We start from the raw sequence: 56598 nt of genomic DNA, 5'->3' as shown, positions 1-56598 counted from the left end.
CCGCGGCCACCATCGGCGCCCTGTCGTCGCTTGCCCCGACGCTCGGGCCGACAATCGGCGGCTGGATCACCGACCACTATTCCTGGCACTGGCTGTTCTTCGTCAATCTCGTGCCCGGCCTGTTCGTGGCGATCGTGGTCCCCCGGATGGTGCGCATCGACGAGCCCGAGCCCGCCCTTATCAGATCCGCGGACTGGCTCGGCATCGCCCTCATGGGCGTGTTCCTCGGCTGCCTCGAATACACGCTGGAAGAGGGGCCGCGCTGGAACTGGATGGAGGATCCGACGATCCGCGCGACAGCCTGGACTTCCGGACTCGCGGGGCTCGGCTTCCTCTGGCGCAGCCTTTCCTACGCGCAGCCCATCGTCGACCTCACCGCACTGAAGAGCCGCAACTTCGCGCTCGGCTGCTTCTTCTCCTTCGTCACAGGGATCGGCATCTTCGCCACGATCTACCTCACGCCGCTCTTCCTCGGCCGCGTGCGCGGCTTCTCGGCCCTGCAGATCGGGCTCGCAGTGTTCTCGACCGGCGTGTTCCAGGTCATGGCGATCCCCGTCTACGCCGTGCTCGCCCGGCGGGTGGACCTACGCTGGCTGATGATGTTCGGGCTTGGCCTGTTCGGGCTGAGCATGTGGTCGTTCACGCCGATCACCCACGAGTGGGGCTGGCACGAGCTCCTGTGGCCGCAGGCGATGCGCGGCTTCGCGCAGCAATTCGCCGTCGCCCCCACGGTGACGCTGACGCTCGGCGGCCTCGCACCGCACAAGCTCAAGCTCGCCTCGGGCCTGTTCAACCTGATGCGCAACCTCGGCGGCGCGATCGGCATCGCGGCCTGCGCCACGATCCTCAACGACCGCACCAACCTGCACTTCCTGCGGATCGCGGAGCACCTGAACGCGGCGAACCCCGCCATGACGACCCTGTTGCAGCGGTCGCAGGCCCGGAATGCGGCCCTTTTCGTCGGCGACCCCGCGCACGCGCACGCGACCAGCCTGCGCCAGCTCTGGTCGCTCGCCTTCCGCGAGGCGCAGACCATGACCTACGCCGACGCGTTCGTCGTCATCACCGCCTGCTTCGCCCTCGCCACGGCGCTCGTGCCGCTGATGCGCAAGGTCGCCCCGCCGACGGGGCCCGTCACCGAAGCGCATTGAGCCGCGGGGGCGACCCGATGATCAGAGCCGTGCCTCCGCCCTCCGGTCTCGGCCGGATCGACATTGCGGGCCTCGCCGGCGCGGTGGAGGGCGCCGCTCCGGGCCGCAGCCCTCGCGGAGAGCATCACGGGTGCTTGTGGATCGGGTCGATCCAGGCGACGGCCTCGGGCCGCTCGACGGGCTCGACATCCGGCAGGTTGACCACCACCGCCTCGTTGTCCGAGCGCACCAGCACGCAGTGCAGGGGCTCGTCCGTCGAGGCGTTGATCTCTTGGTGCGGCACGTAAGGGGGCACGAAGATGAAGTCGCCCGGGCCGGCTTCCGCCACGAATTCGAGGCGCTCGCCCCAACGCATCCGGGCCCGGCCCGAGACGATGTAGATCACGCTCTCGAGCGCCCCGTGATGGTGCACGCCGGTCTTGGCGTCGGGCTCGATCGCCACGGTGCCGGCCCAGATCTTCTGGGCGCCGACGCGCGCGTGGTTGATCGCCGCCTGCCGGAACATGCCGGGCGTCTGCGCGGTATTGGGATCGAGCTGGCCCCCCGGGATCACCCGCACTCCGTCGTGCTTCCAGCGCTCCGCGGCGGAGCCGGCGCCGCCGGGCGCGTGGGTCCCTGCGTGCTTGCCGGAATCGGGCTCATCGGAATCATGCATGCATCACATCCTCGCGCCGTAGGTCCCTCCTCTCTTACCGGACCATCGGCGCGGACTGGTAGAGACGCGCCTCGAAGATCGGTCCGATGCGGGGGATCGAGGCGGGGCGCGGAGGGATCAATCGTCCAGGCCTCGCCGGCGACGGTCGTCGGTGGCCGAGTTGCGGCTTCTATGCCGTCCGCCCTGCCCGCAAACGCTGTTTCGGACCCAGGCAGGGGGCGACCCACGGCGGCATCGAAGCCGTGGCGATTGAACCGGCGGAGAGGTTCTCAGGCCGGCAAGGCCTGGAAAAGATAGAAGCCGAGCAGGCGGTCTGCAGCCTCGGCTGCCCTCACGCGGAACCCCGGCTGGCGCGCTTCGTCTGGGTTGAGGGTCCCGCCGAACTCCCAATCCTGCTCTGCGATGAAGATCGGAACCGGGCGACCCTGGCGGATCGCGCAGTGCAGATCCGGCTCGGTTTTCCGGTGGAAGACATTGAACGCACTCGAAGACATGGCAAGTCTCCTGAAGTGATTCGTTGGCGATCTGTGAGATGGATCATGTGAAGGTCTCAAGGTGGAAGCAAGTGAAGAAGCCCGAATTCTGCCGAATTCATGCTTGTGCACCGCAGTACTCGGACGGACAAGGTATAGACTTTGCTCATCGGATTGACATTGAAGCTTGAGCGTTGTCGTCTGTGTTCAGCGCGCGAACCACCCCGCCCCGGAGCCCAACCGTATCGGAGAGCCCATCGATGGATGCAAAGCTGCTGTCGCCCGAGTTTCCCCACACCGTGGTCGTTCCCTGCTTCGACGACGGCCTGGCCGACGTGATGTCCCATGCCTGGCGCCTCGGCGCCTGCGGCGTCGACTGGACCTGGGGGCGTGTCGGCGCCGACAGGCTGCGCTTCTCCTTCAAGCGGGATACCGATGGCGCGGCCTTCCGGCAGTCGGCTGCGCCGATCTCGGCCCACGCGCTCGGGTCGCCCGCGCTCGCCTAGCGTCTGGCCCCTCACCCACCTGCGGCCCTCGCCGCCTTGGTGAAGAGCCCCTCCGTTCCCGGGCCCCCGCGATGATGTCGTCGCGGGGGCTGATGCCGGCCATGCGCCCGAGCCTGAGAGGCCAGGATCCCGGCGCGGATCGACTCAGGGTGCCGATCTCGACCCGTGAGCGGGCGGATGCGAGCCGAGATGGTCGCGCAACGTCCGGCCCTCGTAGTCCGGCCGGAACAGGCCGCGCTTGCGCAGCTCGGGCAGCACCAGATCGATGAAGTCGTCGAGGCCACCGGGCAAGGTCGCCGGCATGATGTTGAAGCCGTCGGCCCCGTTCGCCCGGAAGCGCTCCTCCATCTCGTCGGCGATCTGCGCGGGCGTTCCGACGATCTGCGAATGGCCGCGCGCTCCCGCGATGCGCAGGTAGAGCTGGCGCAGGGTAAGACCCTCGCGGCGGGCGAGGTCGAACATCAGTTGCTGGCGGGACTTCGCGCCGTTGGCCTCGGGCAACTCGGGCACCGGCCCGTCGGGGTCGAAGCCCGACAGATCGAACCCGCCGATCATGCGCTCCAGAAGCGCGAGGCCCACGACGGGGTCAATCAGGGCCTGGAGTTCCTCGAACTTGGCGCGCGCCTCGGCCTCGCTGCGCCCGACGACGGGAAAGAGGCCGGGCATGATCTTGAGGTCGTCGGGGGCACGCTCGAAGCCCGGCATGCGCTCCTTGAGGTCGCCGTAGAATTCCACCGCCTCGGCGAGCGTCTGGTTGGCTGTGAACACGATCTCGGCCGTCCGTGCCGCCAGATCCTTGCCGGGTCCCGATGAGCCGGCCTGCACCAGGACGGGCTGCCCCTGGGGGGTGCGCGAGATGTTGAGCGGTCCCCGGACCTCGAAATGCTTGCCCTTGTGGTTCAACGGCCGGAAGCCGTCCGGCTTCGAGAACTGGCCGCTGTCGCGGTCGATGATGACCGCGTCGTCGTCCCAGCTTTTCCAGAGGCCGAGGACGACGTCGATGAACTCCTCGGCCCGCTCGTAGCGGTCGGTGTGGCGGGCGATCGTGTCGTTGCCGAAATTGGCCGCCTCCGCATCCGTCGCGGAGGTGACGAGGTTCCATCCCGCCCTGCCGCCGCTGAGATGGTCGAGGGAGGCGAAGCGGCGGGCCACGTTGTAGGGCTCGTTGAAGCTCGTCGACGTCGTGGCGACCAGCCCGATGCGGCTCGTGACCGCCGCGAGCGCCGACAGCAGCGTGACGGGCTCGAAATGGGTCGAGCGCGCCGTGCGCTCGCTCGAACGAAGGTTGGTGTCCCGGATGCCGGTGCCGTCCTCGAGGAAAACGAGATCGAACTTCGCCGCCTCGGCGCGCCGGGCCCAGCCGACATAGCGTTCGAGGTTGAGGCCGCCATCGGCCTCGCTGGACGGGTGGCGCCAGCCCGCGATGTGATGGCCGGTGGCATAGAAGAAGGCGCCGAGGCGCAGGGTATCGTGTCTCATCGGATCAATCCGGATGATGCGGCGACCTGCTCCAGATCACGCGCATCGGGTGATGGGCGAACCCATGCGGCTCGGCGGACCATATCCCGCCGGCGCACCGGTCGCGGTTCGGGGCTCGCGAGAACGCGGTGTCCGGATGGGGCTGCGGTCAGGCCGGTCTGTCAAGCGCGATGGCGAGCGACTGCGGAGGCAGACCATCGGTCGAGGCCGCGCTCGCGCGGGTGGAGCTGTAGAAGGCATGTGTCGGCCTTGCGCGGCTTCGGTCGATGAAAGGGATGCCGGAACGTCGCGAGAAAGCCTCTCCGCTGCTGTCGCCGGGTTGGGATCGGGACTCCAAGCCGAGCCTGGCCTGTGGTTTAAGCCTCGGCGGCGAGCGTATCTGATCGCACGTCAGGCTCGGCCGTGCGGCAGGCCGGGTCGCGACGCGGCCGGACCGGGTCCGGTGCGCGGGCAAGCACGGTACGCCACGCGAAGGACAGTCATGGCGATTCCTTGGGTTCATCTCGAGACCGGCTCCGTACCGGGGGAGAGCGTCGCGTTGCGCCTGATGCAGCGCGGCGACGAATTCTCCATCGTGGTCGGAACGGCCGAGCTGATGAACAATCGGGAGCGGGAATCCGAGCGGGCGCTCGCCACGCTCGCCTGCGCACGGCTCGGGGATCGCCCGCGCGCCAGGATCCTGATCGGCGGCCTCGGAATGGGCTTCACGTTGCGGGCGGCTCTCGAAGAACTCGGGCCCGAGGCGCGCGTCGTCGTCGCGGAGCTCGTGCCGGCTGTGACGGCCTGGGCGCGCGGTCCGCTCGCGCCCCTGTTCGCCGGATGCCTGGAGGATCCGCGTGTCGAGCTGGTCGAGACCGACGTGAACCGCCTCATCCAATCGGGCCCGGCCCAGTACGACGCCATCCTGCTCGATGTCGACAATGGCCCCGAAGGAATGATGCGGCGGGAGAACGACCGCCTGTACGATGCCTGGGGTCTCAAGCGGGCGCGTTACGCGCTCCGGCTCGGCGGGATCCTGGGTGTCTGGGCGGGCAGGCCGGACCGGAGGTTCAAGGCACGGCTGCGGCGCTTCGGCTTTGCCGTCGACGAGGTTCGCGTGCGGGCGAATGGTGGCACGAGCGGTCCCCGGCACGTTCTCTGGATCGCGACCCGGGGGGGCGAGGGTCCGGGGCCCGCCCAGCGTTAGGTCATTCGGCCGAACGCAGATCGCGACGGTGCGGTCGCGGCGAACGTCCTGCGAGACCGGGAAACCACCCTTCCGCTCGGCAGTCGAAGGAACAGACCCGCCGGGACACGGCGCGCTGGCCAGGAGCGTGGCGCCGTGTCATGCCGGAGCGGTGACCGATCATGCCGCCGCCCTCGATCCCGCGCCGCCCGCCGGCCTCGGGTGGTCCGACTTCTTCGAGGAGCAGCGCGAGCCCCATGAGGTCGATCTCGCCGCGATGCGGATCGCCACGGTTCACCGCTCCCGCCTGACCGCTTTGGCGCTCGACGGAACCGTCGCGCTGACGCTTCCGGCGCACACCAACACCGGCGATTTCGCCGTGGGCGATTGGGTGCTGGTCGATCCGCACAGCCTGACCCTGCGCCGCCGCCTTGCCCGCAAATCGGTCCTGGAGCGGCGGACCGAGGGCAGCCCGATCCTGCAGCCCGCCGCCGCCAACGTCGACACGCTGTTCGTCGTCACCTCGTGCAACGCGGATTTCAATCCGGCGCGGCTGGAACGCTACCTGGCGCTGGCCAATCAGGGGGGCACGAACCCGGTGATCCTGCTCACCAAAGCCGACACCGTGGCGGACGTGGAGCCCTACCGGCATCGGGCCGCCGCGTTGCAGCGCGGGCTCCCCGTCGTGCCCGTCAACCCGCGTCTGCCCGGAGCCGCGAGCACCCTCGCGCCATGGTGCGGCCCGGGGCAGACCGTGGCGCTGGTCGGCTCCTCCGGTGTCGGCAAATCGACCCTGGTCAACACCCTGGCCGGCCCGGGCCAGGACCAGCCCCAGGAGACCGGAGGCATTCGCGAGCACGACGCCAAGGGGCGCCACACCACGACGTCGCGCTCGCTCCACGCCATCGCGGGGGGCGGCTGGGTCATCGATACGCCGGGAATGCGCACGCTGCACGTCAGCAACGCCGCGCAGGGGATCGAGACCCTGTTTGCCGAGATCACCGAACGCGCGCCCCTGTGCCGGTTCCGGGACTGCACCCATGCCCACGAACCCGGCTGCGCCGTGCAGGCCGCCGTCGCCGACGGCGCGCTGGACCCGGAGCGCCTGAGCCGCTGGCGCAAGCTCGTCGCCGAGAACCGCGACAAGACGCCGGCTCCGACCGGCGCGCGCGGCGGCCGGAAACGTTGAACAAATCATGAGCTGTCCCGCCGCGACCGGAGATCAGGCCGGCGAACGACCGGCTCCGGCATCGGTTGCCGTCCCGGTCGCCTCATTGAGGAGCCGGCTGCCGCGGAGCCGCGACACCGCGAGGTCGACGAATGTCCGCACCTTCGCCGGCGCGTGCCGGCCCTCCGGGTGCAGCACGTGGATCGGCAGCGGCGGCTCCTCGTGATCGGCGAGCACGATCTGGAGGCGGCCCTCGAGCAGGGCGGGACCGATCTGGTAGTGCAGCACCCGCGTCAGGCCCCAGCCCGCCAGGGCGGCGGCGATGCCGGCCTCGTTCGTGTTGCTCTGGAGGGTCGGGTGGATGGTCACGCGCTGGTCGTGCGCGAACCGCCATTCGGGCGAGGCCCAGGCGCCGGTCGAGACCGCGATCCGGTGATCCTTCAGATCCGACGGCCGTGTCGGGACGCCATGCCTCGCGAAATAGGCGGGCGAGCCGCAGACGACGCGGCGGACCGCGCCGACCCTCACGGCCGTCAGGCCGGAATCCGACAGGTGGCCGATGCGGACGGCGACGTCGATGCCCTCCTCGACGATGTTGACCGGGCGGTCGACGAAGAACGTGCGCGCGGACATGGTCGGGTAGGCGTCGAGATAATCGGTCACGACGGGCAGGACGTGGATCTGCCCGAACAGGACCGACGCCGTGACCGCGAGCGTCCCGGAGGGCGTCGCGTACGAGCCCGCGGCGGCGGCCTCCGCCTCGGTGATGTCGGCCAGGATGCGCCGGCAATCCTCGACGTAGCGGCCGCCCGCCTCCGTGAGCTTCACGGAGCGCGTGGTGCGGACGAACAGGCGGGTTCCGATCGCCTCTTCGAGGGCGGCCACCGCGCGCGTCACGGCCGGTGGGCTCATGTGCATGAGGCGCGCGGTCTCGGCGAAGCTCGCGGTCTCCGCGACCTTCGCGAAGATGCGCATGGCCTGCCAACGATCCATGGCCCCTCGCTCCGTCACCCCGGCCGGGATGTCCGCGACATCTCCGACGGCCGCCGTCGGCGCGCTGCCGGTTCACTGCAGGATGGTCGAGCCCGTGTCGAGGCGTTCGGCGCCGCTTGCGTCCGGGGCGAGCGCGCGGGAGGGGCGCACGCGCTCAGCGCGGGTCAAGCGGGACAGGGCGGCGCCGTCCGGGCGAAGGGGCGGTCAGAAGCCGAAGTGGCTGAGCCCCGGATGATCGTCCGGCCGGCGGCCGAGCGGCCAGTGGAACTTGCGGTCCGCCTCCGCGATGGGCAGCTCGTTGATGCTGGAGTGGCGGAAGCGCATCAGCCCGTCCTCGGCGAACTCCCAGTTCTCGTTGCCGTAGGCCCGGAACCAGTGTCCGCTGTCGTCGTGGTACTCGTAGGCGTAGCGCACCGCGATGCGGTTGCCCGCGAAGGTCCAGAGTTCCTTGATGAGCCGGTAGTCGAGTTCGCGGTTCCACTTGCGGGTGAGAAAGGCCTCGACCTCCTGGCGGCCGTTCAGGAACTCGGCACGGTTTCGCCAGCGGGTGTCGGTGGTGTAGGCCAGCGCGACCTTGGCGGGATCGCGGCCGTTCCAGCCATCCTCGGCGAGGCGGACCTTCTCGATGGCGCTCCGTTCGTCGAAGGGCGGCAGCGGCGGGCGGGACATGGCGTTCTCCTCGGGCGAGCTCGGTCGGTGAAGCGGGTTAGACGCAGCGGGACCCGAGTCGCAACCGCCCTCCGGGCACCACGCGGCCCGGCGGTCGGCAACGGACCGTTATCCCGGGATCCGGCGCGGGGTCGACGTCGTCCGCGAGGGTGCTCCGCGCGGTCCGGCCGCTCCGCCCCGGATGAGCTTCGACCACGGATCCGCGAAGCCGAAGGGCCGGACGGGATCGTTGCTCGCGGCCGATCGATCGCCCGTGGCCGGGCGCAGGCCTGATCAGAGGGCGAGCTGGACTCGGTCGGCGCCCTCGGCCGGCACCGCCGAGCAGATCAGCACCTCGTCCGCCTGGACGGTCGCGGTGGGCGTCCTGAGGTAGGCCACGGCCCCGGCCAGGAGCCTGGTCCGGCAGGTCCCGCAGCTTCCCTCCCGGCAACTGAAGTCCGGACTGAGGCCGCGCGCTTCGGCGAGGTCGAGCAGGGTTCCCGATCCCGGCGACCAGCGCGCCTCCTTGGCGGAATCGAGGAACGCCACCGGCACGGGCGTCTGCGCGGGCGCTGGGCGCGGCGGCGCCGAGACGGCGGGCGCCGCGGTCCGGACCAGCGAGGCGGGGCCGAAGGCCTCCGCATGGATCCGGTCGTCGGCGACGGTGCAGGCGCGCAGGCCGTCGTAGAGCGCCTGCGTGAAGGATGGCGGCCCGCAGAGGTAGAAGTCGGTGTCGGCAAAAGCCAGGACGCGCGTCAGCAGGGCCATGTCGATCCGGCCGAGCGCGTCGTAATCGGTGCCGGCCCGCGCGCCCGCGCCGTCGCCGAGCACGCGCACGATCCGCACGGCGCCCTGCGCCGCCTCGGCGAGGTCGGCCAGCTCCCGGTCGAAGGGCCGGTCCGCCTTCGAATGGGCGGCCTGGACGAGCGTGGTCGGGCGAATGCCCCGGGTGCGCAGCCCCTCGTAGACGACATGCCGCAGCATCGCGAGGAGCGGCGTGATCCCGACGCCCCCGGCGAGCAGCACTGCCGGCCGTGCCTCGTGCGCGTCGATGGTGAAGCCGCCGGCCGGCGCGCGCGCCTCGATGACGTCGCCGACCCGGATGCGTTCGTGGAGGTGGCGCGACACCGCGCCGTCGCGCTTGACGCTGATGCGGTAGGCCGCGTCCGAGGGGGCGACCGACAGCGTGTAGGTCCGGATGGTGGCCGTCTCCGATCCGGGGAGCGTCACCCGGATGGGCAGGTGCTGCCCCGCCCGATGCGGGATCAGCCCGGCCCCGTCGTCCGGGGCGAGGTGGAACGAGCGGATCGAGGGGGTCTCGTCGACGAGCTTCGTCACCCTGAACGGCCGCCAGCGCGTCGCGAGATCGGCCGCGCGGAGGCGGTCGGCGGCCTCCCGCCAGTCGCCGGTCATCAGGGAATTGGGCGACCAGCCCTCCGCCCGCAGGGACCAGCGCAGCGGCAGGGCGCCCCGGCGGCGCACCACCTTGCGCGGCCGGAAGCTCCAGAGGCGCTCGGCGCCCTGGAAGGCTGCGATCTCGGGCGAGTCCAGGATCACCTCGGCCTCGCCGGTCATCTGCAGGAGGTCGCCGGTCTCGAAATCGGCGAAGACGAGCCCCGCCCTGCCGTTCGACAGGATGTTGCCGAGCGTGGCGAAGAACAGGTTGCCGGCGAAATCCGGGACGGTCAGGGTGCCGTCCTCGCCGACGCGCACGAAGCCCGCCCTGCCGCCGCGATGCGAGACGTCGACCTGGCGGCGGTCCTCGCGCTCGGCGTAGGACGCGACGAAGAACGTGTCGGCCGCCCGGATCATCGTGCGCGCCGCCGCGTCGAGGACGTCGCCCTCCTCGACGACGCCCGCGAAGGGCTCGCTCGGGTCGCGGACGAAGGCGGTGTCGCGCAGCTGGATGTACTGAGGGCAGTTGCCGAAGCTCTGGTCGACCTCGACGCGGAGGACGCCGCCCGAGGAGGCCCGGAGGATGCCGTTCAGGCGGTTGCGGCGTCGCGTATGAAGCTCGATGCCCAGGAGCCCGATGGCCTCGCCCCCGCGCAGGCCCTCGCGCGCCGGGTCGCCGGTGTCGGGCCGCGCCTCAATCTCCAGGAGCCGGGGCGTCGGCGAGGCGATGAAGCCGGGCCTTCCGGCAAGCAGCGTGGGCCAGGCGTCGCCCCGGCCGTCGACGCTGGCGAGGACGATGAAGGGGACCTCAGCGAAGAACGCGCGATGCTGGTCCGGCAGGTGGTCCCGGACGATGCGCTCGCCGATCGCCGCCATCCGCTCGGCGACGCCGACCGTCTTCTGGATGGCCGTCTCGCCGGCGTGCCAGGTCGGCAGCTTCGACAAGGACTGAATCTCACGCATCGCCTCCTCCTCCTCCGGTCCGGTTCGGCCAGCCATGCCCCGCGGCGCAGCCGGCTCCCGCAGGTCACGCGACGGCCGAGAGGCCGGCGGGCGTCTCGGCGAAGGGGACGAAGCCCGGCAGGGCCTCGATCCGGCGCAGGAAGGCGTCGACGCCGGGGTAGCCCGACAGGTCGACGTTGCCCTCCGGCGCGCGCGCCACGTAGCTGTAGATCGCCACATCCGCGATGGTCGGGTGCGCGCCCACGAGCCAGTCGCGTCCGGCCAGATGGGCGTCGAGGCGGCCGAGGAGCGTGTGCGCCCGGCCGATCACCTCGTCGGGATCGAACTTCGCGCCGAACACCGTGACGAGCCGCGCCGCCGCCGGTCCGTAGGCGACCTCGCCGGCCGCCACCGACAGCCAGCGCTGGACGGCGGCCGCGCCGCGCGGATCCTCGGGGAGCCAGTCGGTCCGGCCGAGCTTCCGGGCGACGTAGACCAGGATGGCGTTGGAATCCGAGACGGCCTCGCCGTCGTCCTCCAGCACCGGCACCTGCCCGAACGGGTTGAGGGCGAGGAACTCGGGCTTCTTGTGGGCGCCGGACCTCATGTCGACCTCGACCAGCTCGTGCGGCACGCCCACGAGCGAGAGGAACAGGCGCGCCCGGTGCGCGTGGCCCGACAGGGCATAATGGTAGAGCTTCATGATTCGACTCCCGATATCGGGGACGGGGCGCATCCCGATCCGCGGATGGCAGCATGCCGCGCGCAGCCGATTTCGAGAATGGTCGTTCTTAACACTTCATTGTTGCGGATTTTGGAACAATGGCGTGCCTTTACGGTATCGCCCTGGGCCGGCTCGACTCCTCGCCCGCCAGGGTGTTTCCGCTGACCATGCGGCCCTTGGAGACGGGCGCGCCGGGATCCGTCGGGAAATGGACGACGTCGGCATCGGACAGCGCCGCGATCACGCCTTCGGCGCCGTCGATGCGGGCCTCGGCGGCGAAGGCGTCAGGCGAGGCGCATCCCCGCCTGCCGGTGGGAATCCTCTGACCCATGATGCCGACTTGGAGCTTCCCCGAAGTCCGCCTCGGATCGTCCGGTCGGATGATCGACGGATGCGGTGCATCCGAGCCCGTCACGGCGCCAGGATGCGCACCGGGACGGACTTCGCCGCCGGAACCTTGCTCCGCTCCGCATGATGCCAGAGGGGGATCAACGGATTGCACTCCGGATAATACCCTCCGACGCAGCCCACCGGAACGTCGTAGGCGAGGACCCGGAAACCGTCGACGCGCCGCTCGACACCGTCGCTCGCGGCCCCGATCAGGCTGACGGTCTGCGCATCGCGGAGGCCGAGCCGGGCGATGTCGGTCCTGTTCATGAACAGGACCATGCGGGTGCCTTTCACCCCCCGGAAGCGGTCGTCGTAGCCGTAGATCGTGGTGTTGAACTGGTCGTTCGACCGCATCGTGATCAGGCGCAGCACGGCAGGATCCGCCTGCTCCGTGTCGGGATCGGCCGAGAGCCCTTGCGGCGTGACGAAATTCGCCTTGCCGGTCTCCGTCTTCCAGACCCGTTCGGCCGCCGGGATCGGCCGGCGGAAACCGCCCGGTTGCCACATCCGGGCGTTGAAATCCTTGAACTCGCTCGGATAGGTCGCCTCGATGGCGTCGCGCACGCTGGCGTAGTCGCTGCCCCAGCGGTCCCAGTCGATGCTGGGGTTGGGGGCAAGCGTCGCCTTGGCGATGCCGGCGACGATACGGGGCTCGGACAGGAGTTGCGGGCTCGCCGGCTCCGCATAGCCCTTCGAGCCGTGGATGCAGGCGGTCGAATCCTCCATCGCCACCGCCTGCCGCCCGCCCGGCTGCGCGTCGATCTCGATCCGGCCGAGGCAGGGCAGGATGTAGGCGATCTCGCCGTGGATCAGGTGATTGCGGTTGAGCTTCGTCGAGACCTGGACGGTGAGCCGCAGCTTGCGCCAGGCCGCTTCCATCAGGACCGTCTCGGGCACCGCACGGATGAAGTTTCCGCCGAGCGCCACGAAGGCGCGGACCGAGCCGTCGAGGATGCCTTCGCAGGCCTCGACGGTGTTGAGGCCCTTCTCCTTGGGCGGCTCGAACCCGTAGAGCGCCTTCAGCGTGTCGCCGGGCACCAGCTCGGGCTTCTCGGTGATGCCGACCGTGCGCTGGCCCTGGACGTTGGAATGGCCGCGCACCGGGCAGATTCCGGCCCCGGGGCGCCCGATATTGCCGCGCAGGAGCAGAAGGTTGACGAGCATCTGCACGGTCTCGACACCCTTGCGGTGCTGGGTCAGGCCCATGCCGTAGATGCCCATCGTCGCCTTGGCCCGGGCATAGGTCCGGGCCGCCTGCTCCAGCTCCCTCCGCGGCAGCCCGGACTGCGCCTCGATCGTCTCCCAGGTCGTGCCGCGGACCGACTCCGCGAAGGCCTCGAAGCCGTGGGTATGCTGGGCGATGAAGGCGGTGTCGATCAGGCGCGCGCTGCCGTTCGCCGCCGCGGCGTCGTCCGCCTCGATCAGGGCCTTGCACAGCCCGTAGAGCGCCCCGAGGTCGCCGCCCGCCTTGACCTGCAGGTACTGCGACGTGATCCGCGTCTCGGAGCGCGTCAGCATCTCGACCGGGGATTGCGGATTGGTGAAGCGTTCGAGCCCGCGCTCGCGGAACGGGTTGAAGGTGATGATCGGCACGCCCCGCTTGCTCGCGTCCTGCAGCGGATGCAGCATCCGCGGCGCGTTCGAGCCCGGGTTCTGGCCGAAGAAGAAGATGCAGTCCGTGTGCTCGAAGTCGTCCAGCAGGACCGTGCCGACCGGCGAGCCGATGCTCTCGGGCAGGGCCACGGAGGTCGATTCGTGGCACATGTTGGAACTGTCGGGCAGGTTGTTGTTGCCGTAGAGGCGCGCCAGCAGCCCGTACATGTAGGACGCTTCGAGCGAGGCGCGGCCCGAGGCGTAGAAGACCGTCGATTTCGGATCGGCCGCCTGCAGCTCCGCCCCGATCTCCCCGAAGGCGTCCTCCCAGGAAACCGGAACGTACCGGTCGGTCGCGGCGTCCCAGCGCATCGGCTCGGTCAGCCGGCCGAGTTCCTCGAGGTCGTAGTCACGCCAGCTCTCGAGTTCGGTGACGGTGTGCTTCGCGAAGAAATCGGCCGTGATGCGCCGGCGGGTGACCTCCCAGGCCGTGGCCTTGGCGCCGTTCTCGCAATATTCGAACACGGCCGGCTTGCCGGGCTTGGCCCAGGCGCAGCTGACGCACATGAAGCCGTCCGGCTTGTTCTGGTGCATGAGCAGCGCCCCGCCGCTCAAGGGCACCTGCTCGCGCAGCAGGATCTCGGTCAGGGACCTGGCCGACCCCCAGCCGCCGGAGGGACCCTCGTACGGCTTGATCGTGACGGGATCGGCCATGTCGTTCTCCTCGGATGTCCTGTCCGCGCGCGACGGTTCGGTGTTTCCCGCGACGGCTCCGCTCTCGGCGCCCGGTGCGTCACGGATCGGCGGCGGTGTTCGGGGAATCGTCCGCTTGCGCGGACCCTGCGCAGACAACCGGCGTCGTCTCCGATGGCTCCCGCCCTGTGGCGCTATGGCGTCGGAGCGCCTCCGGAGGATGCGCGAGGGCCGCGCCGCCGACGATGGACGAGGACGGCGTCGGATCCGGCGGTCCGCGCCGGACCGCCATCGCGTCGGCTCCATGAACGATGAACCGATTGGCTCTTTCGGAGAACCGAAAATTGGAATTATTATGTTTCTTCCTGCACCTCGGGAGGAAGCAGCGAGCCAAGCCCGCCGACAAACAAAGAGGCCGAGCGCTCGACTGGGAAGGAAGTGACATGAACGAGATCGTCAATCCCGAGGCCTTGCTCGAGGGCAAGGCCGAGACCTTTTTCGGCGCCTGTCCGCACGATTGCCCCGACACCTGCTCCATGCTGTTCGAGGTGAAGGACGGCGAACTCCTGAGCGTGCGTGGCAACCCCGTCCATCCGATGACCCGCGGCGGTCTCTGCGTGAAGCTGAAGGATTACGAGAAGCGCCACTACCACCCGGACCGGCTGCTCTACCCGATGAAGCGGGTCGGCCCGAAGGGCTCGAAGCAGTTCGAACGCATCACCTGGGACGAGGCCCTCGACACCATCGTCACGCGCTGGAAGGCCATCATCGACCAGCACGGCCCGCAGGCCATCATCCCCTACAGCTACCTCGGCAACCAGGGCCTCGTGCATGGCCTGAACGGCGGCGACGCCTTCTTCAACCGGCTCGGTGCGACGGTCTGCGAACGCACCTTCTGCGGCGAGGGCTCCTGCACGGCGTGGCTCCTCACGGTCGGCCCGACCGCGGGCCTCGACCCGGAGAGCTACATCCACTCCAAGTACATCGTCATCTGGGCCTGCAACAGCATCAGCACCAACCTGCACCACTGGGCCATCGTCAGGGACGCCCAGAAGCTCGGCGCCAAGGTCGTCGTCATCGACGCCTACGCCTCGCGGACGGCCAAGGCCGCCGATTGGCACATCGCGCCGAAGCCCGGCACCGACGGGGCGCTCGCCATGGCCCTGATCCATTCGATCATCGAGCAGGGCCTCGTCGACCAGGACTACGTCGACAACCACACGGTGGGCTTCGAGGATCTGAAGGAGCGCGCCGCGCCCCGTACCCCCGAATGGGCCGAGGGGATCACGGGCGTGCCGGCGGCCGACATCCGCAAGCTCGCCTACGAGATGGCCACCGCCCAGCCGGTGGGGATCCGCATGGGCGTGGCGCTTGAGCGCCATTACGGCGGCGGTCAGACCATCCGGGCCGTCACCTGCATCCCGGCGCTCACCGGCGCCTGGCGCCATGTCGGCGGCGGCGTCACCCAGTTCCCGGTCTGGGAGCACCCCTACAAGTTCGACGTGATGTGCCGCCCCGACCTGATCCCGGAGGGCACCCGCGTCGTCAGCAACCTGCAGATCGGCCGGGCCCTGACCGGCGAGATGCCCCTCGATCCGCCGATCATGTCGATGATGTGCTGGAACTCGAACCCGGTGACGCAGGCGCCCGAGACCGACAAGATCGTCGCCGGGCTGATGCGCGAGGACCTGTTCATGGTCTCGGCCGAGCATTTCATCTCGGACACCGCCTCCTACGCCGACATCCTGCTGCCGGCGACGATGGGGGCGGAGATGGAGGACATGATCCTGTCCTGGGGCCACCTCTACCTGACCTACAACACCAAGTGCGCCGAGGCGCCCGGCGAGGCCATCCCCAACAACGAGATCTTCCGGCGCCTGGCCGCCCGGTTCGGCTTCGAGGAAGAGAACTTCAAGTGGACCGACACGGAGTGCCTGGAGCACTACGTCGACTGGAACGCGCCCGCCTGCGAGGGCTACGACCTGCAGTACATGCGCGAGCACGGCTTCGCCCGGCTGAAAGTGGGCACGCCGGACGACCGGGTCCCGCACCGGGAGGGCAACTTCCCGACCGAGACGGGCAAGTGCATGCTCAAGGTCGAGGGTGCCACGAACTTCGTCGCGCCGCCCTTCCGGCAGATGTATGCGGGGTTCCAGCCCGGCGAGGCGCTCGACCCGCTGCCGGACTATGTCGGCGCGCGGGAATCGCACACCAACGATCCGGAACTGGCCAAGCGCTATCCCCTCAACATCGTCTCGCCCAAGAGCCACTACTTCCTGAACTCCAGCTACGCGAACATGGAGGACAAGCAGAAGGGCCAGGGCGAACAGTTCGTGATGATCAGCCCCGGCGACGCCGAGGCGCGCGGCATCCTCGACGGGGACCGGGTGCAGGTCGCCAATGACCGCGGCGCCTTCAAGGGCGTGGCGCGGGTCACCGACGATGTGCGCCACGGGATCGTGGTGGCGACGCTGGGCTATTGGCGGCAGCTCAACGAGGGCACGGTCAACAGCATCAGTTCGGCCGCGTTCACCGATATGGGGCATGCCCCGTCGTTCTCGGACAACCTCGTCGAGGTCTCGCGGGCGAACTGAAGGCCCCCGCATCCCGCTCCCCGGGGAAGCCGGGTCGAAACGCACGCAGGCGCCCCGTCGGGGCGCCTGCCCTCGCCGTCACCGGAGAACGGCCGGGCTTGTCGGTCAACCGCGCGAAGCTCCGGCTCCGGCGCGTTCCAGACCGAGCAGACGTTCCTTGACATGCAGGCCGCCCGCGAAACCCGTCAGGGCGCCGGCCGCCCCGATGACGCGGTGGCACGGCGCGATGATCGAGATCGGATTCCTCCCGTTCGCGGCCCCCACCGCCCGTGACGCGCCCGGCCTCCCGATCTGACGTGCGATGTCGCCATAGCTCCGGGTCTCGCCGAAGGGGATGGTCAGAAGGGCTGCCCAGACGCTCTTCTGGAACTCGGTCCCCTGGAAGTCGAGCGGCACCGTGAAGGCCTTGAGCGTCCCCTCGAAATAGGCCGCCAACTGGCGCTCCGTCTCCAGCAGCACGGGATGGGACGGGTTCTCGACGAGGGGCCCAAGCCGGACCCGCTTCGGGTCATCGTTCTCCCAGAGGATGGCCGCGAGGCCGCGATCGCTCGCGACGATCTTCAGCGCGCCGACGGGCGACGCCACCGTCTTGAACACAAAGGTCATGTCGTTTCTCCGGTTTCCCGCAAGGCCGGTCCGCGCTCTACACCCTCATCGACAGCGTCGTGGGCGTCACCGGGCGAACAGGTCTCGCTCAAAGCGGGGGCCGCCGTCGCCGGGCAAAGCGCGGGCGAAGTCTTTCGTTGCGGGATGCGCCGAACGCCAGGGTCAGCGATCGTCCCCTCGGTCGACGGGCGGGTAGAATTGCGGGCTCTCGCGCCGGTCGAACATGCCGTAATCACGGATCACCCGTACTCTCCGGACGCGCGTGGACTCAGCCTGCGGCGGCGCAAGGGGCGCGAACGCCGAGGCCGCGTCGGAATCGGCCCAGGACAGCAACAGCATGGCCTTCCCGGAATTGTAGATCGAATTGAAGAGGTCCGATGCCACGAGCCCGACGGCCGCGGCATCGAGGCCGAGCGCGCCGGCCAGATCGTCAGGCAGGGACTGGCCTTCCCGGGGTGTCACCTCGCAGAGCTGGCACATCTTGGCGCGGCCGATCTCGGTCGCGTCGAGGCGCTGCTCGCGCACCGCGTGGCCCTGCGGCGGGTGGCTATCCGTCGTCACCTCGCCGACGCGGAGATGGTAATCCGAGAAGACCTCGAACCGGCCCTTCTCCTGGATCAGGTGGTGACCGGCATGCGTACGCCAGCGGATTACCGACTTCTCGTCACGCCAGGTCGAGTGCGACAGCACCCAGCCCGGCCGGGTCCGGCTCGCGAAGCGCTCGTTGTCGATGAAGCCGTCGATGGCCGCCAATTCCGGCTTCAGGACCTTCGCGTGCTCAAGGTAGGCGTCCTTCTGCCCTGTGCCGGGATGGACCTCGAAGATGACCGAGAACATGGTTCCGTCTCCCTGGTTGGATCGGTTCAGACCGAAGCGCCCTCGCTCAGGAAGGCGGCGGATGCCCGCCAGCGCGCCCCGCGTCGGGCCTCGAGATGCATCAGGTGCGTGCCGCGTCCGATCTTGATGTCGTGCTGGTCGGGCGAGCCGGTGAAGGCGTCGAACAGCCACCGCGCGTCGGCGTCGGTGGCGAGACCGTCCCAGGCCCCGCGCACGATGCACACGGGCGCCCGGACGAGAGCCGGATCGTAGGGCAGATCGCCGTGCCAGGCGCGCAGGATCTCGATGAAGGGACCGGAGGGCACCTTCACACCCTGCGGCTCGCGCACGCGGCTATCCGGGTCGCTGTCGAGATAACGCTCCGCCCAATCCTCGAACTCCGGGCGCGCCAGCACCGGGGGCGCTCCCGCCGGCACGTCCTCGACGAAGCGGTCCCACTGCGCCCGTGCCGTGATCACCCGCCAGGCCGGTCCGTCCGGGCGCGGCAAGCCGCGGGGCGGGTCGCGGCGGGCGATCGGCCCGAACAGGACGAGCCGGTCGATCAGGTCCGGCTGCCTGCCCGCGAGGAGGCAGGCCGGCAGGGAACCCCAGGAATGGGTGAGCAGGCTGATCCGCCTGCCGCCCGTGGCCGCGCGGATGTGGCGGAGGGCGGCTTCGACCTGTCCGGCGGCCTCCGCGGCCAGCAGCAGGGGACCGCCTGCCTCGGCCGGCTCGGCCATGGCGGGATAGCGGTCCGAGAGGCCGAAGCCCAGGAAATCGAGCGCCCAGACGTCGAGACCGGCAAGGCAGAGCGCATCGCGCCACGAGCCTTCGGGGAAGCGGTGAGCGACCGAGAGCGCGGACGGGAAGGTCGCCCCGTGCACGTACAGGACGGGACGTCCCCGGCCCCCCGGCGGCGTCAGCCGCCGCAGGAACAGGGAGAGCCCGGTCCCGGGGACCGTGACCCTGTGGTGCTCCTCGCGCGGGTCCATCCGTTCGGCCGGCTCGGTCGGCATGCCATCGCCCCTGCTGCGTTGCCGGGGAGATTGGGATGCGCGGCACGCAATGTCAGGGGCGAACGCTTCGGTCTCGGCCGAAGCGTTCCCTCGTGATCGGTCGCGATCGGAGAGCTATGATCTCGGGATGACGAGTGCCGCCACCCTGTCCGGAACCGCTGCCCTGATCGGGGACCCCGCGCGGGCCAACATCCTCACGGCCCTCCTCGACGGCCGCGCCCTGACGGCGACGGAGCTCGCCCATGTCGCGGGCGTCACGGCGCAGACCGCGAGCGGTCACCTCGGAAAGCTGGTCGAGGGGCGCCTTCTGGGCGTCGCCGTGCAGGGTCGCCACCGATATTTCCGGCTGGCCTCACCCGAGGTTGCCCGGATGCTGGAAACCATCCTGGTGGTGGCCGCCGCAAGACCGGAGGCGGCCACGCCGCGGGCGACGCCGCGGGTGAGCCCGGCCCTGAGGGAGGCCCGGACCTGCTACGACCATCTCGCCGGACGCCTCGGCGTCGCCATCGCGGACGCGCTCGTATCACGCGGCCTGATCGTGCTCGGTGAGGAGGCCGGCGAGGCGACCGAGGCTGGCCGCGACTGGCTCGCGCGCTTCGGCGTGCCGGTCGCGCCCGCCGACGGGACCAGGCGGATCTTCTGCCGCCCTTGCCTGGACTGGAGCGAGCGGCGGCCGCATCTCGCCGGCCGCCTCGGGGCCGCGCTGTGCCGCCGATGCGACGAGCTTGGCTGGATCGAGAGGGCCCGGGACGCCCGGGTCGTCACCGTGACCGAAACGGGCCGAAGCGGTTTCGCGGACATCTTCGGGATCTGCGTCTGAGGAGCCCGGAGCACGACGCGGCGGTGAACGCCGGCGGGCGGCCGATGGGGTCGGTCCCGCCCTAGCGCCCGAGCTCGATCTCCCGGGAAGGCTCCGTCGACGTCGGTGCCGCGTCGCCCGTCTTCGGGGCGGGTGGCAGCTTGATCGGCGGCGGTCGGCCGGGGCTCGGCGGCGTCGGGGCGCCGAGATCCTCGGTCGCCGGCGCCACCTCCTCGGGCTTCGGGTCGGACATGACGGGCTCCTCTCGGTCAGTCCGGGCAACGTCCGAGGCGACGCCCCGGTGCCCGGCGCTCGCGGGCGCGTGAACCGCGGCAGCCCGTCCCGCCTGATGAGCCGTCAGGTCCCGACCAGCTGGAGAACGCGTCCGTCGTGGCGCTCCCGCGCGGCGGCCGGTGCGCAGCATGTCCGGTTGCGGCCGGTCTCCTTGGCCTCGTAGAGCGCGGCGTCGGCCCGGGCGTAGAGTTCGGCGTCTGCGATGCCCGTAGCCAGCCCGATGCTGACGGTGACCGCCCCGGCGCCGATGGGCGCCGAATGTTCGCGTCGGGGAATCATGGAAGCGGCCGGTTGCGCAAGCCGAGCTAGTGCTCGGCACGTGGTGTCCGGATCGTCGCCGGAGGAGGGATTGGAGCGGGTGGGACGGTGCTGCCCCGCCGCCGATCCGGGGGAGCTCAACCGTCGCCGCCTTCGCCCGCATGCCGGAGATCACAGGACATCTGCCAACCGGCCGTCCGGGCTACCAGTGTTGAGCGAGGGCGCCCGGGCACGCGAGGCCGTGGCGTACGCATGATCAGCCCGCTCTCCATCGCGCGAGTGTGTAAACGGATCGCGATTCGGCTCACTTTCGAAAGCCTCGGAAGGCCTTCTTCCGGGCGCATGGGGCATCGCAGTCGAGCCTCATTCCGACCGGTCCCGAGCAGGGTTTGTGAGAACGCTCCGCGTCCGGCATAGTCGGGCGTGGTGGGGAACGGGGGCATCCATGGCCTTGTCTCTCCTCGCTACGCAGCCGCTGTGGCTGTCCGCCATCGTCCTGGTCGGCCTGATGTCGTTCCTCGCCATGGCCGGCCCGCTCCTCGTCCGGCGGTACGTCAGCTTGGAGCAGCTCCGCCTCAACAACGAGGTGGCCGGCTTCAAATTCGCGACCGTCGGCGTGCTGTACGCGGTGCTGCTGGCCTTCGCCGTGATCATCGTTTGGGAAAAGTTCAGCGAAGCCGAGAACGCGACCGCTCAAGAGGCCGGTGCCATCGCGACGCTGTATCGCTTGGCCGACGGGATCGGCGGCAATCCCGGTGCCGCGCTCCGCGCCGGTGTGACCCGCTATGTCAGGACAGCCGTTGCTGAGGACTGGCCCGCCATGGAGCGAGGTCAGGCAAGCCCCGCCGTGACGCAGGCGCTGAGCGGCGCCTACGCGGCACTCATGACCTTCAACCCCAGCGATAACCGCGGGACGGCCCTGTTTGCCGAAGCCCTCAATCAACTCGACCGCGTGACCCAGGCCCGGCGCGTGAGGCTCGTCCTCGCCCCAGGCGTCGTTCCCCGCGTGCTCTGGTTCATTCTCTCCGGCGGAGCGTTCCTGACGATTGGTTTCACACTCTTCTTCGGTACCGAAAACCTGCGTGTCCAGGCGATGATGACGGGGATCTTGTCGTTTCTGATCTTCTCGGGGCTGCTCGTCATCACCACCATCGACCATCCGTTCGGGGGAGCGGTGAGAGTGCAGCCGGAAGCTCTCGCGGCCGTTCTGGAGGATTTTGCCGCGACGGCCCAGCCGTGATCGCGGGTCAAAGAAGGCTGGCGTGGTCAGGCCGCCGGGGCTCGGCCCTCTGAACGAACTGTCCCGGTCACGGGCTCGTCGAAACGGACCTGTCGACGCCACGTCGAGCGGTCGCCTCGCAACGCCCAGCGACGAGCGAGGCTTGCGAGAGCGTCGTCGCGCATACGGTCAAGTCAACCGTCGGACTTGAGGCTTTCGATCGCCTGGTTGAGGAGGCTGCGGCGCTTGCGATCACCCGTCCGGCTTGCGTCGATTCCCTGGAACTCGCCAGCGCAATCGACACCGGGGGCGATCCCATCAGACGGGCGTGCCGCTCAGGCCATTCTGCGCAATCGATACTGAGGCATGAAACGATGAAAATGGGCTCTGCGATCACCTCGATACGGTACCTGACGAAACCGAAGCGGCCGCGCTTCGTAGTGGAGCGGCAGCCCCATCATGCTAAACTGACCCCTGATCCTGGAGATGACGCTAAGGATACTTGAGAGCAGCGTCGACCGCGTGTGTCTAGGACACCCGTGACCCGACCTCATAACCCGGATTTCCTCATGCTACCGATCCTCAGAGGACGGGCGAACGGTCGCCTCCTGGCTGCGTCCCTGCTGCTGAATGGCCTCATGCCGGCCCCCATGGCACGCGCCGCGCCTGGCGCGCTGGCAACCGCCTTGGATCCATCGCCGAAGAACAACGGTGTCATCGTCGTCCGCGGAGGCTTCGGCTGGGGCAACCGCCACTGGATCCATCGTGAGCGCAGAACCGGCACGTCGAAACCGTCACGGCGATAGCACGGGTGATGGAGTTGGTGACTCAGGAGGCCGGACATGGGTGTGGGCATTGCGTCCGAGCGGCGGCTCCTCTCGGAAGACGAACTTGAGCGGGTCAAGCTCAGCCATTATCCGGAACTCCGCACGCTCGAGCCGGACGAGACGCTCGCCTTGGCCAAGTGGCTGCGCGAGCGACGTAATCGAATTCGGGACATCATCGCGACGCGACACCGCGCTCGGCGAGGCAAGACCACCGCATCCGGCATCGGGGCGCCCGAAGCCAGCGAGCGCGGGTTGTCCGAGAAGAAGCAGGTTTTCGCGCGGGCCATTCGGCGGGTGAACGCGCGTCTCGACCGGGAGCGGACCGAACGTCGACGCGAGCGGATACGCACGAATTTCGACGCGGCCTTGAGGCGCAAGCGTTCCTCGCTCCGACATCATCCCGAAGCGGGCGAGACGTCAGTGGATGGCATGCAGCCGATCGGGAGCGATCGCCGCGCAGTCACGACCGAGCGCAGCGAGATCGGCCGCGTTTCGCAGGCGGTCAAGACCGCACAAGCCAAGCGCGACAGCTGACGAATCTGGAACCTGCGTTCGAAGTCGGTGCACCCGAAACCGCATCCCGGCCCTGTATCGGAGGCACATATGGCGCCCGCCCGCGACCGGCAGGATTCCGCCCCGCTCCTGATCGACTTGGCGCTGCAGGGCGGCGGGGCTCACGGGGCCTTCACCTGGGGCGTCCTCGATCGCCTGCTCGAAGAACGCCAACTGGAGATCGAGGCAATATCCGGCACCTCGGCCGGAGCCATGAACGCCGCGGTGCTGGCTCATGGCTATGGCGAGAATGGACCAGCGGGAGCGAAGGCTGCCCTCGAGACATTCTGGCGGCAGGTCTCCGATGCCGCAAGGTTCAGTCCGTTCCGCCGCGGCCCGCTGGATGTCCTGCTCGGGCGCTGGAGCCTCGACCATTCGCCCCTCTTCGCCGCCATGGACATGATGGCGCGTGTTGTCTCGCCGTATGATCTCAATCCGGGCGGCGCCAACCCGCTCCGCACGATCCTCGCAGACACGGTCGATTTCACCGGCCTCGCACGCAGCCCGATCAAACTGTTCGTCACGGCGACGAACGTCCGGAGCGGCAGAGGACGTGTGTTCCGCAATGCGGATCTGAGCCCCGATGTGCTGCTTGCCTCCGCCTGCCTGCCGACCCTGTTCCAGGCTGTCGTGATCGAGGGGGATGCCTATTGGGATGGAGGTTATGCCGGCAACCCGACGATGACGCCGCTCATCCGCGATTGCGAGTCTCAGGACACGCTCCTGGTCCAGATCAACCCGATCGCGCGGCCGGGATTGCCGACCTCGGCCAGGGAGATCACCAACCGCCTCAACGAGGTATCGTTCAACGCCGTCCTGATGAAGGAACTCAGGATGATGGCACTGCTCAAGCGCGTTGCCAGTCCGAGCGACGACGAAGGAGCACGATGGGCGAGGATGCGGATCCATCGGATCTCCAGTGAGATGATGCTGGATCTTGGCTATTCATCCAAGCTCAATGCCGAGTGGCCGTTTCTCATCATGCTCCGGGACGAGGGTCGGCGCACGGCTTCCGAGTTCCTCGACCGGCATCGAGGCGACCTCGGCCAGCGCTCGTCGCTCGACCTGGATGCCTTCCTCCACGGGGTATGACCGATGGGGCTTCTCGGCATCGTGATCGGTCTCGGGCTTCTGGTCGGCTTGGCGTATCGCGGATGGAGCATCTTGCTGCTCGCACCAGCGGCGTCGCTCGTCGCGGCACTCTTCGCGCGGGAGCCGCTCCTGGCGCACTGGACGCAGACCTTCATGGGCGCCGCTGCCCACTTCGTCGGACAATACTTCCCGCTCTTCCTTCTCGGGGCCCTGTTCGGGAAGTTGATGGAGGATAGCGGCTCAGTGACGGCCGTTGCGGACGCGATGACCCACTGGTTGGGTCCCAGCCGCACGATCCTCGCCGTGGTCCTCGCCGGAGCGCTCGTCACCTATGGCGGGGTGAGCCTCTTCGTGGCGTTCTTCGTGCTGGCGCCGATGGCGCAAAAGATGTTCCGGGCCTCGAGCATTCCCCGTCGCCTGATGCCGGCAGCGATCGTCCTCGGCACGTCGACCTTCACGATGTCGGCGATGCCCGGGACGCCATCGATCCAGAACGCGATCCCGATGCCCGTCTTCGGAACGACGCCATTCGCCGCTCCGGGTCTGGGGCTGATCGCCTCGGTCATCATGCTGGCCTTCGGACTCTGGTGGCTGATGCGATCCGAGGCCGTGGCCCGCCGAGCCAGGGAAGCCTTCGGCGCGGGCATGCCGACCTCCGCACGGGAGCTTGCCACCGACGACAGGCTGCGCGAGCGAACCGTCGTCGCTCGGGAGTTCGATCCAGCCGAGATCATTCATGGCCGGCTGGCTTCCCCGCCTCACGTCGTCGTCGCCCTACTGCCCCTTGCGATGGTGATCCTCGTCAACTCAACGCTGTCCTTGGTCGTGCTGCCACGCCTCGACTTCTCCTACCTTGGCGAGGCCCGCTGGGGCGGCACGTCCTTCGCGGCGGTCGCCGGCGTGTGGTCTGTGGCTGTGGCACTCGCAAGCGCCTGCGCTGTCGTCGTCGTGTTCAACCGGCCCAGGCTGCTGAGCTTGCGTGAGAGCGTGGATGCCGGCGCCAACGCTTCGGTGCTCCCGGTTCTCAGCGTCGCCAGCCTTGTCGGATTCGGTGCTGTCGTGGCCGCGATGCCCGCATTCGCTGTCGTGCGCGACGCCGTGCTCGGCATCGGGGGCGGTCCCCTGGTCTCGCTGGCAGCGTCGACCAATCTCCTGTCGGCTTTGACGGGCTCCGCATCCGGCGGCTTGACCATCGCCCTCGATACCCTTGGTCCAACCTATCTCGCACGGGCGGCGGCGATCGGACTGAGCCCCGACCTTCTGCATCGGATCGCGGTCATCGGGGCTGGAACCCTCGACAGTCTGCCGCACAACGGCGCCGTGATCAGCTTGCTGTCCGTCTGCGGCGCGACCCATCGCGACAGTTATCGCGACATCGTCATGGTTGGCATCGCTGGCCCGATCATCGCGCTGCTGGTCGTGATCGTGCTCGGCTCGATGTTGGGCTCGTTCTGAAGGGCAGCATCAGGCGGAGGACATCGCGCAGGGTGCCTCCGAGGAGCCGCTCGACATTCGACTACGACGGCCTTGCTACCAGCGCCATTCACACACTCGGCGTCCGCGGCGCCACCAGCAGACACGTCGGCGGCTGCGACGGCGACGGCGAGGATGTACGACCACGACGCGGGCCTTCTCGACAAGGCTGTCGGGGTTCGCCGGATCGGATGCGCCTTGATCTGGAGCGTCTTGACGGGAGGTGCCAGGAGAAAACACGATCGCCTCGGCGGCGCTTGGCATAAGAGCCAAGCCCACGGATACAGAGAGAATGCCGGACGACATTCCCCGGAGCACCGCGCGGCGATCGAGTGCTGTCATGGGGGACTCCCTTGCTTCGGATCGGAGCCTTCTTGGCTGTCGCGACGGCTTCCGCCAGCGAGGGCTTCGGGATCGATGAAACCCGCCCCGATCCGAGGCGGACGGCATTCGATCGATCGCGTCAGACGCGCGATCCGCCTATTGGTGCAGCTCTGATTCGAACACTGCGCTTGCACCAGCATGACGTCAATGTAAGAGGCCGCAAGTGAGCGCAATAGGACACTCTGCATCGTTGTAGAGTGACAGGGCCGCGTCCGTATGTGATCATCACCGCACTTGATCTATTGTTGCCGGCGATGAAAGTCCGCCCGCGATCACGAGCGTCGACATCACGCCGATCGCGAAGCCGACGCGTCAAGGGAGACCGAGATGAAGGCTCTTGTCGGAGCGCTCGCTGTCCTCGTCGCCCTCAGCCCCGCCGCTGCTGACGCGCAGACGTCGAAGTCTATGAGAAGCGAACACGCCGCCAAACGGACCGAGTGCCTCAAGCAGGCCAGGCTCCAACGTTTCGAGAGACGGTTCGCCGCCCGCACCCGCTTCATGAAGCAGTGCATGGCACGATCGTAAGGTCGGACGGATCGGTCTGACGGGCTCGCACCTCGGCGGCCTGGTGTCGGAGGCGCCAGCATGTTCCAGCCCGCGAAGCCCACGGATATCCTGAACGCGATCTGCGCCTTGATCCTGGTCGGTGGTGCGCTCGCTCTGGCCCGCTCGGTGTTCGCGCCGGTCGTCTTCGCCCTCTTCGTCATCGCTATCGTGTGGCCCTTTCAGAGACGGCTTCAGGCGGTTCTTCCGAATGCTCTGGCGGTCGCGATCAGCGTCGCCGTCACAGCCGCTGTCCTGCTTGTGTTCGGATCCTTGATCGCTTGGGGATTCAGCAGGGTCGTTCGATCCGTCATCAGCGACGTGACGCGGCTGCAAGGCTTCTACGCTCAGACGGCAGACTGGCTGGAGACCCACGGGATCGTCCTCGCCGGGCTCTGGGCCGAGCACTTCAACGTTCAATGGCTGCTGCGCCAGCTGCCCGGGCTGACGAGCCGGTTCAACAGCATGGCGACCTTCCTGTTCGTGGTCCTGATCTACGTCATTCTGGGCCTGCTCGAAGTCGAGGACGTGGCGCGAAAGCTCACCGCCGCCGGCGCGCGCGCGTTCGGACCGGTTTTTCTCGCCGGGAGCGCGCGAACGGCCGCGAAGCTTCGGCGGTTCATGCTCGTTCGCACGCTGATGAGCCTCATGACCGGCGTGCTCGTATGGGCTTTCGTGGCCATCACCGGGCTCGACCTCGCCCTCGAATGGGGCGTGATCGCCTTCGTCCTGAACTACATTCCGGTGATCGGGCCGCTCGTTGCGACCATCTTCCCGACGCTTTTTGCAATGGCGCAGTTCGCCTCGTGGCAGACGGCTCTCGTTGTTTTTGTCTGCCTGAACCTGATCCAGTTCCTCGTCGGGAGCTATCTGGAGCCTCGTATCGCCGGAAATGCTCTGTCGATGTCGCCGTTCATCGTTCTGTTTGCGGTCTTCTTCTGGACGTTTCTATGGGGTATTGCCGGTGCCTTCATCGGCGTACCGATCGTCATCGCGGTCCTGACGATCTGCGAACAATATCCCTCGAGCCGCTGGATCGCGGATCTGCTGGGGGCCCCGGAAGATCGGCCGGACCGCGCGCGCCACTAGGGCGATCGCGAACCCAGGACGGAACGCCGGGCCCCACCCCTGTCAAATGCAGCACGGCGGGTCGATCGACGAGGCACGCGGCCTCCGCCCTGGATCCGCTCGTACTCAGCATGTCACGCTGTCGAAGTCTGAAACGTCGATGCGCTCGGGTTCGAGGAGTTGCAGTCGAAGATCCTGATCCGCCTCGAGAGTATGAATGTAGAAGTAGGTCTCTGTCCGCTCAACCGACTCCATGACGGGGGATGGTGCCGACACAATCAGGAGGCCACCGCACTCTCCAATCCAATCCACATGCCGATGTCCGTGCATCACCACACAACGATCGGCAATGCGTTGCAGCCTCCGCACAAACCAGCTGCCGTTGATGAGAGCCGTTCCGATTCGTTCCGACAAGGCTTTGGCGGGTTTCGGGTATTCTACGGGATGATGGTGGAGCCCAACGATCCAATAGGCATGGGGGTATTGGCGCATGGCGGTCTCGAGCGCGCTGACCTGCTCGGCCGACACGATCCCAAGCGCATTCGTGAACGAGAAATGGGTTTCCGCATTCGAGTTCAGCACGATCACCCCGAGCCCGTCGGGCGAGTCCGGCGGCCGGACCATCGGGAAGAGGCTGAGCCAGAGCTGAGCAAGCGCCGGAGGCCTGCGCGGCCGGCCGCGATCGGCAAAGGTACGAATATCGTCGATATGGGGCTTCAGGGCATCCGAGAGTGAATCGCCCAATCGTCCGGTCGTCCGGTCGACGATCCGGACCCTTGGTCCCTGGAGTGCCTCCAGCGCAGACAGGGTCCGCAGCTGCCGAAGACGCTTCTTCGGGCTCGTCGGAAGGTCGAGTCTCGCCGGATTGGCCCGGTCGATGACGTTCACGTCGTGGTTGCCCGGAAGCGCGACGATCAACCCGGATAGGGCCGGGTACCGCGCGAGAGCATCGAAGAGTTCTGCCCATTCCGTCGAGCGGCCGGCGTCCGTGAGGTCGCCCGTCACGATGACGGCATCGAGGGGGTGCGCCGCATGGATGGCATCCAACCGCGCCAGGACGCTCCGCAGCCTCTCGTTGCCACGAACCCCCGCCCGTCCACTCTCAATGCGGAAGCCGTACCGTTCTCCGACGACATGGAGATCCGACACGTGCGCGACGCGCCATCGACGGCCGCCGGTTCGCGGCTGATGAAATGAGCGCAGGTCCCCCGGTTGCGGCGTCACCGCATCGGCAACGCCCCAGGTCAGGCCGGCCAAGCCGAAATAGGCGGCGATGATGACGGCGGCATTTGCGACCGTTGGCAACAGCAGCCGTTGGGGCGTGACCAGATCCGTCAAACCGGCGCTCCATCGCGTTGCCGGCCAGGCAAGGGCCGCCACCGAAAGGCCGATTGCTCCCACCACCAGTCCGGCTCCGGCCGCAAGGGCGGCGCGGACGGACGCTTTCGTCGCCTTGCTGGCGTCAGCCGGGAGCAGCCCTTCGACGACGTGGCGCAGGGTTTCGCGCGAAAGCGCGTAGCCCGGCTGAACCACGAGCGCATTCAGCGACCAGAAGCTGCCTTCGGCGAGCCGGAACACGGTTCTCCCGCCAAACCAACCGACGATCGCGAGCCCCAGAAGCACCAGGATCGGCCAGAGGCCGCTCAGCACGGCCGAGAGCTTGGCGGACACGCTTGCAATCCACATCGACGCGATGAGAGGCGTCGCCCCGAGCATGAGGCCGGGCAGGACGATGAGCAGGATGCAGGCGACAATCAGCTTGGGAAGGCTGACCTCCGCGAGCAGGTTGCCCGCGAGAGACAGCATCGAACGCTTCTTCGTGCTGGAGCGGTCGTCCTCGGTATCGCCGAGGCGTGGATCGATGATCGTCACGTTGCGCCCCTTGAATGTGCTTCAGGAAGCGCAGGTTCGATGCCTGTAGGCGTCCTTCAGAAACAGACGGGAGCCGAGGCAGAACGACGCTACGCACGAAAGATCAACTGGACCAGAAAACGGCCATTACGGTCCGAGAACGTCCTTGTAGAGGACGCCGGCCTTCATGATCATGAGGAAGTTCTTCGCGGGGTCTGCCACGAGCGTGATGTCCGCGACAGGATTGCCATCCACGAGCAGCAAATCGGCGAGTGCCCCGTCCTCAACCACCCCGAGTTTGCCAGGATAGGGGTTGCGCGGACCGGACAATGCGAGGAGTCCGGCATTGCCGCTGGTCGCCATGCGCAGGATCTCGGCGTTGCCGTACCAATGGGTCAGATGGGTCAGCATGGTCCCCTGGCGCGCCGTCAGCGTATCGGAGAACAGCAGGTCCGACCCGAACGCCGTCTTGACGCCATGCGCCTTCGCCAGCCGATACGCAGTGTCCGTGCCGGCGAAGACCTGCTGCATCTTGGCGCGGCTCGGACCGGTCAGCGGGGCCGAGTCCTCCTCTCCAAGAAAGGGCTGGATGCTCAGCCAGATATCCTTCTCCGCCATGAGCGCGGCGGTCGCGTCGTCCATCAGGTGCGCGTGCTCGATGCACCGCGCGCCGGCGGCGATCGCCCGCTGGACGGTGCGCGGCGTGTAGGCGTGCACTGCCACATAGGTGTTCCAGTCCTCCGCGACCGCGACCGCCGCCCTCAGGTCGTCCAGGCCGAACGTCGTCATGTCCAGCGGGCTGCGCGGGGTGGAAACGCCGCCGCCGCCCACGACCTTGATCTGCGAGGCGCCCTGCAGGAGTTGCTCCCGCGCGCGAAGCCGCAACTCGGCGGCGGCGTCTGCAATCGCGGCGGCGCCGGTCCTCTCCAGTGCACTCACCGGACCGCCAACACTCCTCGGGAGGTCGGATAGCGGCCGCATGTCACCGTGTCCGCCGGTCGTGGTCAGCATCGCACCCGATGGATAGATCCGGGGGCCCGTTGCCAGGCCCTGGTCGATCGCCTGCTGCAGCGGGAAGGCGGGGCCGCCGAGGTCCCGGACCGTGGTGAAGCCTCGCATCAAGGTGCGCCGTGCTTCCGCTGCGGCGGCGAGGAAGACGTAGCCGAGGTCTGCCGTCAGCGCGGACGCCAGCGGCAGACCAGCGAACAGGCAGTGCCAGTGCGCATCGATCAGGCCCGGCATGAGGACCCGATTGCCGCAATCGATGACCCGCGCGCCGTCCGGGGCAGGGTGATTGCCGCTCGCCAGGGCCTTGACCCTGTCCTTCTCGACGAGGACCTGGAGACCCTCTCGCAGCGCGTCAGACCGGCCGTCGAACACGCGTGCGTTCGTGAACAGGATGGGCACTTGCGGCGGTACCGGCGCCGGCTGTGCGACGCCGCCGCTCGGCAGGCCAGCTGCCGAGACCGCGGCCGCGATGCCGGTGACGAAGCCGCGACGCGACAGGTTCGTGCCGAGCCGCCGCGTGAGAGACCGGATCTCTGGCCGGTGGCAGAGGCAACCGCTGTCATGGGCTGGAACGGCCTCGTCGCCCGACGTGCATGACAGCATGTCGACCTCGCGCTTTACCCGCTGTGACCGGCGCTGCGACGACGGATCAGCGGTCGCACCACAGGCCATGTCATCCAGGACGCGCTGAAGCGTGACGTCAAGCGGCGGCGTCCAAGTGGTCGAAATCCGACACTCGGCACCCACGCCTGAGCGCCGCCGCCAAAACCACGCATCGACAGAGCGCGCCGACGTTGCCGGCAACACGGCAGTTCAGGAGAATCGAGGGCTGTCGATCTTTCCGTCCTGGATTGTCGTCCGCTGGGACCGGAGTAAAAAACTGTTCTGGCAATGCTAGAAGTCTCAATAAAAGCGTTGCCGACTTCGTAGCTTGAACGATCTGGGGCCTTCAGCAAGCGACCTCAAGTACTCGGCGATTCGGACAAGTAGCAGTCTCTCGAATTTCGGCGAGGCGACGCTCACGCTCCTGAGAAAAATCCGGATCCAGAGGCACCATGCGCATCAGCGCTGCAGCCCGGCGGAGCTCCGGAGCCCGCATGGGGAGTGCAACCTCCGCCAGAGCCTGTCCCTACCGATGAAGCCGACGCATCGTCGATCGCCCTCGAGACGACGTTCCTCGCGTCGGGGAAGGTCCAGGGAGCGATGGGGAACACCTTGACCATACGAGCCGCCTGATAGGGCAGCCAAATCAAGGATTCGGGTGGAGCGGGCGATCGGGATCGAACCGACGACATTCAGCTTGGGAAGCTGACGTTCTACCACTGAACTACGCCCGCATCCGGCGCCGGCGAGACCGGGCCGCGTGCCGCCGCCGGGCGGCGACACGGGCGGACCATACCAGAGCGTATCGCGTTGTCCACGGCCTCGGAGGTTCACCGGGCCCCGCTCCACGCGAGACGTTCACATCGGCAGCGCTTTCCAGTACTGCTCCCCGGCCCTTGCCGCACCGTCCGGGCGCCGCGACGGCTTGCCGTTGGAGACAGATGGACACGACTTCCGCCCCCGAGGGCCTGGCCGCGCCGCCGAGCGATGTCACCCCGCGTCGAGCCCGCCTCGTCCTCGCCTCCGCGTCGCCCCGCCGCCTCGCCCTGCTTCAGCAGGCCGGGATCGAACCGGACGCGCTCCTGCCCGCCGATGTGGACGAGACGCCCCGCAAGGCGGAATCGCCGCGCGAACTGGCGCGACGGCTGGCGCGGGCGAAGCTCGAGGCCGCGCAGGAAGCGGCGCGGCGGCGCGAGGACATGCGCGACGCTTGGCTTCTGGCGGCCGATACCGTGGTGGCCGTCGGGCGCCGCATCCTGCCGAAGGCCGAGATCCCGGACGAGGCCGCCGATTGCCTGCGCCTGCTCTCGGGGCGGCAGCACCGGGTCTACACCGCCATCTGCCTGCTCTCGCCCAAGAATGCCCGCCGCGAGCGGATCGTCGAGAGCCGGGTCCGCTTCAAGCGCCTCTCGGGCCGGGAGATCGAGCGCTACCTCGCGTCCGGCGAGTGGCGTGGCAAGGCCGGCGGCTACGCCATCCAGGGACTGGCGGGCTCCTTCGTGGTCAAGCTCGTCGGATCCCACAGCGCCGTGGTCGGGTTGCCGCTCTACGAGACGGTGAGCCTGCTCGAGGGCGAGGGGTTCCCCGTGCGCGAGAGCTGGGGAGGGCTGGCGTGACCCCGCCTCCGAAGAAGCCGGCGCCCTGCCCCATCTGCGGCCGCCCCGCCGTGGCGGCGTTCACGCCCTTCTGCTCGGCACGATGCTCCGACGTCGATCTCGGCCGCTGGCTGAGCGACCGCTACGTCATCCCGGCGGAGGATGAGGACGGCACCGATCCGCCGCCCGAGCGTTCGGAATAGCCGCCGCGATCGGTTGCCGGAAATCCCGCGGTTGCCGGAAATCCCGCCCAAAAACGCGCACGACGAGGCTGGACAGGTCCCGCCTCTCTCACTATACCCCCGCTCCAGCCGGCGCCGTCAGGCGCCTCGGCGGACGCCCAGGTAGCTCAGTTGGTAGAGCATGCGACTGAAAATCGCAGTGTCGGCGGTTCGATTCCGTCCCTGGGCACCACTTTTCTGATCAGCCTCGATCCGGCGAAAGAGGCGCGCATCCGGCCTTGCGTTCGCTGATCCGTGATTAATCGCTTCGGCGAATACGTTTCGGAAGCCGCGTTATTCTTCCGCGCACGCGCGTTCGACTGGCCGATGGTCGGGCCGCCGCGAAGGTGCTGACCGACTTGGTCTTGCATTTGCCCAGCGATCTCCGTGGACCTTCTGGACATCCCTGAATGCCTTGCGCTGCGCGTGTGACGCGACGCAATCGCAAGATGGATCATAGGTTTAACTAAAAACATAAGGTGTATCTTGAAGTTCAGGTTCGAGCACATTGTGATCCGCGGGATAGGGCTGCCATCTGTCGAACCGGGAGCCCTTGACTGCATCGCCGTGACGACGCGGCCACCTTGCTGACAGCCAGTGCGGCCCTGGCCGCAACACGCACCGTCGTCGCCCAGCCGACGCCGGCCGCCGCGCTCCCGACACCGGCTGATCCGCACATGGAGACGAAGGCCGGGCTGTTCCTCGAGAACACGACCCGAGACCCGAGCACGGAATCCGGCCGTGCACGCCACAAGGCCTTCTGGCGGGCGGAGGTGATCGAGCAGGTCACCCTCGCCAACGAGATCGACGGATCTAGGGGCCTCGGGGCACCGGAGCCGACCGGTAGCCTTTTGGCCCGGGCGGTGTCGCCGGCGGTCTGACCGCGGCGCCCACGGCGCTGGCGATCGGCGTGGCGGGTGCCACGGTCGGCCCCCTTGGCGGCGCGCCCGGGATACCCCAGGGCGGTACAATGACCATCGACGCGAAGGCGCAGATCCTGTGGCAGCTCACCAATCTGCAGCCCGGCCCGCACGTCGCCGCCTTTAGCGCGTCCCTTCAGGGCCGTCGCGACGCGCAGGCGATCCACGGCACCTGCTCCGAGAGCAGCGAGGATCCGGGGCCGCGCCGCGTCGCGCGCGGCGCCCTGCCGCTGATCGACGAGCCTGTCGCGCGGTTATTGCGGATGAAAACAGCCATGGTCCGCCCGGCCGGCTGAGCCGCGGACGAGGGTCGAGGTGTCGGAACGGGGCCGGAGGCCAGGCCCGTTCCGATCGGATCTAGCCCGCGTCGCTCGCGCCGGCGCCGAGGAGTTGCGGGTTGCGGGTTGCGGCCCGCACCGGGCTCTCGGCCTGGGGCGTGCCGTCGAGGGCCCGGCGCACGAGGTCGTCGAGGGCATCGCCGGCGCTCGCGGCGCGGTGTTCCAGGGTCGCCCGCATCTTCGGGGTCCAGAAGGCCACGATGTGCTTGTGGATGCCCGCCACCGCCTCCTCCTCCGGATAGGAGCGGAAGAAGGTGGCGATCTGGTTGGCCATGCGCACCAGCTTGTCGGCGTTGGAGGTCGCGCTCATCGGCTCACTCCGCCGCGTCGAGTGTCTGGGCGATGCGCGTCAGGGAGAAATCCTCCTCGAAGAACCGGGCCTGCCAGTCGGAGGGCCGGTTCGTGCGCCGGACCTGCACCGCCGTCACCTTGTATTCGGGACAGTTCGTCGCCCAGTCCGAGTAATCCGTCGTGATCACGTTGGCGCCGGTCTTGGCGTGGTGGAAGGTCGTGTAGACGACCCCGGGCTGCATCCGCTCGCTGACCCGCGCCTTCAGGGCGATGTCGCCCGAGCGGCTCTCCAGCGCCACGAGGTCCCCGTCGACGATCCCGCGGGTCTCCGCGTCGAAGGGATGGATTTCGAGCACGTCCTCCTCGTGCCAGCGCGAGTTCTCGGTGCGCCGGGTCTGCGCCCCGACATTGTACTGCGACAGGATGCGCCCGGTGGTGAGGATCAGCGGGAAGCGCGGGCCGGTGCGCTCCTCGGTGGCGACGTACTCGGTGATCATGAACTTGCCGAGGCCGCGCACGAAGCGGTCCACGTGCATCATCGGCGTGCCGAGGGGCGCCTTCTCGTTGCACGGCCACTGGACCGACCCGAGGGCATCGAGCTTCCCGTAGGAGACGCCGGTGAAGCTCGGGGTCAGGCTCGCGATCTCGTCCATGATCTCGGAGGGATGGGTGTAGGCCATCGGGTAGCCGAGGGCGTTGGCGAGCAGGATCGTGCCCTCCCAGTCACCGTAGCCGCCCATCGGCGGCATCACCTTGCGCACGCGCGAGATGCGGCGCTCGGCATTGGTGAAGGTCCCGTCCTTCTCGAGGAAGGAGGCGCCCGGCAGGAAGACGTGCGCGTACTTGGCGGTCTCGTTGAGGAAGAGGTCCTGGACCACGATGCACTCCATCGCGGTCAGGCCGGCCGTGACGTGGTGCGTGTCCGGGTCGGACTGGGCGATGTCCTCGCCCTGGATGTACAAGCCCTTGAACGCGCCCTCGACGGCCTCGTCGAGCATGTTGGTGATGCGCAGGCCCGGCGCCGCGTCGAGCTTGGCCCCCCACAGAGCCTCGAAGCTCTCGCGCGTGGCGTCGTCCGAGACGTGGCGGTAGCCCGTGAGCTCGTGCGGGAACGAGCCCATGTCGCAGGAGCCCTGGACGTTGTTCTGGCCGCGCAGCGGGTTCACCCCGGCGCCGACCGTGCCGATGTTGCCGGTGGCCATGGCGATGTTGGCCATGCCCATCACCATGGTCGAGCCCTGGCTGTGCTCGGTGACGCCGAGGCCGTAATAGATCGCGGCGTTGCCCCCCGTCGCGTAGAGGCGGGCGGCGGCGCGCAGTTCCGCCGCATCGACGCCGATGCGGTCCGCCTGCGCCTCCGGCGCGTGCCGCTCGTCCGCGATGAAGCGCGCCCAGGATTCGAAGTCGCCGAGGTCGCAGCGGGCCCGGACGTAATCCTCGTCGATCAGGCCCTCGGTGACGATGACGTGGGCGAACGCGTTGATGAAGGCGACGTTGGAGCCGGGCTTCAACGGCAGATGGTGGTCGGCCTTGATGTGGGGCGATTTCACCAGGTCGATCCGGCGCGGATCGGCCACGATGAGGCGGGCGCCCGCGCGCAGGCGCTTCTTCATGCGCGAGCCGAAGACCGGGTGGCCATCCGTCGGGTTCGCGCCGATGACGAGGATCACGTCGGATTCGTCGACCGACTTGAAATCCTGCGTGCCGGCCGAGGTGCCGAGCGTCGACATCAGGCCGTAGCCGGTCGGCGAGTGGCAGACCCGGGCGCAGGTGTCGACGTTGTTGTTGCCGAAGGCGGCGCGCACGAGCTTCTGGACGAGATAGGCCTCCTCGTTGGTGCAGCGCGACGAGGTGATGCCGCCGACCGAATCCTTGCCGTAGGCGGCCTGGATCCGCTTGAACTCGGAGGCCGCCCGCCCGATCGCCTCCTCCCAGCTGACCTCGCGCCAGGGATCCGTGATCTTCTCGCGGATCATCGGCTTGGTGATCCGGTCCTTGTGCGTGGCGTAGCCGTAGGCGAAGCGGCCCTTGACGCAGCTATGGCCCTCATTGGCCTTGCCGTCCTTGTAGGGCACCATCCTGACGACCCGGTCGCCCTGCATCTCGGCCTTGAAGGCGCAGCCGACACCGCAATAGGCGCAGGTCGTCACCGCCGAATGCTCCGGCTGGCCCATCTCGATGATCGACTTCTCCTGGAGCGTCGCGGTCGGGCAGGCCTGCACGCAGGCGCCGCAGGACACGCATTCCGAATCCATGAAGTTCGTCGGCCCCGACGCGACGCGGCTGTCGAAGCCGCGGCCCGCGATGGTCAGCGCGAAGGTGCCCTGCGTCTCCTCGCAGGCGCGCACGCAGCGATTGCAGACGATGCATTTCGACGGGTCGTAGGTGAAGTACGGGTTCGACTCGTCCTTCGGCAGGTACTTCTCGGAGGTCGGCTTGACGTGGTTGTCGCCGTCATAGCCGTACCGCACCTCGCGCAGACCGACGGCGCCCGCCTGCGTTTGCAACTCGCAATCGCCGTTCGCCGCACAGGTCAGGCAGTCGAGCGGGTGATCGGAGATGTAGAGCTCCATCACGCCCTTGCGGAGCCTGGCGAGCTTGTCGGTCTGCGTGCGCACCACCATGCCGTTCTCGGCCGGCGTGGTGCAGGAGGCGGGGGTGCCGCGGCGGCCCTCGATCTCGACGAGGCAGAGACGGCAGGAGCCGAAGGGCTCGAGGGAATCCGTGGCGCAGAGCTTCGGGATCTGCGTGCCCATCGTCATGGCGGCCGCCATGACGGAGGTGCCGGCGGGGACCGTCACGGACATGCCGTCGATCGTCATCGTCACGGTCTGGTCCGAGACGCGGATCGGGGTGCCGTAGTCGATTTCCTTGATGAGGCTCATGGGGAGGTTCCTCACTCCGCCGCGATCGGCAACTGGCCGCCGCGCGAAAAATCTTCCGGGAAATGCGTGATCGCGCTCATCACGGGCATCGGGGTCAGGCCCCCCATGGCGCAGAGCGAGCCGTCGGTCATGACCTCGCAGAGGTCCTCGACGACCTTGAGGTTCTCCGGGACGCGAAGCCCCGCGATCACCTTGTCCATGGTCTCGACGCCGCGGGTCGCGCCGATGCGGCAGGGCGTGCACTTGCCGCAGGATTCGGTGGCGCAGAACTCGAAGGCGAAGCGGGCCTGGGCCGCCATGTCGACGGTGTCGTCGAAGACCACGATGCCGCCGTGGCCGACGAGGCCCTTCTTGGCCGCCATCGCCTCGTAGTCGAGGGGCGTGTCGAGGAGCGCGTCCGGGAAGTAGGCCCCGAGCGGGCCGCCGACCTGAACCGCCCGCACCGGCCGACCGGAGCGCGTGCCACCGCCGAAATCCTCGATCACCTGGCGCAGCGTGAGGCCGAAGGCGTACTCGATCAGGCCGCCGTGCCTGACGTTCCCGGCGAGCTGGATCGGCAGGGTCCCGAGGGAGCGGCCCTGACCGTAGGCCGCGTAGGCCTCGGCGCCGTGCTCGAGGATCCAGGGCACGGCCGTGAAGGTCATGACGTTGTTGACGAGGGTCGGCTTGCCGAGGAATCCCTTCAGGGCCGGGATCGGGGGCTTCGCCCGCACGATGCCGCGCTTTCCCTCGAGGCTCTCGAGGAGGGAGGTCTCCTCGCCGCAGATATAGGCGCCGGCCCCAAGGCGGACTTCGAGGTGGAACGCGCGGCCGGAGCCCATCACGTCGTCGCCGAGCACGCCCGCCCGAAGGCCGTTGGCGATGGCTTCCTTCAACGTCTCGAAGGCTTGTGGGTATTCCGACCGCAGATAGATGTAGCCGCGGGTCGCGCCCACCGCGATCCCCGCGATGGTCATGCCCTCGATCAGGTTGAAGGGATCGCCCTCCATCATCATCCGGTCCGCGAAGGTGCCGGAATCGCCCTCGTCGGCGTTGCAGACCACGTATTTCTGGTCCGCCTCCGCGAGCATCACGGTGTTCCACTTGATGCCCGCCGGGAAGCCCGCTCCGCCGCGCCCGCGCAGGCCCGATCCCCGAACCTCGGCGACGATGCCCTCGGCGTCGCGCCTCAACGCGGCTTCGAGGCCGCGATAGCCGCCATGCGCGCGGTAATCCGCGACCGAGACGGGATCGATGACGCCGCAGCGATGGAAGGTCAGGCGGTGCTGGCGCGCGAGGAACGGGATCGTCTCCGGGTCGCCGAGGCGGAGCGGGTGCGCGCCGCCGAGCGTCAGGCCCGCTTCCAGCAGCGCATCGACGTCGCTTGGCGTCACCGGCCCGTAGGCGATGCGGCCCTCCGGCGTGGCGACCTCGACCATCGGCTCCAGCCAGAACAGGCCGCGCGAGCCGGTGCGGACGATCTTGATATCGAGACCGCGGCGCTCGGCGCCGGCGAAGAGCGCGCGGGCGACGCGGTTCGCGCCGAGGCCGAGGGCGACCGCATCGCGCGGAACGTAGAGGGTGATGCTCATGCCCGGCTCTCCGCGAGGGCGGCCTCGAGCCCGTCGATCGTCAGGTGCGCGACGGGCTCGCCGTCCACGAGGGCCGCCGGGCCGTTGGCACAGAGACCGAGGCAGTAGACCGGCTCCACCGTGACGCCGTCGGCCGTGGTGCCGTGCCAGCCGACCTGGAAGCGGGACAGGATCTCGCCGTGCAGCCGGTCGGAGCCCATGGCCTGGCAGGCTTCGGCGCGGCAGAGCTTGACCGCGTGCCGGCCGGCCGGATGTGCGCGGAAATCATGATAGAAGCTGATGCAGCCGTGCACCTCGGCGCGCGACAGGTTGAGGGCGTCCGCAATCAACGGGACGGCCTCGGCGTCGACGTAACCGAACGCCTCCTGCAGGGCGTGCAGGATCGGGAGCGTCGCACCTTCGAGATGTGCGTGGTCCGACACGATCCCGACTGCGCGGCTTGCATTCCAAGGCTCGTAGCTTGGCATGAATTTTCCTGCCCAGATTGGTCTTGTTCTAAGACCGATTGGAACAGGCATACCAAGTGTATTCAATCAAGCAGACCGGTCGGACGACAACGGACGCCTGTCGAACGAGAACTATCGTGCAGGGCGCGCGAACGCAGTCAGCCCCGAGCCGGGGCTACGGGGCTAACGGAAACGGTGTGCGGTGGGCTGCGCTTATTCGCAGACGCGGATGCGCCGGAAGATCACGTCGCCGTAGGGATCGACGTAGCGGCGGCGCTCGAAGTGGCAGACCGGACCGACCTCCTCCTCGACATAGACTGGCGGCGGGGCGCGGTAGACCGGGCGGCCCGGGTAATAGCCGTTCTGGGAGGAGGCGATGGCGCCCCCGACCGCGAGACCACCGAGCACGCCGAGCGCCGCGGCGCCGCCGGCGCCGATGCCGTCGCGTGCCTGGGCGGCGGGTGCCGCCGCGAGCGCGAGACCACCGGCCATCAGCGCGGTGGTGAGAAGCCTGTTCATCGTTCAACCCCTTCTGGGACGCCGTGTCGGATTCGAGCAGGTTACGGCGCAGATCTGAAGAAACAGCCTCGCCATTGGGGCAATTGTTCGGCACGACTGCACGTGGCGGCCCGCGACATCATCCGCCGCGCCGCGCTGTGTGCCGTCCCCGCCTTGACGGCCCGACGCATTCCGGGTCGAAACCGACGAGCGGGCCGCGGCGTTCGGCTGAGGTGCCCGCCGCGAGCGAGGTTTTGCATGGCCACACGAGGTTTCACCGGGCGGCGTCCGCCCGAGGCGACGCGGGAGCGTCTTCCGCCCGGACAGTACCTCACCGAGGACTTTCCGGTGCTGCAGCTCGGGCCGACGCCCCGGATCGACCTCGACACCTGGCACTTCACCCTGCGCGATGGTCCGAAGCCGGTGAAGCGTTGGGACTGGCAGACGTTCCACGCCCTGCCCCGAACGCGCTGGGCCGGCGACATCCACTGCGTCACCAAGTGGTCGAAGTTCGACACGGCCTGGGAAGGCGTGAGCTTCGACGACCTGCTGGCGGATGCCGGCCTCGCGGCGCCGACGGAATTCCTGCTGGCGGAGGGCTATGACGACTACACCACCAACGTGCCGGTCGCCGACCTCACTGGCGGCAAGGCCATGGTGGCGACGCATTTTAACGGGGCTCCGATCCCGCCCGACCACGGCGGCCCGGCGCGGCTCCTCGTGCCGCATCTCTACTTCTGGAAGAGCGCCAAGTGGGTGAAGGGCCTGCGCTTCACCCGTAAGGACGAGGCCGGGTTCTGGGAGTTGCGGGGCTATCACATGTACGGCGATCCCTGGCGCGAGCAGCGCTTCACCGGTGACTGATCCGGCGGACCTGCGCTGGCAGGAGGCCGTCATCGCCGAGATCGCCTCCGTGACCCCGCGGGTGAAGCGCTTCCGCCTGCGCGTCCCCTTCTCCGACCGCTTCCGGCCGGGCCAGCATGTGGACGTCCGGCTGACCGCGCCGGACGGCTACCAGGCGCAACGCAGCTACTCGATCGCCTCGGCGCCGGACGCGTCGGGCCTGATCGAGCTGATGATCGAGCGTCTCGACGAGGGCGAGGTCTCGGGTTTCTTCGCCGACATCGCGGAGGTCGGCGACACGATCGAGCTGCGCGGCCCGATCGGCTCCTTCGTGTGGGAGCGGCGCGACGGCGGCCCCCTCCTCCTCGTCGCCGGCGGCTCCGGCGTGGTGCCGCTCCTGGCGATGCTGCGCTACCGGGCGCTCGCCGCGCCGGGGGTGCCCGCCCTCCTGCTCTATTCCAGCCGTACGCGGGAGGCGATCATCGCGCGGGCCGAGCTCGAGGAGCGCGCCCGCCGCGAGCCCGGCTTCGCGCTGAGGCTCGTCCTCACCCGCGAGCCCGGAGGCCGCCGCATCGATCGCACGGCGATCGAGGCGGCCCTCGCCGACCTCGGAGCCCCGGCCCACGCTTTCGTCTGCGGCGCGAATGCCTTCGTGGGCGCGGTCTCCGACCTGCTGCTCGATGCCGGCCTCGCACCGCGCGCGATCCGAACTGAGCGCTTCGGCGGCTGAGCCCGGCTCAGGGGCTGAAGATCAGCACGACGTAGACGAAGAACAGGATCAGGTGCACGGCGCCCTCCAGCACCGTGGTGCGCAGCCCCGAGAAGGTCAGGGTGCTGAGGATCAGGGTGACGGTCAGCAGCGCCATCTCGGTCGGCTTGAGCCCGAGCACCACCGTCTGGCCGGTGATCAGCCCCACCGCGAGGATCGCCGGCACCGTGAGGCCGACCGTCGAGGTCGCGGCGCCGAGGCAGAGATTGATCGCCCGCTGCAGCTCGTTCCGGGCGATGGCCTTGAGGGCCGAGATCGCCTCGGGGGTGAACACGATCGCGGCGATGAGGACACCGCCGAGGGCCGAGGGCGCGCCGAGCGCGGCGATGCCGTGGTCGAGGATGGTGGCGAGGCTCTTCGAAAGCAGCACGATCGGCAGGATATTGGCGATCAGCAGCACGAAGTGCCGGAGGATCTGCCCGGCTTCGGGGGGCGGCCGCTTCGGGGCATCGGCGGCCGTCGCCGCGCCCGATTCCTTGAAGAAGTCGCTGTGGCGCCCGGTCTGGATCAGCAGGAACACGCCGTAGAGCGCCACCGTGAAGACCGAGAACGTCACCGCCTGCAGGGTCGTCAGCGTGCCGTCCGAGGTGGAGGTCGTGAAGTTCGGGATGACGAGGGCGATGGTGGTGAGCGGGATGATGACGGCCAGGAAGGCCGAGGCGCCCTGGAGGTTGTAGGATTGCTGGTGGTGCCGGATGCCGCCGATCAGCAGGCCGAGCCCCACGACGCCGTTCAGCACGATCATCAGCACGGCGAACATCGTGTCGCGCCCGAGGGTCGGCGCGTCCTTGGCCGAGAGCATCACGGCGGAGACCAGCACCACCTCGATGACGACGATCGACAGGGTGAGGACCAGGGTGCCGAGGGGCTCGCCGAGGCGCTCGGCCAGTTCCTCCGCCTCGTGCACCACCCCGAAGGCCGCCCACAGGATCGCGCCGAGGAGCCAGGCGAACAGCCCGGTCGCCCAGAGCGGCGAGGCGAGGTCGGCGAGCCAGCCCTTGCCGAACCAGGTGAAGGCGCCGACCGTCGCCCAGGCCACCACCAGTCGTAAGATGCCACCCATCGCCGTCCCGTTCCTCCGCGCCCCGATACCGCCCGTCCGGCCGACCACGGCCGCTCCCGCCGCGGTCGGACAAGCTGGGCAGGATCGAAAAGGTTGCGGACGGTCGGCGATCTCGCGAAACCGTGCCTGTGCAACGCAACTGGCCCATGCAGCGCGGGTGATGGCGCCGGACGCGCGGAACGCGTAGAAGCACGCCTTCCGCACTCGATTCGAGACCGGTCTCTCTCCGTCCGCCCATCCGGCTTTGCCCGTGCCGCGTCGGATGGGCCGCCGGCGTTGAAAGCCCGTTCCGTGCCGTTTCCTATCCTGCCCGCCCCCTTCACGCGGGCGCTCGCCGAGCGCGACTACAATGACCCGACCCCGGTGCAGAGCGCCGTGCTCGAAGCCAATGCCGAGGGCCGCGACCTCCTCGTCTCCGCCCAGACCGGTTCCGGCAAGACCGTCGCGTACGGGCTCGCCATCGCGTCGACGCTCCTCGGCGAGGCCGAATCCCTGCCGCCGGCCGCCGCACCGCTCGCCCTCGTGATCGCGCCGACGCGCGAATTGGCGCTTCAGGTCCACCGCGAATTGTCCTGGCTCTACGCCAAGGCCGGGGCCCGCGTGATCGCCTGCGTCGGCGGCATGGACCCGCGCCGGGAGCATCGGGCGCTCGCCGAGGGCGCCCACATCGTGGTCGGCACGCCGGGGCGCCTGCGCGACCATATCGAGCGGCGCAACCTCGACACGCGCGCCCTGCGTGCCGCGATCCTCGACGAGGCCGACGAGATGCTCGACCTCGGCTTCCGGGACGACCTCGAGTTCATCCTCTCGCAGACCCCTGAGACCCGCAGCACCCTGCTGTTCTCCGCGACGCTGCCCAAGGCCATCGCGGCCCTCGCCGAGCGCTACCAGCGCGATGCCCTGCGCATCGCCGTGAAGGGGCAGGAGCGCGGCCATGCCGACATCGCCTACCGGGCGATCCGCGTCGTCCCGCGCGAGATCGAGCACGTGGTGCTGAACGTCCTGCGCGAGGCCGACGCGCCGACCGCGATCGTGTTCTGCAACACCCGCAACGCCGTGCGCCACCTCCAGGCCGGACTGACCGAGCGCGGCTTCTCGGCCGTCGCCCTCTCGGGCGAGCTCGGGCAGGGCGAGCGCAACGCGGCCTTGCAGGCGCTCCGGGATGGCCGGGCGCGGGTCTGCGTCGCCACCGACGTCGCCGCCCGCGGCATCGACCTGCCGACGCTGAGCCTCGTCATCCACGCCGACCTGCCCCACGACGCCGAGGTCCTGCAGCACCGGAGCGGCCGCACCGGCCGTGCCGGCCGCAAGGGCACGAGCGTGCTCCTCGTGCCGAACTCCCGCCGCCGCCGCGCCGAGCAGATGCTGGCGGTCGCCAAGATCACGCCGGAATGGGCCGGCCCGCCTTCGGCCGACGAGATCCGGCGGCTCGACGGCGAGCGCATGCTCAAGGATCCGCTCTTTACCGAGCCGCCGGCCGAGGAGGATCTGGCCATCGCCGAATCGCTGCTCGCCCAGCGCTCGCCGCAGGAGCTCGCGGCCGCGCTCGCCAAGGTCTACCGCACCCGCCTGCCCGCCCCCGAGGACGTCACCGATCCGGGCGATACCGGGCCGCGGCGCGCCACCGGCCGACTCCCCTACGATCCCGCCGATGCCGAGCGCATCGATGCCATGGGCCCGGCGGTCTGGTTCCGGCTGAATCTCGGCCGGCGCGACAATGCCGATCCGCGCCGCCTGCTGCCGATGCTGACCCGTCGCGGCGGCATCGACCGCCAGGAGATCGGCGCGATCCGTATCTTCGACCGGGAGACGAAGTTCGAGGTGCGCGGCAACGCCGCGAGCCGCTTCGCCGCGACCTTCGCGCGCAACGGCTCTCCGGAGATCCAGATCGAGGCCCTCAACGGGAATGAAGGGCCGGCTCCCGAGCGCAAGGGCCCGAAAGGCTTCAAGAGCCCGCGCGCCGGCAAGCACACCCGCGAAGCCGGCAAGAAGCCGCGCAAGCCCGACTGACGCCGGCCATCAACGATACGGACCTTCGGAGACCGGACCAGAACTTTGGTCAGGCCCGGACGCGGCCGAGCGCGCGGATCCGGCCTGCGGTCCCTCGGGCCGACCGAGCGCGGGGAGCGCCGACGGCGGCCCGCTAGAACTTCTCCGGGATACCCCGAACCGCGTCGCCGAGCGCCTCGACGCTCTCGCGGATCTTGCGTCCGGCCGGCGCCAGCGAGGGCAGCTTCAGGCCGAACACTTCGGTGGTCTCGGGCTCTGGCTCCGCGAAAGCCTGCGCTGGTGCGGCCTGGGCGACCGCGGCGGGCTTGGCCTTGGGGTCCGGCTTGGGCTTCGCCGCGACCGCCTTGACGGCCTTCGCGGGCTCCGACGCGGGCCTGGCCGCCTCGGGCGGAAGGGCCGCGAAGCTGCTCTCGGCGGATCGCGCCCGCACCGTCTCGGCGCGCAGCGGGGCCACCGGGGCGGCGGTACGGGTCGGACCGAGGACCGGCGCGTCGCGGCCCGGTCCGATCACCGCGGCATTCTCGATCATCGGCGGCCGGCGGGGCGGCGATGGGAAGGACGAGCCCTTGGCCGCGGGCATTGCCGCGATCGCAGCGTTCGACTTGCCGGAGGGCACCTTGGCGAAGGGCACCTTGGCGGCCGGCGTCATGGCGGCCGGCGCTTCGGCGGGCGGCGCGAGGCTCGGGCGCAGGGCGTTGTCGGTGGCCGGCGTCATCACCAGCGGCACGTCCGGGTCGGCGCTGGCGATCTTCGCGAGCGTCGCGGAATCCGCGGCCGGCAGCGCGATCGGCTGCGCGGGGCCACGCGCCACGAGATCGGGGACGCCGTCCTTCAGGTCGGGCCAGTTCGCCGCGATGCGGCTGACCGGCATCGGGGGCGGGCCGGCGAGGCCGGAGAGCAACGCATTCGCGGTGACGGACAGGCCCACGATCCCGCCGATCCCGAGGCTGCCGAGGATCAGCAGACGCCCGAACGGGGGCTTCCCGGGCTTCGTCTGCGGGCGAGTCTCGGATGGGTCGATCGCGATAGACATCATCGGGCGGGGTCTCTTAACGCTACGTGCCAGGAAGGACCGGCTCCCCCATTCGCCGGTCCCGGAGCGCCGAGGGCGGGACGGCGCACCGTTTGGCCGATCCCGGGTGCGGCAAAGGCGCCACCGGCACAGGCTATCGGTAGACGAAGTGATGATGACAATGCGGCGCAAAGATGTCCGCAGCCGCAGCTTCAGTCATCATCAACGGCTGACTCACAGCCTTTCTGTAAAGCCCGGACGATTAAGGGATCGTATCTCGGAGAGACTTCAGGTGTCCCATCACGGACCGTGAGGCGATCTTTCGAGCGCCTTGGCGCCGCGTCGCGATGCGCGGCTTGGGCACGCGCCACGCGCTCGGCCGCCCGGGTCCAGCGGTCCGGCGGCGTCGCCGGCCGCGGGCCGAGGCCGCCCGCATGGCGCTTCGCGGCCACCACATGCGGGATCCCCCAGCGCGACAGCAGCACGTCGAAGGCGGCGTGGCGTGCGGGATCGAACGGGACCGGATCGCCCATGGCGGTCTTGGCGGGATGGGGCGGCAGGAGATGCGCGACGGGCACGATCCCGCTCGGGATCGGCGCGGTGGCGGCGTGGGTGCGTCGCAGGCGCAGCATGTGGGGAGCGAGAAAGACGCGCGGGCCGAGCGGATCCCGGAAGGGATCGCCGAAGACCTCGATCCGCCCGAGCGGTCCGGAGACGATCCAGGCGAGATCGCCCGGAGCGGCCGGGTTCAGGGCCGGGTCGTCCGGCGCCAGGAAGCCCCCGCCGTGGGCCGCGCGCAGGCGCTCCAGCGCCGCCGCCCCCCGCGCCCGCACCGCCATTGCGGCTTGGCCGAGACCCAGTCCGAGATCGAACAGCGGCGCATCGCGATCCTCCGCCCAAAGGGCGTCCTTGTCGGGTCCGATCTCCGTCACGGCGACCCGCCCCGGGCCGGCGCAGGCCGCTTCCGGCAGGCAGAGGGCGACGGCCTGGCTCCAATCCGCCCCGAGGGCGGTCTCGTAGGCGACGGGCACGAGGTCGTCGCGGGGGCGGAGCCCGATGCCGCCGCGCGGGGTCACGTGGCCGAGGCGACCGTCGTCGAGGGGCGCGCGCCATTCGTCCGCGGCCCAGCGGAACGCCGCGAGCGCCCCGAATGCGCCGAGCGTCCAGCCGGTCTCGGGGTCGTCCAAGGCGGACCGGATCAGGCCGCCGATCTCGGGCTCGAAGGACATCGGTCCGTGGCTACGCCCGCGGGGGCCGTCGCTCAAGTCGGGCACCCGGTCACCTGTGGACCCGCGCGGCCGCGACAGTCTCGATCGTGGACATCAGCTTCGGGCTTTGTCACGGTCCCGCGCCGGCATCCGCGAGCACCGTCGATGATCCCGGATCACCGGACGGGCTCTGTCCCGTCGATTCAACTTTCGGCTGCGCGGGGAACTGGCAGCCCATTCGGCCGAACATGCTCCCGAGGCCCCTTCCCCACCCGATGACGAACGAAGCCGGTCCGGCCCGGACCATCCCGCCGGCGTTCCGCCGCGCCCCCGGCTGGGCCGGATGGTCGACGCGCACGCGGATGCTCGTCGTCGTCCTGGCGATCGACGTGATCGCCGCCCTCGTCTCCTGCGGCGTCATCGTCTTGAACGCGCGCTCGGCCGTGAAGGTCGAGACGCGGGCCTCGCTCGCCACCGTCGAGCTGCTCGTCGCCGACACGATCCGCCTGTCGCAGACCGCCTCCCGCGAGAGCCTGCTGCGCACCCTCGACCTGCGCTTCCAGGCCCTGCGCCACGTCAGGGTCGCCGTGCTCGACGCGGAGGGACAGGACGTGCGCCTCACGGTGCCGCGCCTGCGCTCGGACAAGCACGTCGCGCCGAGCTGGTTCGCCCTGCTGATCGCCCCGACGATCCAGACCCACGTCCTGCCGATCGTGGCGGGGGGGGCGCGCATCGGCACCGCGCAGATCACGACCGAGCCCCTCGACGAGATCGACGAGGTCTGGGGCTACGCCGTCGCGCTGTCGCTGACGACGCTCGGCATCAACCTGGCGATGCTGGCGGCGCTCTATCTCGCCTTCGGCCGCGTTCTGGCCCCCCTCGGCCGCCTCGCGCACGGCCTGACGCAGCTCGAGCGGCACGATTACACTGCCCGCCTCGACGCGGAGGGCCCGCCCGAGATCGCCGTCATCGCCGAGCGCTTCAACCGGGTTGCGGAGGCTTTGACCGAGGCGCGCGCCGCGAACGGCCGCCTCAACCGCCAGCTCCTCACGGCCCAGGACGACGAGCGCCGCCGCACCGCGCTCGAGCTTCACGACGAGTTCGGTCCCTGCCTCTTCGCGCTCGAGGCCAACGCCGCCTCGGTGACCCGGATCGCGCAGGGCGCCGGGGAGCCGGACCGCGGGCGCCTCGCCCAGCGCGCCGCCGATATCGGGATGATCGTCCATCAGGTGCAGACCCTGAACCGGGACCTCCTGAACCGTCTGCGCCCGCACGCCCTCGGTCAGGTTCCGCTGGCCGATTGCCTCAATCTCCTCCTCAGGGATTTCACCCGGCGCCATCCCGGAACCGCCTTCACCGGGACGTTCGACGATCTCGCCCGTGGCTACGGAGATCTCGTCGACCTCACGGTGTTCCGCTGCGTCCAGGAGAGCATGACGAACGCCGTCCGGCACGGTTCGGCACGCCACGTCCGGGCGGAGGTGCGCGACCTTGACGGGGCCGCCCTCTCGGTCACGGTCGCCGATGACGGCAGCGGTCTTGCGCCGGAGCACGGGATCGGGCTCGGGATTTCCGGGATGCGGGAGCGCGTCGGCGCCCTCGACGGCACGTTTGCTCTTGACAACGCCGCGCCCGGCACGGTTGTGCGGATCAGCATCCCGCTTGATCCCGAGCGGGGAGACGACATGCAGCAGAACGTTTCGTCATGAACGCCATCGCGTTGAACACGGCCGCCGCGACGTCCCGGACCCCCGTTCTCGTCATCGACGACCATCCGATCGTGTTGCAGGGCTGCCGGCGCGTGCTGGAGGATGCCGGCATCGAGACGATCGCGGAGGCGACGAGCGTGGTGGCCGGCTACCGGCTGTTCCACCGTCTGCGCCCGCCCGTGGTGGTCTGCGACCTCACCTTCCAGGGCAGCGGCCTCGCCGGCCTCGGCCTCATCCGCCGCATGCGCGCGGTCGAGCCGAAGACCCGCATCCTGGTCTTCAGCATGCACAACGATCCGGTGATCGTCTCTCGCGCCCTCGAGGCCGGCGCCCTCGGCTACGTCCTCAAGGACCACGCCTCGGGGGAGCTGTTCGAGGCCTTCGAGCGGGTGCGGGCGGGCGAGGTCTATCTCGACCGGCGCCTCGCCACCGAGGTGGCGATGCTGCGCACGGACGCGCGCCGCACGCCGGAATCGCAGCTGACCCCGCGCGAGCAGCAGATCCTGGCGCGGCTGGCGCAGGGCAAGTCCTACGGCGCCATCGCGGCCGACCTGTCGGTGAGCTACAAGACCATCACCAACGCCTGCTCCCAGATGCGTCAGAAGCTCGGCGTGCGCACCCTCGCCGAACTCATCCACGTCGCGGTCACGCAGGCGCAGCGCCAGGGCTGAGGCTCCTCCTCGAGGGAAATGCGATCGATGTCCGGAACCGGATCCTCCGACGAGACGATGCGGTTCTCCGACGAGGCCTGGGCGCGCAACGCCGTGGCCTACGAGGCCATCCGGACGATGCCGTTCAACACTGATCTCGCCGCCGGCACCCTCAGCCGCGAGCGCTTCCGGCACTACATCGTCCAGGACGCGCATTACCTGATTGGCTTCGGCCGGGCGCTCAGCCTCGCCGCCGCCAAGGCGCCGGAGCCCGACCGCATCGTGCAGTTCGCCCGCGGCGCCGAGACCGCCATCGTGGTGGAGCGGGCGCTCCACGGGAGCTTCCTCCGCGACTACGGGATCGGACCCGAGACCTTCGCGGCGACGCCCCTGTCGCCACCCTGCGACCACTATGTCTCTTACCTCCTCGCCACCGCCTACGCGGAGCCCTACGAGGTCGTGCTCGGTGCGCTTCTGCCCTGCTTCTGGATCTACGCAGAGGTCGGGCGCGACATCCACGCCCGGGCGAAGGCCGGAAATCCGTACCAGGCCTGGATCGACACCTACGCGGGCGAGGACTTCGCCGACGCCGTCGCGGCGATGATCGACGCGACCGACATGGCCGCGCTCGGCGCCTCCCCGGCCCTGCGCGCCCGGATGCACCGCGCCTACAGTCACGCCACCCGGCTCGAATGGATGTTCTGGGACGGCGCCTACCGCGATGCGGTTTGGCCGCTCTGAGCCGAACCCGGAGGACGAGGTGAGGTCATGGCCGTGATGGACCGGCGCGGCGTCGCGGCCGCAGCGCTTGCAGGCCTCGGCCTCGCGGCGATCCGCCCGGCCTGCGCCCTCGCGGAACCGCGCTCCGATCGGCCCGTGCAGATCGCCATGCTGCTCTATCCGGGCATGACCGCCCTCGATCTCGTCGGACCGCAGACCCTCCTCGCCGGGCTCGCCCCCGGCAGCCTCCACCTCGTCGCCAAGGACGTTGGCCCCGTTCCGAGCGACAGCGGCATCAGCCTCCTGGCGACGTCGCGCCTGGACGCGGCCCCGCGCGACCTTGACGTGCTGTTCGTGCCCGGCGGCGAGGGCAGCCCGGCGCAGATGCTGGATCCCGAGATCCGCGCCTTCCTGCGCGACCGCGCGGCCCGGGCGGCCTGGGTCGCGAGCGTCTGCACCGGCTCGCTGATCCTCGGCGCCGCCGGTTTGCTCGAGGGATACCGCGCGACGTCGCACTGGTGTGTGCGCGCGAGCGTGCTGCCCCTCCTCGGGGCGCAGCCGGTCGACGAGCGGGTGGTGTTCGACCGCAACCGCGTCACGGCCGCGGGCGTCTCGGCGGGGCTCGACCTCGGCCTCGCCCTCGCGGCCCGGCTGCGGGGCGCCGACTACGCCCGCACCGCGCAACTCGTCGCCGAGTACGCGCCGCGGCCGCCCTTCCGCGCCGGCACGCCGGAGGAAGCGGGTGCCGAGATCACGCAAGCGGCACGCGCGATCCTCGAGCGCCTCAGCGAACAATCGCGGGCCGCCGCCCTGTCGATACGCGGGTGATGAAAAGAATCCTTGGCCGGCTCCTTGCAGAGGGCTGGCCGGGTCGGCGCTCTCTGCTAGCTTCAGGGATGACGGAGCCGTGACGGCCACGAGGACGCGTCGGCGCCTGCCTTCGAGATCACGGGATGGAAGCATGTCGTCCGGCGTCGCGAACGAACTGATGCGCACGAAGTCCCTCGAGCGGCTGAACGCCGACGCGGAGGCGGGCGAGCACACCCTTCAGCGCACGCTTGGGCCCTGGAGCCTGATCGGCCTCGGCATCGGCGCCGTGATCGGCGCCGGCCTGTTCTCGCTCACGGGAATCGCCGCGGCCGAGCATGCGGGCCCCGCCGTCGTAATCTCCTTCGGCATCGCGGCGCTCGGCTGCGCCTTCGCGGGCATGTGCTACAGCGAGCTCGCCGGCATGATCCCGGTCGCGGGCTCGGCCTACACCTACACCTACGCCACGATGGGCGAGTTCGTGGCCTGGATCATCGGCTGGGACCTCGTTCTCGAATACGCGGTCGGATCGGCCACGGTCTCGGTGAGCTGGTCGAAATACGTGACCCGCTTCCTGCACGAATTCGGCATCGACCTTCCGGCGAGCCTCGTCCACTCACCCTTCGAGACCTACAAGCTCGCCGACGGCACGATGGCGCATGGCCTCGTCAACCTGCCGGCGATCTTCATCATCTGCGCCGCCTCGATCCTGCTGATGATCGGCATCCGGGAATCGGCCCGCGTCAACGCCGCCATCGTGGCGGTGAAGCTCGCGGTGGTGGCGATCGTAATCGGCGTCGGCGTCTTCTACATCAAGCGCCAGAACTACGTGCCCTTCATCCCCGAGAACACCGGCACCTTCGGCGAGTACGGCTGGAGCGGGATCATGCGGGCCGCGGGCGTGGTCTTCTTCGCCTATATCGGGTTCGACGCGGTCTCGACCGCGGCGCAGGAGGCCAAGAATCCCCAGCGCAACATGATGATCGGCATCCTCGGATCCCTCGCGATCTGCACGGTGATCTACATCCTGTTCGCCGGCGTGCTGACCGGCCTCGTGCGGTTCGACGCCATGCGGGGCGACGCCGCGCCGGTGAACACCGCCATCGCGCAGACGCCCTTCCCCTGGCTCACCTCCCTCGTGACGCTCGGCATCATCGCGGGCTTCTCGACCGTGATCCTGGTGCTCCTGCTCGGTCAGAGCCGGGTCTTCTACACCATGTCCCAGGACCGGCTGCTGCCGGGGTTCTTCTCGCGCCTCCACCCGACCTGGAAGACGCCCTACCGCTCGAACCTGTTCTTCATGGTGTTCACGGGCGCGCTCGGGGGCTTCCTGCCGATCAGCCAGCTCGGCCACATGACCAGCATCGGCACCCTGCTGGCCTTCGTGCTGGTCTGCGTCGGGGTCATCATCCTGCGCCGGACCCAACCCGACGCGAGACGCGAGTACCGCACTCCGCTCGTCCCGCTGGTGCCGCTCCTGGGGATCCTCGCCTGCGGCGCCATGATGGTGTCCCTCGACGGGGAGACCTGGCTGCGGCTGGTCGTCTGGCTCGGGATCGGCCTGGTGATCTACTTCGCGTGGTCCCGCCGGCACAGCCGCATCGGGCGCGAGGCCTAAACCTGCTGGGCCTCAGGCGATCCGGGCGAGAGCCAGGGGCTTGCTCGCCTCGCTCAGGCGGGGCGATCCGACAGGGTGTCCGACCGTCGCGCCGACGAGGACGCTCTGCCGCTCGCGGGCGATGAAGGCGGTCGGCATCTCGGCCTGCATGTCGGCCTCGACGCTGTGCAGCAGCGTGTCGGTGTGGCAGGGATGCAGGTGGATGATCGCCAGGGCCTTCACGTCCGCGGCCTTGGCGAGTTCGACACCCTTCTGCCAGGTGGAATGGCCCCAGCCGCGGCAGGTCGGGTACTCGCAATCCGTGAACATGCCGTCATAGACCATCAGGTCGGCGTCGCGGACAAATTCGAGCAGGGCGGGATCCGGCCACGGGTCGGTATGCTCGATGTCGCTGATCACGCAGAGGCGCTTGCCGCCGTGCTCGAAGCGGTAGCCGACCGAGCCCTGCGGGTGGTTCAGCAGGATGGTGTCGACGCGCGTCCCGTCCGCGAAGGTGAGCGGCTCACCGGCCCTGAAGCCGTGGTGGCGCATCGTGCAGGGCAGGACGTCGAGGGTGACCGGAAACAGGGGCGGCGCGAACAGGCGGCCGAGCGCCTCTTCCGCCGAGGCCCCGCCGAGATTGCCGCAATAGGTGTTCAGGGTCCGTTCCGGGTCGAAGATCGCCGGCTTGAAGAACGGCAGCCCGCTGGTGTGATCGAGGTGAAGGTGGCTGAACAGCAGGTCGACCTGCTTGGGCAGGCCCTCGCGGTGATGCTGGCCGCAATTGTACAGGCCGGAGCCCGCGTCGATCAGGAACAGGCGCTCGCCGCAGCGAACCTCCAGGCAGGGGGTGCTGCCGCCGAACTCGGCGTAGCCGGGCCCGCTCACGGGCGTTGAGCCTCGGACACCCCAGAAGCGCAGGACAAGGCCGCCGTCCGAGGTTGGACTTTTCGACGTCATCATAACGGTTCGTTTTACCAATCGTCCTGATCTCGAGCGATCAGGAACCTGTCGCCGCGCCGTCGTCAATGCGTCTGCGCGGATCGGCCGAATGACCATGAGCGGCTCGCGCTCTCTATAGAGTGTTGAGGTGGTGAGGGGCCACTCACCCTGATGTGCGTGTCCGCACACTGCATCCGCCTCATCCCGCGTGTTTTCCCAGTGATTTCAGCGCTGCGCTAACAACTCGCGAGCGGCGATTGGGCTCCGTCCGAGCGCACGAAGAGAGCCGGCGAGGTCCGCCTGCAGCCAGCTCGGCAGGGTCTCGGTATAGGCCGCGAGCATCGGCCCGAAGCGGTCGGGCTCGCGTTCGTAGGCGGGCACGAAATTCCCTGAGCGCCGGTTGAACGACAGCGGGGATTCCGGGCCGATCCAGGTGGCCCAGACCGCCTCCGGCACCGGCGGGAGGTGGCGGCGGGCTGGGATCACCACGACCTCCTGGCCCGCATAGGCCAGGGCCTCCGGCCGGCTCACCTCGCCGAGCGAGACGCCCTTCGCGGCGAGGGAGGCCCAGAAGGCGTGCTGGCCGCCATCCGAGTAGGTGGTGCGCACGGCGGCCGTGCCCTCCTCGACGAGGGCGGCGATGCGCGCCTCCTCGACGGCGCGGCGGATCGCGACGGCGTTCTCCTTGGCCGGGTCGCGGGAGGGCGCGAAGACGTAGCGGCCGGCCTCGACGCCGACCTGGAGCTCGTCGCCCGTCGCCTCGAAACGGTCCGAGCCCTCCTTGAGCTGGCGCCAGAAGGCGATGTTCGGATCGGTCCGTTGGCGCGCCATGTTGGCGGCGGTCATGTGGAACGGGTAGGCCTGGAACTGGAAGGCCGGCTGGCCGGCATTCAGGGCGTCGCGGGCGATGGCGTAGATCTCGCCGACCGATTGATCGGTCATCGCGAAGCAGCCCATCGACGAGCAGACTCCGTGAACCATCACGGCCGAGCCGGTGCCGCCATGGGCGCGGTCGTAGGCGTTCGGGTAGCCGACATCGAAGGAGAGGTAGTAGCGCGAGTTCGGGTTCATCTGGCGCTTGGGCACCATGTAGAAGCCCTCCGGCGTCTGCCGGTCGCCGTTCTTGCGCTTGGGTCCGAGCTGGCCGGACCAGCGGCAGATCGGGAACGTCTTGATGTAGACGTACCGGCCGGTGCCGTTCTTCTTCCAGACCTCGATCTCGGATTCACGCTTGTAGGCCCGGAACAGCACCGGCGACTGGGCCGTCACGCCCTTCGCGGCCATCGCCGCGAGGGTCGCGGCGGGGATCGGCGCCTCGGCCTTGGCGTTCTGCGCGCGGGCGCCCCCCGCGAAACCGGGCAGCGCGAGGAACAGCACCAGGCAGGCGAGCCGAAGGTCCCGTGCCGTGAAGGGAAGATGCATGAGCGGCCCGACGATACGGCAGAGCTTGTAGCAGCCCCGCCGGCGGCACGCGAGACGCGCCTTCTCCGCCAAGCTGACGGCGCATTGGGGCGGGCTTGAGGCCGCGCCCTCGACCCACACCCTCCGCGCCGGAGCGTCCTCAGGCCGGCACCGCCTCCTCCGAGACCGCCTCTGCGTCGACCACGGTGTTGCGCTCCACCGCCACCACGGCGTCGAAGGCTGGCAGGTCGCGAAGATCGGCCGCGTCCGGCAGGCAGACGATCAGGCCGCGTCCCTCGCGGGCGGCGCGCAGGCGCTGCAGCCGCTCGCGGAAATCCTCCGGCTTGCGCTCGTCCAGGAGGATTGCCACCACGGCGATGTCGGGGCTGCGCACGAGGCTGCGGGCGAGGTCGATGGCGACGCGCTCCCGCGGGCCGATCGCGCCCTCGCCGAGGCTCGTGCTCGAGCCGGCGCCGCCGGGCTCGACCCGGCTGTCGAGGCCGAGCCGGTAGACCGAGCGCTCCAGCCCCTGTTCGGCCAGGACGCGCCGCACCAGCGCCCGCACCCGCGTCTCGGCCCCGGCCTCCCCGTACGCGATGCGGCCGAACAGCAGGTTCTCCTCGAGGCTCGCCGCCGCGTTGAGCCGGCCCGGATCGAAGAACTCGACCTTGGGCCGGAACTTCTGCGGCATCATCCGCGCGAAGGAGTGGCGCGCCCCGACGAGACGCTCCTCGAAGGCCGGGTCGATCAGGCCGAAGCGATGGCGGGTCTCGCTGTAGCGGAGGGAGAGGCCGATCAGGCGCTCCCGGTCGCGCTGGCCCGCCGGCCCGCGGCGCCAGCCGCTCGCCTCGGCCTGCCGGGCGACGAGATCCTCGAAATAGCCGCGCTCGGCCGCCGGGAACAGCGAGAACGCGTCGAAGAGCGGATGGTCGTTCGGCAGGTCGGCGAAGATCTCCACCGTCGAGCGCGCGACCTGCAGGCCGATCTCCGCGAGCGGGCGGCTCAGGTCCTCCGCCTCCAGCACCGCCCGCAGGTAGGGATGGCGGGCGAGGTTCGCCTGCGCGAAGGCGGCACCCACCGGCTCGCCGAACAGGATGTTCTCCCCGACCGTCGCCTGGTGGTTGTAGCGGGCCGGATCGAAGGGCTCGACCAGGCGCTCCGCCTGATCGCTCTCCAACACGGCGCGCACCGCGTGGCGCGCGGCGACGATCGCCCGGGCGAGATCCGGCTCGGCCACGGGATCGACCTGCCCGACGAGGCCGCGCGTATACGCGATGGCATCGAGGCCCGTGAGGCGCAGGATCTCGACGAGGGCCGCCTCGCTCGGAATCTCGTCGGGATGGGTGCCGTACAGGATGTTCTGGCGCAGCGAGCCTTCCATCAGGATCGCCTCGCCCGCCGCGAAGGCGATCCGCCGCGCGCGCTCGGACGGGTCGAAGCTGCGCAGGTCGTGGCCGCCGAAGGTCACCGATCCGGCCGTCGGCTCGACCTGTCCCGCCAGCACCGCCGCGAGGACCCGGCTCCCGCTCCCGCGGCCGCCCGTCACCGCGACATGCGCGGGCATCGTCAGGCGCAGGTCTACGCCGAGGAGGCGCTCGCCGCTGGTCGGATCGTAGGCCCCGACCCCCGATGCGACGAGGGCGCCCTCCGGCGGAACCGGGACGTCGTGCGTGCCCGGACGCGGGCGCCGCCCCTCGAGCCCGCGCAGGGCGCGCCCGATCTCCTCGAAGACCGGCCGCACGTCCTCGCGCACGAACCAGAAGCGCAGGCTTCCGGCGATCGTGAGCGCGGCGATCGCGAAGGCGGCGGCGGCGGCCACCAGGGCGCCGGGCTCGACGATGGCGGCTGGCGGTGCGCCGGCCCCCTCGCCGCGCCAGAGGGCGCTCCCGAGCACGATGGCGGGCAGCAGCACCGCGAGGGCGAGGGCCGGGGCGCGGGCGTAGGCGAGGCGGCGTTCCGCCCGGGCGAAGGCCCCGCGGCTCGCCAGCATCTTGCCGCGCAGGCGGGCGCGCTCGTAGGCCCCGGCGCCGTGGACGCGGATAGCGGGCATGCGCCGCACGAGGTCGACGAGGATGCGCTCGGCCGCCGCGCTCTCCGTCCGCCGAAGCTGGGTCCGGGCCCGGC

General features: G+C 69.4%; 50 protein-coding genes and 2 tRNA genes (2 of these 52 running past the window's edge). 24 read left to right on the top strand and 28 right to left on the bottom strand.

The window, feature by feature from the left end:
* Positions 1 to 1151: the 3' portion of a DHA2 family efflux MFS transporter permease subunit gene (locus tag F6X51_RS09705; RefSeq protein ID WP_246696727.1), read on the top strand. The gene continues 433 nt to the left of window position 1, outside the view; 1151 of the gene's 1584 nt are visible here — the last part of the coding sequence; its start codon lies off the left edge, out of view; its stop codon occupies positions 1149 to 1151.
* 124 nt (positions 1152 to 1275) lie between these two features.
* Here F6X51_RS09705 and F6X51_RS09700 read toward each other — a convergent pair whose 3' ends face one another.
* Positions 1276 to 1806 (bottom strand): cupin domain-containing protein, encoded by a 531-nt coding sequence (locus tag F6X51_RS09700; protein ID WP_150963030.1) that lies wholly within the window; start codon positions 1804 to 1806, stop codon positions 1276 to 1278.
* A 269-nt stretch (positions 1807 to 2075) separates the two neighbouring features.
* A complete protein-coding gene (locus F6X51_RS09695; RefSeq protein WP_150963029.1) occupies positions 2076 to 2300 on the bottom strand; it encodes a hypothetical protein in 225 nt (74 codons plus the stop codon).
* A 239-nt stretch (positions 2301 to 2539) separates the two neighbouring features.
* Here F6X51_RS09695 and F6X51_RS09690 point away from each other — a divergent pair, with 239 nt between their 5' ends.
* Entirely contained in the window at positions 2540 to 2785 is a 246-nt protein-coding gene (locus F6X51_RS09690) for a hypothetical protein (RefSeq protein ID WP_150963028.1), read from the top strand.
* A 144-nt stretch (positions 2786 to 2929) separates the two neighbouring features.
* Here F6X51_RS09690 and F6X51_RS09685 read toward each other — a convergent pair whose 3' ends face one another.
* On the bottom strand, positions 2930 to 4264 hold the full coding sequence (locus tag F6X51_RS09685) for an LLM class flavin-dependent oxidoreductase (RefSeq protein ID WP_150963027.1): 1335 nt from the start codon (positions 4262 to 4264) through the stop codon (positions 2930 to 2932).
* A 481-nt stretch (positions 4265 to 4745) separates the two neighbouring features.
* Here F6X51_RS09685 and F6X51_RS09680 point away from each other — a divergent pair, with 481 nt between their 5' ends.
* Together F6X51_RS09680 and rsgA are read left to right on the top strand one after the other, a co-directional pair.
* A complete protein-coding gene (locus F6X51_RS09680; protein WP_150963026.1) occupies positions 4746 to 5450 on the top strand; it encodes a spermidine synthase in 705 nt (234 codons plus the stop codon).
* 151 nt (positions 5451 to 5601) lie between these two features.
* Positions 5602 to 6618, top strand: coding sequence for a ribosome small subunit-dependent GTPase A (rsgA, locus tag F6X51_RS09675; RefSeq protein ID WP_150963025.1), 1017 nt, complete (start codon positions 5602 to 5604; stop codon positions 6616 to 6618).
* Between the two features lie 33 nt (positions 6619 to 6651).
* Here the strand turns inward: rsgA and F6X51_RS09670 are convergent, their stop codons facing one another.
* From F6X51_RS09670 to F6X51_RS09645, 6 genes are all read right to left on the bottom strand, one after another.
* On the bottom strand, positions 6652 to 7590 hold the full coding sequence (locus tag F6X51_RS09670) for a LysR family transcriptional regulator (protein ID WP_150963024.1): 939 nt from the start codon (positions 7588 to 7590) through the stop codon (positions 6652 to 6654).
* A 204-nt stretch (positions 7591 to 7794) separates the two neighbouring features.
* A complete protein-coding gene (locus tag F6X51_RS09665; RefSeq protein WP_150963023.1) occupies positions 7795 to 8259 on the bottom strand; it encodes a nuclear transport factor 2 family protein in 465 nt (154 codons plus the stop codon).
* 273 nt (positions 8260 to 8532) lie between these two features.
* Positions 8533 to 10596 (bottom strand): 2Fe-2S iron-sulfur cluster-binding protein, encoded by a 2064-nt coding sequence (locus F6X51_RS09660; protein ID WP_150963022.1) that lies wholly within the window; start codon positions 10594 to 10596, stop codon positions 8533 to 8535.
* Between the two features lie 64 nt (positions 10597 to 10660).
* Positions 10661 to 11278, bottom strand: coding sequence for a glutathione S-transferase family protein (locus F6X51_RS09655; RefSeq protein WP_150963021.1), 618 nt, complete (start codon positions 11276 to 11278; stop codon positions 10661 to 10663).
* Between the two features lie 130 nt (positions 11279 to 11408).
* Positions 11409 to 11714 carry a hypothetical protein gene (locus tag F6X51_RS09650; protein WP_150963020.1) on the bottom strand — a complete coding sequence of 102 codons (306 nt, stop codon included), beginning with the start codon at positions 11712 to 11714 and terminating at the stop codon, positions 11409 to 11411.
* Complete coding sequence (locus F6X51_RS09645; protein WP_150963019.1) at positions 11711 to 13996, bottom strand: FdhF/YdeP family oxidoreductase; 2286 nt, start codon at positions 13994 to 13996, stop codon at positions 11711 to 11713. The genes F6X51_RS09650 and F6X51_RS09645 overlap by 4 nt, the downstream gene beginning before the upstream one ends.
* Before the next feature lie 422 nt (positions 13997 to 14418).
* Here F6X51_RS09645 and F6X51_RS09640 point away from each other — a divergent pair, with 422 nt between their 5' ends.
* Positions 14419 to 16569, top strand: coding sequence for a molybdopterin-containing oxidoreductase family protein (locus F6X51_RS09640; protein ID WP_150963018.1), 2151 nt, complete (start codon positions 14419 to 14421; stop codon positions 16567 to 16569).
* A 105-nt stretch (positions 16570 to 16674) separates the two neighbouring features.
* On the opposite strand, the gene F6X51_RS09635 is transcribed toward F6X51_RS09640, so the two are convergent.
* The 3 genes from F6X51_RS09635 to F6X51_RS09625 form a co-directional block, all read right to left on the bottom strand.
* Positions 16675 to 17175, bottom strand: coding sequence for a methylated-DNA--[protein]-cysteine S-methyltransferase (locus F6X51_RS09635; RefSeq protein WP_150963017.1), 501 nt, complete (start codon positions 17173 to 17175; stop codon positions 16675 to 16677).
* Between the two features lie 162 nt (positions 17176 to 17337).
* Positions 17338 to 18012, bottom strand: a complete 675-nt coding sequence (locus F6X51_RS09630; protein ID WP_150963016.1) for an antibiotic biosynthesis monooxygenase family protein — start codon at positions 18010 to 18012, stop codon at positions 17338 to 17340.
* A 26-nt stretch (positions 18013 to 18038) separates the two neighbouring features.
* The gene (locus tag F6X51_RS09625) at positions 18039 to 19007 is read right to left on the bottom strand and encodes an alpha/beta hydrolase (RefSeq protein WP_150963015.1); all 969 of its coding nucleotides are present in this window, start codon (positions 19005 to 19007) and stop codon (positions 18039 to 18041) included.
* Between the two features lie 127 nt (positions 19008 to 19134).
* Here F6X51_RS09625 and F6X51_RS09620 point away from each other — a divergent pair, with 127 nt between their 5' ends.
* Entirely contained in the window at positions 19135 to 19827 is a 693-nt protein-coding gene (locus F6X51_RS09620) for an ArsR/SmtB family transcription factor (protein ID WP_150963014.1), read from the top strand.
* A 61-nt stretch (positions 19828 to 19888) separates the two neighbouring features.
* Here the strand turns inward: F6X51_RS09620 and F6X51_RS27795 are convergent, their stop codons facing one another.
* Together F6X51_RS27795 and F6X51_RS09615 are read right to left on the bottom strand one after the other, a co-directional pair.
* Complete coding sequence (locus tag F6X51_RS27795; protein ID WP_191970058.1) at positions 19889 to 20059, bottom strand: hypothetical protein; 171 nt, start codon at positions 20057 to 20059, stop codon at positions 19889 to 19891.
* A gap of 104 nt (positions 20060 to 20163) precedes the next feature.
* Complete coding sequence (locus F6X51_RS09615) at positions 20164 to 20379, bottom strand: nucleotidyl cyclase domain-containing protein (protein WP_407658495.1); 216 nt, start codon at positions 20377 to 20379, stop codon at positions 20164 to 20166.
* A gap of 424 nt (positions 20380 to 20803) precedes the next feature.
* Here F6X51_RS09615 and F6X51_RS09610 point away from each other — a divergent pair, with 424 nt between their 5' ends.
* The 5 genes from F6X51_RS09610 (at position 20804) to F6X51_RS09585 (ending at position 27537) form a co-directional block, all read left to right on the top strand.
* Positions 20804 to 21598, top strand: coding sequence for a bestrophin-like domain (locus F6X51_RS09610; RefSeq protein WP_150963013.1), 795 nt, complete (start codon positions 20804 to 20806; stop codon positions 21596 to 21598).
* Positions 21599 to 22419: 821 nt separating this feature from the next.
* The gene (locus F6X51_RS09605; protein ID WP_150963012.1) at positions 22420 to 22938 is read left to right on the top strand and encodes a hypothetical protein; all 519 of its coding nucleotides are present in this window, start codon (positions 22420 to 22422) and stop codon (positions 22936 to 22938) included.
* Positions 22939 to 23007: 69 nt separating this feature from the next.
* On the top strand, positions 23008 to 24048 hold the full coding sequence (locus F6X51_RS09600; protein ID WP_150963011.1) for a patatin-like phospholipase family protein: 1041 nt from the start codon (positions 23008 to 23010) through the stop codon (positions 24046 to 24048).
* Positions 24049 to 24051: 3 nt separating this feature from the next.
* Positions 24052 to 25503, top strand: coding sequence for a GntP family permease (locus tag F6X51_RS09595; RefSeq protein ID WP_150963010.1), 1452 nt, complete (start codon positions 24052 to 24054; stop codon positions 25501 to 25503).
* Between the two features lie 987 nt (positions 25504 to 26490).
* The gene (locus tag F6X51_RS09585) at positions 26491 to 27537 is read left to right on the top strand and encodes an AI-2E family transporter (protein WP_150963008.1); all 1047 of its coding nucleotides are present in this window, start codon (positions 26491 to 26493) and stop codon (positions 27535 to 27537) included.
* 105 nt (positions 27538 to 27642) lie between these two features.
* On the opposite strand, the gene F6X51_RS09580 is transcribed toward F6X51_RS09585, so the two are convergent.
* From F6X51_RS09580 to F6X51_RS09570, 3 genes are all read right to left on the bottom strand, one after another.
* Complete coding sequence (locus F6X51_RS09580; protein WP_246696726.1) at positions 27643 to 29388, bottom strand: metallophosphoesterase family protein; 1746 nt, start codon at positions 29386 to 29388, stop codon at positions 27643 to 27645.
* A gap of 126 nt (positions 29389 to 29514) precedes the next feature.
* Positions 29515 to 30978 carry a metal-dependent hydrolase family protein gene (locus tag F6X51_RS09575; RefSeq protein ID WP_150963007.1) on the bottom strand — a complete coding sequence of 488 codons (1464 nt, stop codon included), beginning with the start codon at positions 30976 to 30978 and terminating at the stop codon, positions 29515 to 29517.
* A 659-nt stretch (positions 30979 to 31637) separates the two neighbouring features.
* Positions 31638 to 31712: transfer RNA gene (locus F6X51_RS09570), tRNA-Gly, on the bottom strand.
* 207 nt (positions 31713 to 31919) lie between these two features.
* On the opposite strand from F6X51_RS09570, the gene F6X51_RS09565 reads away from it, so the two are divergent.
* From F6X51_RS09565 to F6X51_RS28965, 5 genes are all read left to right on the top strand, one after another.
* A complete protein-coding gene (locus F6X51_RS09565) occupies positions 31920 to 32594 on the top strand; it encodes a Maf-like protein (RefSeq protein ID WP_150963006.1) in 675 nt (224 codons plus the stop codon).
* Positions 32591 to 32776, top strand: a complete 186-nt coding sequence (yacG, locus tag F6X51_RS09560) for a DNA gyrase inhibitor YacG (RefSeq protein WP_246696725.1) — start codon at positions 32591 to 32593, stop codon at positions 32774 to 32776. Before F6X51_RS09565 ends, yacG begins: the two co-directional genes overlap by 4 nt.
* Positions 32777 to 32911: 135 nt before the next feature.
* Positions 32912 to 32987 (top strand) — tRNA-Phe (locus tag F6X51_RS09555).
* Positions 32988 to 33378: 391 nt separating this feature from the next.
* Positions 33379 to 33675: a hypothetical protein gene (locus F6X51_RS28970; RefSeq protein WP_322098522.1), complete on the top strand. Its 297-nt coding sequence runs from the start codon at positions 33379 to 33381 to the stop codon at positions 33673 to 33675.
* 89 nt (positions 33676 to 33764) lie between these two features.
* A complete protein-coding gene (locus tag F6X51_RS28965; RefSeq protein WP_322098521.1) occupies positions 33765 to 34010 on the top strand; it encodes a hypothetical protein in 246 nt (81 codons plus the stop codon).
* A gap of 61 nt (positions 34011 to 34071) precedes the next feature.
* Here the strand turns inward: F6X51_RS28965 and F6X51_RS09545 are convergent, their stop codons facing one another.
* The 5 genes from F6X51_RS09545 to F6X51_RS09525 all read right to left on the bottom strand — a co-directional run bounded on the left by F6X51_RS09545 (position 34072) and on the right by F6X51_RS09525 (position 39764).
* Positions 34072 to 34362 (bottom strand): formate dehydrogenase subunit delta, encoded by a 291-nt coding sequence (locus tag F6X51_RS09545; RefSeq protein ID WP_150963005.1) that lies wholly within the window; start codon positions 34360 to 34362, stop codon positions 34072 to 34074.
* A gap of 4 nt (positions 34363 to 34366) precedes the next feature.
* Positions 34367 to 37228 (bottom strand): formate dehydrogenase subunit alpha, encoded by a 2862-nt coding sequence (gene fdhF / locus F6X51_RS09540; RefSeq protein ID WP_150963004.1) that lies wholly within the window; start codon positions 37226 to 37228, stop codon positions 34367 to 34369.
* A gap of 11 nt (positions 37229 to 37239) precedes the next feature.
* Complete coding sequence (locus F6X51_RS09535; RefSeq protein WP_150963003.1) at positions 37240 to 38799, bottom strand: formate dehydrogenase beta subunit; 1560 nt, start codon at positions 38797 to 38799, stop codon at positions 37240 to 37242.
* A complete protein-coding gene (locus tag F6X51_RS09530; RefSeq protein WP_150963002.1) occupies positions 38796 to 39266 on the bottom strand; it encodes a formate dehydrogenase subunit gamma in 471 nt (156 codons plus the stop codon). Before F6X51_RS09530 ends, F6X51_RS09535 begins: the two co-directional genes overlap by 4 nt.
* A 192-nt stretch (positions 39267 to 39458) precedes the next feature.
* Complete coding sequence (locus tag F6X51_RS09525) at positions 39459 to 39764, bottom strand: hypothetical protein (RefSeq protein ID WP_150963001.1); 306 nt, start codon at positions 39762 to 39764, stop codon at positions 39459 to 39461.
* A 237-nt stretch (positions 39765 to 40001) separates the two neighbouring features.
* On the opposite strand from F6X51_RS09525, the gene F6X51_RS09520 reads away from it, so the two are divergent.
* Both F6X51_RS09520 and F6X51_RS09515 read left to right on the top strand, forming a co-directional pair.
* Complete coding sequence (locus tag F6X51_RS09520) at positions 40002 to 40607, top strand: sulfite oxidase-like oxidoreductase (protein WP_150963000.1); 606 nt, start codon at positions 40002 to 40004, stop codon at positions 40605 to 40607.
* Entirely contained in the window at positions 40600 to 41316 is a 717-nt protein-coding gene (locus F6X51_RS09515) for a ferredoxin reductase (protein WP_150962999.1), read from the top strand. The genes F6X51_RS09520 and F6X51_RS09515 overlap by 8 nt, the downstream gene beginning before the upstream one ends.
* Before the next feature lie 7 nt (positions 41317 to 41323).
* On the opposite strand, the gene F6X51_RS09510 is transcribed toward F6X51_RS09515, so the two are convergent.
* Entirely contained in the window at positions 41324 to 42418 is a 1095-nt protein-coding gene (locus F6X51_RS09510) for a calcium:proton antiporter (protein WP_150962998.1), read from the bottom strand.
* Between the two features lie 291 nt (positions 42419 to 42709).
* Between F6X51_RS09510 and F6X51_RS09505 the strand changes: the two genes are divergently transcribed.
* Positions 42710 to 44428 (top strand): DEAD/DEAH box helicase, encoded by a 1719-nt coding sequence (locus F6X51_RS09505; RefSeq protein ID WP_150962997.1) that lies wholly within the window; start codon positions 42710 to 42712, stop codon positions 44426 to 44428.
* 133 nt (positions 44429 to 44561) lie between these two features.
* Here the strand turns inward: F6X51_RS09505 and F6X51_RS09500 are convergent, their stop codons facing one another.
* Both F6X51_RS09500 and F6X51_RS09495 read right to left on the bottom strand, forming a co-directional pair.
* Entirely contained in the window at positions 44562 to 45464 is a 903-nt protein-coding gene (locus tag F6X51_RS09500) for a hypothetical protein (protein WP_150962996.1), read from the bottom strand.
* A gap of 188 nt (positions 45465 to 45652) precedes the next feature.
* The gene (locus F6X51_RS09495; RefSeq protein ID WP_150962995.1) at positions 45653 to 46669 is read right to left on the bottom strand and encodes a DUF6925 family protein; all 1017 of its coding nucleotides are present in this window, start codon (positions 46667 to 46669) and stop codon (positions 45653 to 45655) included.
* A gap of 254 nt (positions 46670 to 46923) precedes the next feature.
* On the opposite strand from F6X51_RS09495, the gene F6X51_RS09490 reads away from it, so the two are divergent.
* The 5 genes from F6X51_RS09490 (at position 46924) to F6X51_RS09470 (ending at position 52152) form a co-directional block, all read left to right on the top strand.
* The gene (locus F6X51_RS09490) at positions 46924 to 48357 is read left to right on the top strand and encodes an ATP-binding protein (RefSeq protein ID WP_150962994.1); all 1434 of its coding nucleotides are present in this window, start codon (positions 46924 to 46926) and stop codon (positions 48355 to 48357) included.
* Positions 48354 to 49028, top strand: a complete 675-nt coding sequence (locus F6X51_RS09485; protein ID WP_150962993.1) for a response regulator — start codon at positions 48354 to 48356, stop codon at positions 49026 to 49028. The genes F6X51_RS09490 and F6X51_RS09485 overlap by 4 nt, the downstream gene beginning before the upstream one ends.
* Before the next feature lie 27 nt (positions 49029 to 49055).
* A complete protein-coding gene (locus tag F6X51_RS09480; protein WP_246696724.1) occupies positions 49056 to 49748 on the top strand; it encodes a TenA family protein in 693 nt (230 codons plus the stop codon).
* A gap of 27 nt (positions 49749 to 49775) precedes the next feature.
* Positions 49776 to 50555 (top strand): DJ-1/PfpI family protein, encoded by a 780-nt coding sequence (locus F6X51_RS09475; RefSeq protein ID WP_407658494.1) that lies wholly within the window; start codon positions 49776 to 49778, stop codon positions 50553 to 50555.
* Between the two features lie 133 nt (positions 50556 to 50688).
* Entirely contained in the window at positions 50689 to 52152 is a 1464-nt protein-coding gene (locus tag F6X51_RS09470) for an amino acid permease (RefSeq protein ID WP_150962992.1), read from the top strand.
* 12 nt (positions 52153 to 52164) lie between these two features.
* Here F6X51_RS09470 and F6X51_RS09465 read toward each other — a convergent pair whose 3' ends face one another.
* The 3 genes from F6X51_RS09465 to F6X51_RS09455 all read right to left on the bottom strand — a co-directional run.
* Positions 52165 to 53091, bottom strand: coding sequence for an MBL fold metallo-hydrolase (locus tag F6X51_RS09465; protein ID WP_150962991.1), 927 nt, complete (start codon positions 53089 to 53091; stop codon positions 52165 to 52167).
* A gap of 207 nt (positions 53092 to 53298) precedes the next feature.
* Positions 53299 to 54495: a L,D-transpeptidase family protein gene (locus F6X51_RS09460; RefSeq protein ID WP_150962990.1), complete on the bottom strand. Its 1197-nt coding sequence runs from the start codon at positions 54493 to 54495 to the stop codon at positions 53299 to 53301.
* 139 nt (positions 54496 to 54634) lie between these two features.
* On the bottom strand, positions 54635 to 56598 hold the 3' portion of the coding sequence (locus F6X51_RS09455; protein WP_150962989.1) for an ABC transporter ATP-binding protein. It continues 619 nt past the right edge of the window; the window shows 1964 of its 2583 coding nt (coding positions 620-2583); its start codon lies off the right edge, out of view; it ends in the stop codon at positions 54635 to 54637.

This window comes from Methylobacterium planeticum, from assembly GCF_008806345.1.
GTDB classification, from domain to species: domain Bacteria; phylum Pseudomonadota; class Alphaproteobacteria; order Rhizobiales; family Beijerinckiaceae; genus Methylobacterium; species Methylobacterium planeticum.
This window is presented reverse-complemented; position numbering and strand designations above follow the sequence as displayed.

Coding starts and splice junctions, on each gene's coding strand:
- F6X51_RS09700 (WP_150963030.1), bottom strand. CDS start 1,806: ATGCATGATTCCGATGAGCCCGATTCCGGCAAGCACGCAGGGACCCAC.
- F6X51_RS09695 (WP_150963029.1), bottom strand. CDS start 2,300: ATGTCTTCGAGTGCGTTCAATGTCTTCCACCGGAAAACCGAGCCGGAT.
- F6X51_RS09690 (WP_150963028.1), top strand. CDS start 2,540: ATGGATGCAAAGCTGCTGTCGCCCGAGTTTCCCCACACCGTGGTCGTT.
- F6X51_RS09685 (WP_150963027.1), bottom strand. CDS start 4,264: ATGAGACACGATACCCTGCGCCTCGGCGCCTTCTTCTATGCCACCGGC.
- F6X51_RS09680 (WP_150963026.1), top strand. CDS start 4,746: ATGGCGATTCCTTGGGTTCATCTCGAGACCGGCTCCGTACCGGGGGAG.
- F6X51_RS09670 (WP_150963024.1), bottom strand. CDS start 7,590: ATGGATCGTTGGCAGGCCATGCGCATCTTCGCGAAGGTCGCGGAGACC.
- F6X51_RS09665 (WP_150963023.1), bottom strand. CDS start 8,259: ATGTCCCGCCCGCCGCTGCCGCCCTTCGACGAACGGAGCGCCATCGAG.
- F6X51_RS09660 (WP_150963022.1), bottom strand. CDS start 10,596: ATGCGTGAGATTCAGTCCTTGTCGAAGCTGCCGACCTGGCACGCCGGC.
- F6X51_RS09655 (WP_150963021.1), bottom strand. CDS start 11,278: ATGAAGCTCTACCATTATGCCCTGTCGGGCCACGCGCACCGGGCGCGC.
- F6X51_RS09645 (WP_150963019.1), bottom strand. CDS start 13,996: ATGGCCGATCCCGTCACGATCAAGCCGTACGAGGGTCCCTCCGGCGGC.
- F6X51_RS09640 (WP_150963018.1), top strand. CDS start 14,419: ATGAACGAGATCGTCAATCCCGAGGCCTTGCTCGAGGGCAAGGCCGAG.
- F6X51_RS09635 (WP_150963017.1), bottom strand. CDS start 17,175: ATGACCTTTGTGTTCAAGACGGTGGCGTCGCCCGTCGGCGCGCTGAAG.
- F6X51_RS09630 (WP_150963016.1), bottom strand. CDS start 18,012: ATGTTCTCGGTCATCTTCGAGGTCCATCCCGGCACAGGGCAGAAGGAC.
- F6X51_RS09625 (WP_150963015.1), bottom strand. CDS start 19,007: ATGCCGACCGAGCCGGCCGAACGGATGGACCCGCGCGAGGAGCACCAC.
- F6X51_RS09620 (WP_150963014.1), top strand. CDS start 19,135: ATGACGAGTGCCGCCACCCTGTCCGGAACCGCTGCCCTGATCGGGGAC.
- F6X51_RS27795 (WP_191970058.1), bottom strand. CDS start 20,059: ATGTCCGACCCGAAGCCCGAGGAGGTGGCGCCGGCGACCGAGGATCTC.
- F6X51_RS09615 (WP_407658495.1), bottom strand. CDS start 20,379: ATGATTCCCCGACGCGAACATTCGGCGCCCATCGGCGCCGGGGCGGTC.
- F6X51_RS09610 (WP_150963013.1), top strand. CDS start 20,804: ATGGCCTTGTCTCTCCTCGCTACGCAGCCGCTGTGGCTGTCCGCCATC.
- F6X51_RS09605 (WP_150963012.1), top strand. CDS start 22,420: ATGGGTGTGGGCATTGCGTCCGAGCGGCGGCTCCTCTCGGAAGACGAA.
- F6X51_RS09600 (WP_150963011.1), top strand. CDS start 23,008: ATGGCGCCCGCCCGCGACCGGCAGGATTCCGCCCCGCTCCTGATCGAC.
- F6X51_RS09595 (WP_150963010.1), top strand. CDS start 24,052: ATGGGGCTTCTCGGCATCGTGATCGGTCTCGGGCTTCTGGTCGGCTTG.
- F6X51_RS09585 (WP_150963008.1), top strand. CDS start 26,491: ATGTTCCAGCCCGCGAAGCCCACGGATATCCTGAACGCGATCTGCGCC.
- F6X51_RS09575 (WP_150963007.1), bottom strand. CDS start 30,978: ATGCTGTCATGCACGTCGGGCGACGAGGCCGTTCCAGCCCATGACAGC.
- F6X51_RS09565 (WP_150963006.1), top strand. CDS start 31,920: ATGGACACGACTTCCGCCCCCGAGGGCCTGGCCGCGCCGCCGAGCGAT.
- F6X51_RS28965 (WP_322098521.1), top strand. CDS start 33,765: ATGACCATCGACGCGAAGGCGCAGATCCTGTGGCAGCTCACCAATCTG.
- F6X51_RS09545 (WP_150963005.1), bottom strand. CDS start 34,362: ATGAGCGCGACCTCCAACGCCGACAAGCTGGTGCGCATGGCCAACCAG.
- fdhF (WP_150963004.1), bottom strand. CDS start 37,228: ATGAGCCTCATCAAGGAAATCGACTACGGCACCCCGATCCGCGTCTCG.
- F6X51_RS09535 (WP_150963003.1), bottom strand. CDS start 38,799: ATGAGCATCACCCTCTACGTTCCGCGCGATGCGGTCGCCCTCGGCCTC.
- F6X51_RS09530 (WP_150963002.1), bottom strand. CDS start 39,266: ATGCCAAGCTACGAGCCTTGGAATGCAAGCCGCGCAGTCGGGATCGTG.
- F6X51_RS09525 (WP_150963001.1), bottom strand. CDS start 39,764: ATGAACAGGCTTCTCACCACCGCGCTGATGGCCGGTGGTCTCGCGCTC.
- F6X51_RS09520 (WP_150963000.1), top strand. CDS start 40,002: ATGGCCACACGAGGTTTCACCGGGCGGCGTCCGCCCGAGGCGACGCGG.
- F6X51_RS09510 (WP_150962998.1), bottom strand. CDS start 42,418: ATGGGTGGCATCTTACGACTGGTGGTGGCCTGGGCGACGGTCGGCGCC.
- F6X51_RS09500 (WP_150962996.1), bottom strand. CDS start 45,464: ATGATGTCTATCGCGATCGACCCATCCGAGACTCGCCCGCAGACGAAG.
- F6X51_RS09495 (WP_150962995.1), bottom strand. CDS start 46,669: ATGTCCTTCGAGCCCGAGATCGGCGGCCTGATCCGGTCCGCCTTGGAC.
- F6X51_RS09490 (WP_150962994.1), top strand. CDS start 46,924: ATGACGAACGAAGCCGGTCCGGCCCGGACCATCCCGCCGGCGTTCCGC.
- F6X51_RS09485 (WP_150962993.1), top strand. CDS start 48,354: ATGAACGCCATCGCGTTGAACACGGCCGCCGCGACGTCCCGGACCCCC.
- F6X51_RS09480 (WP_246696724.1), top strand. CDS start 49,056: ATGTCCGGAACCGGATCCTCCGACGAGACGATGCGGTTCTCCGACGAG.
- F6X51_RS09475 (WP_407658494.1), top strand. CDS start 49,776: ATGGCCGTGATGGACCGGCGCGGCGTCGCGGCCGCAGCGCTTGCAGGC.
- F6X51_RS09470 (WP_150962992.1), top strand. CDS start 50,689: ATGTCGTCCGGCGTCGCGAACGAACTGATGCGCACGAAGTCCCTCGAG.
- F6X51_RS09465 (WP_150962991.1), bottom strand. CDS start 53,091: ATGACGTCGAAAAGTCCAACCTCGGACGGCGGCCTTGTCCTGCGCTTC.
- F6X51_RS09460 (WP_150962990.1), bottom strand. CDS start 54,495: ATGCATCTTCCCTTCACGGCACGGGACCTTCGGCTCGCCTGCCTGGTG.